This window comes from Membranihabitans marinus (genome assembly GCF_021729155.1).
Classification (GTDB): domain Bacteria; phylum Bacteroidota; class Bacteroidia; order Chitinophagales; family Saprospiraceae; genus Membranihabitans; species Membranihabitans marinus.
This window is the reverse complement of sequence record NZ_JAJQYA010000004.1, coordinates 173,014-230,684: the sequence shown is the minus strand read 5'-3', so window position 1 is coordinate 230,684 and position 57,671 is coordinate 173,014. Positions and strand designations below refer to the sequence as shown.

The following is a 57,671-nucleotide window of genomic DNA, read 5'->3' as shown; positions in this document are numbered from 1 at the left end:
CGCTTTGCGTCCAATGGTATCTTGAGAATCATCATGGCATGGGTATGACCGTAAAGAAATCGCACTTGAATATTGTCCATCCAATGTACATCCTCGGTTTGAACATCTATCATTTTTAGTTGTCCAGATTCCGCTAGAGGCACAAAATTTTCCTTTAAAAAAGAAGCTTGCTCCCTGGCATTGTTTTTATAGGCCCATTGATAGTGAGCATCATTGGACCAGTATGTGGCATTGGGATAACGGAGAACGAGGTTGCCATTTTCAGCTAAGTCAACCGCTCCGCCGACGTGATCAAAGTGAAGGTGGGTGAGAAAAACATCGGTAATTTCTTCTGGATTAATGGCAATATTGGCTAATGATTCCAAGGTGTTGGGTCCATGAGGGAAAAACATCTTGTTCATTCTGTCTATCTGCTTATTTCCAATCCCAGTATCCACTAAGATTTTTTTATTCCCAGTTTCTATCAACAGACTATTCATGGCCCAAGTACAAAGGTTTAATTCGTCAGGCTTATGAAGTTTCTGCCACAATGTTCTAGGAACAACGCCAAACATTGCACCACCATCTAATTTAAAATAACCAGAGACGACCGTTGTAATTTTCATTATTTTCTTTGTGTGTTAAATCCAATCTCACCTTTGCGTTCACTGCGAATCTGTTGTTGAAGTGCAATCATTTCCAAAGCCGTTTCCGCTGATTCTTTGCCTTTATTTCCAACGTCGCCATTGATTCTCTCTGTAGCTTGTTTTTCCGTTTTTACCGTTAAAACTCCAAAAATAAATGGCTTGGCATATCTCAAATTGAGATTCATAATACCTTCCGCTATACCTTGGTTGATAAACACATCGTGATCGGTGCTGCCTTTGATTACACAGCCCAAACATATTATAGCATCAGGGCTATGACCGTTTTCTATCATTAGCGCTCCCAATGGTAGTTCATAACTACCCGGTACGGATTTAATAATGAGTTGGTCTTCTTTTAGTCCAGCAGCTAATAAGGCTTCTTTGCATTGGTCCAACATGGTTTCTGTAATCAATTGATTCCATGAAGCTTTAACGATTCCTATTTTAATTTTATCAATGGAATGGGGTAGGATAGATTCCTTATTTTTGCCTTTAATTTTCATAGCTTGCTTTTGTAAATAAAAAAAGGTGAGTATCAAAAATACTCACCTTTTTCAGTTCTTCCAATTTTGTTGGAATATATCTATAATTCTTTTGACGATATGTTGTCGATATATTTTTCAATATTAAAACCATCAGGACTAGAAGCAAAATCCGATTTGATTCTATTATATGCCGCTAACGCTTCTTTATTCTGTCCTTCTTTTTCGTAAAGTAAACCTAATTTTTTAAGGTAGTAAGGAGTTAAATAACTGTTTTCACCAGTCGAACAAGCTTTTTTGTAATAGTTAATTGCTTGACCGAAATCTTTCAACTCGCCATAAGCATCACCTATTAAACCATTTTTGGTTATAGGAGTGATGTCTCCATCGGCATTGTATTCTTCCAAATAACTAATGGCTGCTTCAAATTTTCCCAATTTCATGTAGCAAACACCTGCATAATATTTGGCTAAATTCGAAGTTTCAGTCCCACTGTATTCATCTATGATGTCTAGAAAACCCATGTTACCAGCACCTGGATTCAATAATGCATTTTCGAATGAATCTCTTTCAAATTGAAACTCAGCAATATACATTGCATTGGTAGCCTCAACTTCTCGGGGTGCTTTATATAAGTTTTGGTAGGCCAAAAAACCAACCACCAATACCAATAATAATCCTATAGCGCCGACGATAAGTTTCTGATTTTCTTCTAAAAAAGAACCTTTAACGGCTTCTGTTTGATTTTCTGCTTGATTTCTAATCGACATTTTTGTAAAAAATTATTGCCTGAAACGAGTCAGGCAAATGTAAATAAATAGCTAAAATTCCGTAAATCTTATTTTAATCTCTTGATTTTAAACATATTGTATTGTTATATAATCAAGAAAACTAATATTTATTTCTAAATTGATTGCGAAGATATAAAAAATTATGTAAGAAATGGATAATCATCTTCTACATAATTGTCATCATATAGCTCGTGTGGTTCTGGATATGGAGATTCTTGAGCAAAAGTAACCGCTTCTTCAATTGTAGCTTTAATTTTATCTTTAATAGCTTTTACTTGTTCTTCGGTTGCAATTTCTTGCTCTATGATTTTTTTCTCAAGCAATTTAACCGGATCCTTCGCCATATATTCTTTCAATTCTTCCTTAGTTCGATATCTTGCAGGATCTGATACAGAGTGTCCTTTGTAGCGGTAGGTATTGATCTCTAAGAAATAAGGTCCATTGCCTGCACGGATGTATTCTGCTGCTCTTGCCATAGCATTGTGTACAGCACCAGGATCCATACCATCAACTGCCTCACTAGGAATGTCAAAGGTTTCACCTACTCTATAAATGTCAGTTAAGCTAGAAGTACGTTCAACTGAAGTACCCATAGCGTAATGATTGTTTTCACAAATATATAGAACGGGAAGTTTCCATGTCTGTGCCATATTTAATGACTCGTACAATGCGCCTTGTCTTGCAGCACCATCACCAAACATACAAACGGCTAAGTTGTCGGTTCCTTTATATTTTTCCGCGAATCCAATTCCCGTACCGATAGGAATCTGGGCTCCCACGATTCCATTTCCTCCAAAGTATCTATGTTCATTTGAGAAAAAGTGCATCGATCCACCTTTACCTTTAACCGCTCCGGTCTTCTTACCCCATAGTTCGGCCATACATGCATTGGGATGTAGTCCTTTTGCAATAGCTATACCGTGTTGACGATAACCAGTAACAACAGGATCTTCTGGTCGCAATGCAGAAATCAAACCAGCTGCAATAGCTTCTTGACCGATGTAAACATGACAAAAACCTCTGATATTTTGTCGTCCGTATTCCATTAAAGTGCGCTCCTCAAATCTTCTTATCAACAACATCATCTCATACCATTCCATATAGGTCTTTGGACTAAACTCTGTAGTCGATGAATTTTTTTTACTTTCGGTGCTATTCTTTGTTGTAGTTGCCATATTTTAATTTATTTTGACGCTTGGTCCGTATAAATAAAGTTCAAAGATAGAAAACTTCAACGGATTAATTATTACCTCTAAAGTAAATTATATAGGAATTGATACTCAAAGAACTGAGAATTAGATATTTTAAGAATTACGAATCTGTAGATTTTTTTTTCCATCCCCAGTTGAATTTGATTTCTGGCAACAATGGGATGGGGAAAACAAATATCTTGGATGCTATATATTTTATGGCTTTTGGCAAGAGTTATTACAGTATTTCCGATAAAAAATTAATCCATTTTGACCACGTCAAAGACGATTCTGCTTTTTTTAGAATTGAATCAATAGATGAGGTTGATTGTCATTATGTGTTTTCATTCAATGCATTGCGCAAAAAGGTGGTAAGTAAAGATAAACAGGTCTATGACAAGATTAGTGAACATATCGGCAATATACCCCTGGTGTCGATCTTTCCCGAAGATATTGATATTATAAAGGGAGATTCCAGCATCCGCAGAAGGTTTATAGACAATACCATTTGTCAGTCGGATAGGGAATATCTACGTGCGTTATTGTATTATAATAAGGTGTTGAAGCGTAAACGGGAATTGCTCAAACAATTCTCAATGAGATATGAGGATAAGATTCTACTGCTTAAAAAATACGATTTTGAATTGTCTCAACCAGCTGCTATTATCATTCAGAAAAGATCGGAATTTTTAACTACCTTTAATTCATTACTAACCGATTTTTATCATCGAATTTGCAATGCCGATTTAGAAACTGTATTGGCAAAATATAAAGTGTCAATTGAGGAAGAGGGATATTTGGAGGCTGTTGAAAACCAGCGAAAGAATGAAATTCAAAGAGGACGAGCCCTGGTTGGTCCTCATAAAGATGATATCGATTTTCAATTAATGGGGCAATCTGCGAAGTACTATTCGAGTCAAGGTCAACAAAAAAGTATTTTATTTGCACTGAAATTGGCACAGTACGAGTATATAAGATCGGTCATCGATCGAAAACCACTCTTGTTACTCGATGATATATTTGATAAATTGGATCAAAATCGAATCGATAATTTAATGGATTTGTTGAGGGGCGAAAGCTTCGGTCAAATATTTATAACAGATACCGATGCTATGAGAATACAAGAGGCTGCGGAAAAAGCCGATTTTAAATTTTTAAATTTTAATATTAGGGAAGGGAAGCAAGTATGAACAATCAATCAAAGAATCTTAAAGACATATTATCAGGAATCGTAAAGGATCCCAAGTATGCAACTAAAATTGACGAAAAAAGAATTGAATCTATTTGGAGGGAAACCAATGCCCCTTACATTGTTGAGCGAACTACAAAAGTTTCTTACCGCGATGGTAAGGTGATATTATTCATCAGTTCTGCACCATTAAAGCAAGAACTGTTTCAACGAAGATCAGAAATACTAACAAAAATAAATACAGCTCTAGGAGAAAATGTGGTAGAGGAAATATTGATAAGATAATTTTCTGTTCAATGAATAATATTTAATTTTCTTCCTCGGTCTAGTTCTTTTACTATGCCTTGTACACGGAATGACTAGATGGAGTAGGAGGTTGCTCGGATTAGCTCTTGTGCAATGGACTGAGTGGTGTTGAATTTTGTAATCTAATCTCAAATGATTTGATTATACCCGCGATGAATGGATAGGGTTTTGGAATTATAGATAAATACGAATTGCATTTAATTATTAGTAAGCAATTTTTCGATTTGTTTTAGGGACAGGACTGAATGAAGGATCGTGGCTTCGATTCCTTCCCCGCTATTTTGTTATTACTGCAATCGCAGTTTAATACTTATTAATTTAAAAGTAGTCTTGTCACGACACGAAGGTTGTGACTGGATACAGTATAAACAATCGGACAGTGTATTCCATACCAAGCTTCTTTGATAAAATTCCATTAAAAAACCCCTTGACTCAGATATAGAATCAAGGGGTTTTTAATAATCTTTAGAAATCTATTTATTTGGCCATAGATTGTGCCATTCTATATGCTTTTTCAGCGTTGACAATGCCTCCACTTACACTTAATTTAGAAAAGTCTACCTTTTCTTCTGATCCGGGTTCGTTAACCGGTATCTCAATGGGATCGGCAGTTTCCATTAATATGTTTTTAACTTGCTCTGCAGATAGAGAAGGGAAGTTTGCTCTTATAATTGCAGCTACTCCAGCAACAACAGGAGCCGCCATACTCGTACCCGAAGAACTTTTATACTTGTTGTCAGGTGCTGTACTGTAGATGTTGTGACCAGGTGCAAATAAATCTACATTTTGTTGACCAAAGTTAGAGAAACTAGCTACTGATTTTTCTGTTTTATTCATCGCTAATGCACCTATTTCCATCCAATTTTTGGCATATTTCTTTTTGCCAAACAATCCTTTTTTATCATAGATATCGGTGGGGAAGTTGGAAGTGGTGTCGGTGTTGGAAGCTTCGTTACCTGCGGCGTGAATGAGTAAGACATCGTGTTTTGCAGCATATTTAACCGCTTTGTCTACCACTGATTTGGCTGGTGATATACCTTTACCGAAACTCATATTGATTACTTTGGCTCCATTGTCGACAGCGTATCGAATGCCGTTGGCCACATCTTTATCTCTTTCGTCTCCATCGGGAACTACTCGAACACCCATGATCTCTACTTGGTTTGATATCCCTTTTATCCCGATAGAGTTATTTCGATTGGCTGCGATAATACCAGCAACGTGAGTACCGTGAAAGGCATCAGGTCCAGCTACATCATTATTGCCGTAGTATTTTTCCTTTTTGTTGCTAAAATCATCACCTACGATATGTCTTGGATCAAAATCGACATTGTATCCGTATTTAGATTTGCTGGCATAGTATTTTTCACCTGCTTCAATATCGCTCAGTACAAATTTTTCAAAGGCCATAAAGTTTTCAAAACTTTCACCAGTCGATTCAATTATATTTTTTAAAATACCGATTACTTGTTGGTTGACGTCGGCCTTTTCTTTTTCCAATTTAGCTATGGTATTGGAATTTATAGCCATTTCATCTCCTACAGTGGCATTGGCCATCTTTAGGAAATTTTCTATAAATAACTTTTGCTGCATTAAATTGTCGTAATCCTCTTTGGATTTTTCGTATTCTTTTTCAACTTTGCTTTTGTATTTCAAGTAGTTGGCGTACTCTTCTTTATCTTTTTTAGAGACATCTTCAGCTTTTACATTATTGTATTTGGCATGTAACTTCTTGTATTGACGGGTGATTTCATAAGTGTCTTGATTAACATTTTCACCATTGGCGTTCCCTATAAAATTCCATCCATATATATCATCGATATAGCCGTTGTTGTCATCATCGATGTTGTTTCCAGGTATTTCATCACTATTTACCCACATTATATCTTTAAGATCTTCGTGTTCGGCGTCTACTCCACCGTCAATTACGGCCACGATAACTTTGTTTGAAGGATTAGTGATGAGATTTTGATTGTAAATGTTTTCTACATTTGCCCCATTAACATTTTGTCCAAACTCTAAAAACCATTCATTGTTCTGGCTACTGGCAGTCGATCCTGCTACAGCGACAAGGGTACTCAACAACCAAACCCTCTTCTTTTTAAATACCTTCATTTTTATTTTTTAAAATTTATGATAAAACCGCACGAATTTACGTTTTATAAATTGCATTTACTGTACATTTAATTGCAATTCTTGAATATTGATCATAAAGTCAAATTTAGTCGAAATATGATGTTACTCTGTCGATTTTTTATTTTTTCTTGTTTAATTTTTCTTAACTATTCTTCTTTTGCACAGTCTTTTGAAATCGGAGTAGGAGGGGGTATTTCGGCTTATAGTGGTGATCTCCTTCCCCAAAATTCTAAGTTTACTAAAACGATGGGAGGGGCTGGTCAAGTATATGGGCTGTTGAGTTTTTCCCAGAACTTTGGTGTTGAATTCGCCTATAGGCACGGTAGAGTTCACGCGGAAGATATTGATTTCGATAGAAGTGATCGAAATTTATCTTTTGCCACCAATATCGATGAAATCTCAGTAAAGGGTATCTATAATATTTTGCCTTTTGATCCCTATGGTGATCGTGGCAATTTGTTTACTGTTTTTGTAGGAGCAGGTGTTTCGGTCTTTAAATTCAACCCATTTACTACATCACATCAGGGACAAAAAGTATTTCTTCAAGAAGTAGGCACGGCTGGTCAAAGATTAGATATTGATGGCCAGAACAATAAGCCCTATAGCTTGGTTCAATTGGGAATCCCATTGACCCTAGGTGTTAAATATGCTATTTCCCCTTCATTTACCATAGGTTTGGAATTGGATTATCGATATATTTTTACCGATTACCTCGATGATGTCGGTGCTGATACTTACGTCGATTTTGATCTGTTGGCATTGAGCAATGATCAAGCCGCTTTACTTGCCAATAGAGGTTGGGAACTCACCTATGATGTCAATAGCAATATCAATCCGATAGATGCAGCAAAAATCTATTTTGAAAACAATAATTTGCAAACCACTCAACGATCATTGGGTAGTAAATCAGATGGTTATGGTTTTATTATGTTGAAATTGGGTTATATTATTGAAGATTTTTCTTTTGGAGGTGGAAAGGGTAAATTTGGATGTTATGAGTTTTAGTTCTGTAATGTGAAAAATTATTTGTTTCTTCAATATTGAACTGCCATCCTAGATCCAAATCGTTTAAGTAAGTTGAAAGATCCAATTCAGATTTTAAAAAAATATTGGGGATACTCGTCCTTTCGGAATTTTCAGAAAGAAGCCATAAACGCTGTTATTGATCAAAAGGATACCCTGTTAGTATTGCCTACCGGTGGGGGAAAATCACTTTGCTATCAAATACCTGCTATAGTCTTAGGTGGTGTAACCATCGTTATTTCACCACTCATCGCATTGATGGAAGATCAAGTGCAACAATTGCAGTCAAGGGGGATAAATGCTGCCTTTTGGCATAGCGGCATGTCTCAAAGGGAGCAAAATTTAGTGCTAAATAATTTAGTCTATACTCGGGAATATCTCTTGTTTTATGTATCTCCTGAAAGGTTTAATTCGAGCCGATTCTTACAACTAGTACAACAGGTCAAGGTCTCATTGATTGCTATCGATGAAGCGCATTGTATTTCCCAATGGGGGTATAATTTTCGTCCGGCATATTTGCAAATTGGCAATTTTAGGGAACATTATCCCCAACTACCCTTTATAGCTTTAACGGCAACCGCCACTGAAAGTGTTACTGCAGATATTAAAGAGAAACTTCTTCTAAATAATCCTTTAGTCTTTCGCAGTTCTATACTAAAAGATCATTTGGCTCTATATGTATATGAAGAAGGAGACAAGCATAAGTTACTGGCCAATTTTGTCTTAGAATTGGAGGGAAGTGGCATTATTTATATAAGAAATCGTGCTGGTACGGAATCTATTTCGTCCATGTTGTCTAGTTTGGGCTGTAATTGTACTTATTTTCATGCCGGCATGGAAAGAAACGATCGCTTAATAGTAATGGAAAAATGGTTGTCCGGTGAATATCAGTTTATAGTCGCAACCAATGCTTTCGGAATGGGGATCGATAAAGACAATGTGCGATGGATAGTTCATATGTCTCCACCACCTACTATTGAAGAATATTATCAGGAAATTGGGCGGGCTGGTCGAGATGGACTTCCCTGTAAAAGTTATCTTCTGTGGAATGCCGAAGATATTGAACAAGGCCACGAAAGAATTGAAACTAAATATCCGAGTCCAGATGGATTGCGTTCCGTTTTGCGCATGTTGGTAGATTATTTTCAAATACCGGTGTCAAATAGTTATTATCGCAAGTATTTTAATTTTTTAAATTTTGTCGATCATTTTCCTCTTTCATACACCCGATTTCACTACGCCTTTCGTCTATTGGATCAATTGGGAGTGTTGGTCTACGTTGAACCTCGTCCACAAATGGCCTCAGTTATTGTACACAAAGCACAAGTAGATCTCCCTATCTTACAACACAGTCAACCAAAACTTCATGAAGTCTTAAGCTTTTTGATGAGGTCATATTCTAATATTTTCTGGTCGGAGGTAGAGTTTTCAATTTCTGAGTTGGCTTTTGAATTAAATATGGCCGTTCTCGATCTTGAACATCGATTGAAAGTAATGCATAAAATGAAAATACTGGACTACTATCCCGAAGGAGAGTATGCTTTAATAGAATTTCCCGAGGGACGACCTGTGCTAAAAAATCTTAACTTTGATCATAAATTTATTACTGATCTTAAAGAAAGAGAACAATTGGGGTGGAATCAAATGATTGAATTTGTTGAAAATGAAGGATGTAAGTTTAATCATTTACAGAAATATTTTGGCGAAGAACCAACCTTGGAATGTGGGCATTGTTGTAGCGAATATATTCGTTGGACCGATCAAGAAAAAGGATTGGATGAAATGTACCATGTATTTAAACAAAAATTAGAACAACAACCATATAGAGTCTACGATTTAATTTTATCAGAAGAAAATGAGTATATGGCCAAAGAAGCTATTCGCGCATTGTATCGACACAAAGTCGTCAGCTATAAAAATGATTTATTGTATCTAAATGAGAAGACTTAGTGTATAAGGTATCGATAATTACAACTTCAAATATGGCCTATGATCAAAGATTGTCTAAAGTAATGGCGACCATGGCTGATCTACCCCTAGAGATATCTTATATGGATAGAGGGGGAATAAGAAGCCAAAAAACATATTTCTCAAATGGTATTTTTTTTTACTTGGAATGGAATATTAGATTGTTTTTATATCTTCTCAAACAAAAGCCCCAGGCCATATACGGAGCTGATATTGATACTGCATTGTCGGCTATTTTTTACAAGTTCCTTAACCCCAAGCTTGTATTTATTTTAGACCTTCATGAATTATATACCGATACCCCTGAATTACTTCATTCTCCATTAAAGAGAAAAATTTGGTCATGGGTTGAATTTTGGGGCTTTAGAAAAGCGGATGGTCTAATCACGGTTAATACTTCATTACAAGACATATTTTATCGTAGATATCATCGCAAGGCTGAGGTGATATCCAATATGCCTATGTTTAAAGTATTGGATGGATCTGAGTGTTTTAATATGCGCAAAATGAAGGTGTTATATTATCAAGGTGCTTTAAATGTTGGACGTGGTTTAGAATGCGCTATTGAAACCATGTCTCTATTGCCCGATTGGAAGCTATGGTTAGTTGGAAGTGGGGATTTGGATTGCGAGTTGCGGACATTAGTCAAAGATAAAGGTTTGGTTGATCGCGTTGTTTTTTGGGGAAGAAAATTGCCTCAAGAATTACCGAAGTTGGCTAAGCAAGCAACCATTGGACTAAATCTATTGGAAAGTGAATCTCTCAATTATTATTATAGTTTGGCCAATAAATTCTTCGATTATATGCAGGTTGGTTTGCCCTCAGTGAATATGGATTTTCCTGAGTATCGAAATATCCTTCAAAATCATAAAACCGGTGTAGTTATTAAAGATTTACATGCCGAAGTTCTTCGAGAAGCTATTCACAGTATGACTCAAGATGTAAATGTGTATCGGACCTATGTAAATCAAAGCCTTGAAGCGGCTAAAGTATATACTTGGGAAAACGAGGCGGACAAATTGAAGCAATTGCTAAGTCGTCAGTTTTTTGGTTAACGCCGTAGTTATTATTGATTGGTAAATATTTTAATAGGTATTGTAGTAAACACTTACTACTTTTGTGCGCTAAATTTAATAAAGGAATCAGGATTTGAGTATAGATTTATCATATAAGAGGATTTTAATATTGGCTATTCCTATCATGATTGGCAGCATTGTGCAAAATGCGATTGCCCTCATGGATAGTTTGTTTCTATTTTATTTAAGTGAGGATGATTTTGCAGCCATTGGTTTTGTAAGTGCCTTTTATCTTATTGTGATTTCAGTAGGGTATGGATTTTCTAGAGGAGGGCAAATAGTAATGGCAAAATTGGATGGTGGCAATCAGTACAAACGTATTGGGATAGCGTTCAATACCAATCTTTTTATGTTGTTGATATTGGCGACTATCTTTTTTGTTTTTGTTCGATATGGTTCACCTTGGTTGTTGAAATACATAGTGAGCAATGATGTGATCTATGCCAAGAGTATAGATTACTTAAAGTTTCGGTCTTTTGGTGTCTATTCTGGGTTTTTAACCTTGGGTATGGTAGCCCTTTACACCGGTGTAGCCAATACCGGTTTCTTAGTCATTGCTACTGGAATTCTCTTAGGAACGAATTTAATCTTCAATTACGGACTAATTTTTGGAAATTTTGGTTTGCCCAAAATGGGTATTGCTGGTGCTGCTATTGCCAGTGATATCGCTGAAGTAGCTGGACTGATTAGTTTTGGTCTTCACATAATATTCTCTAAGGACTTCAAAGTCTTTCACCTACCTTCTAGAATAATTGCCAATTTTAAAATAGCTAAGGATATCCTAAAAATATCTATGCCCTTGGTATTGCAGACTAGTGCTGGTGTGATCAGTTGGTTTGTTCTATTTTCACTCGTGGAAAATATGGGGCAAAGAGAATTGGCTATATCCAATCTTGCCCGAGTCTTTTATCTGGTCTTAAGTATTCCTCTTTGGGGTTTTTCTGTTTCAGTAAATACATTGGTCAGTAATTCAATGGGGGGGAAGATGTTTAATAATATTCTCGTCATTATTAAGAGGACGTCAATTCTTGCCTTGGGGATTACCTTTGTAGTAGCTGTTCCATTGCTTCTCTATCCAGAGTATTTTGTCCGTCCACTTCTCAATGATGAACAAATGGTAGTACTCTATGAAGCCAAAGATGTACTGAGGTTATTACTGGTCATATTTGTGTTTTATATATTGGGTACAGTTTTCTTTCAAGGAATGATTGGGACAGGAAATGTATTGTTGACCCTAACCATCCAATTGGTATGTGTGGCCATATATGTCAGCCTATTATTAATGGGAGTAAAATTATTGGGATTGTCCATGCTACAAGCATGGTCAATTGAAATATTTTATTGGATTGCAATACTGATTGTTAATATAGTTTACTTCAAGTATTACTTTAATAAAGAAGACGATTACTAACATTCTGTGGATATAAATTTGTAACAATATCTTAAAATACCTTATATTTTTGGATTATGCGGTTGAAGAGAATTGAAATAAAAGGGTTTAAGAGTTTTGCGAATGAAACCCATATCCTATTTGATGAAAATATTATTGGAGTTGTTGGTCCCAACGGTTCAGGCAAATCGAATATCGTAGATGCAATAAGATGGGTCCTGGGTGAGCAGAGCAGTAGAGAATTGCGTTTGGAGAGCATGGGCGATGTTTTGTTTAATGGTTCCAAGACCAAGAAACCTTCCAATGCCGCAACGGTAACCATTACTTTTCAAAATACTAAAAATCTACTTCCAACAGAGTTCAATGAAGTAGCCCTCACCCGTAAACTGTTTAGGAATGGCGACAGTGAATATCGGATTAATGAGGTTAAATGTAGACTGAAAGATATCCAAAACCTGTTCCTAGATTCAGGAATTGGATCCAATTCTTATGCCATAATCGCTCTAGGTATGGTAGACGATATATTGGCCGATAAGGAAAATGCTCGGCGTCATATGTTTGAACAAGCCGCTGGAATTTCAAAGTATAAAAGTCGTAAAAAGGAAACGCTAAAGAAATTAAAAAATACTGAGGATGACTTGGAGCGAATTGAGGATTTGGTATTTGAAATTGAAAAAAATCTTAAAGCCCTAGAACGACAAGCCAAACGTACCAAAAGATATTACGAAATCAAGGAAGATTTTAAGCAGTTGGCCGTGGATTTGGCATTGATACGCAGTCGAAGAATTAAGGAAAAGTTATCAGGACTGGAGTCTAGTATTAAAAAAGAAAAAGAAGCTTATGCTTCAATCGATGCAAAAATCACCCAACAAGAAGCCCAGATTGAAAGTCTAAAAAAGCAAAGTTTAGATCAAGAGTTGGCGTTGAGTGATGCCCAAAAAGATATCAATAAAACCATTGCCAAGATCAGGGGGAAGGAAGAAGATATTAGAATATTAAAGCAGCAATTGAAATTTAGGGATAAAGAGGTTACTGAAGCTAGCGAAAATTTACAGAGCTATAAAAAACAACAAGAGACCTTAGTTACCAAGCAACATTCGTTGACTCAAAGATGTGGAGATGCTGAAGAAGTCTACATAAAATACGCTGCCAATAAAAGTAAACTTGAGGAGCAACTTACTACAGTTAAGTCCCAATATGAATCGATAAAAATGGAAGTAGACGCCATGTTTATCGAAACTAGAAAATTAGAAAAAGAGGTTTTAAATCTCGAGCGAGATATTCAAGTAGTGCAATCCAAGGAACAGAGTTATAATGAATCTGTGGCTCGAATAAAAAATCAAGTAGAACAACGAAGTCATAAATTAAAACAAGAACAGGATTGGTTGCTATCGGTATCATCCACACTTTCGGATTTAGAAAATAAAATTTTTAATAAAGAAAAAGAGATCGAAGAAGTCGGTCAAAAAATCCAAGACAAGGAAAAAGATCTGGAAAGTAGCAAACAACAGTTCCATCGCCTCAATAGAGCATTGGACGCTAAGACGAATGAAAGAAAATTATTACAGGAGTTTGTGAGAAATATGGAAGGATTTCCAGAAAGTATAAAATTTTTAAGTAAACATAAGCAGTGGGAATCCTCTAGAATCCTTCTTTCGGATATCTTATCGGTAGATCCTTCTTATCGGGGGATATTGGAACACTTTTTAGCGGATTATCTCAATTACTTTGTGGTTGAGGACTTTGATGAAGCCAATGTAGCTATTGAAGTTTTGGCAAGAGAAAATAAAGGGCGATCAGGGTTTTTTATTTTAAATGAATGGAAGACAAATGGAGTTCAAGAAATGGATAGTATTCCTGGTTGTATCCCAGTATTGGATGTTATCAAGTGCGAGGAAAAATACAAATCTCTTTTTTATGCCCTATTTAATCAATCATATTTTGTAGTAGATTCAAGTTTTAGTAAAAAGGATTTATATCACGAGGGGACATTTTTGTTTACTGATGGATCTATGCATCGAAGTGTAGGTATGATGATGGGGGGAAGTATTGGTTTGTTTGAAGGCAATAAATTAGGGCGTAAGCAGCAAATAGAAGAATTGAGTCAGTCAATTGATGAAATAGAACTTGAACTAAAGTCGTGTAAGGCTGATCAACATAAGATTATTGGCGATTTAAATCAATTGAAGTCCAATCAGCTAAAACAGGAACTTCAAAAATTGATTCAAGAGAAAAACACCCTAGTGGGACAAAAGCTTAAGGTAGAAACCACTATTGAAATGTCAGAAGGGGAGATCCTAGAATTGAATAAAGAATGGGAGCGTCTAAAGGAAAGGCAGCAACGTAACGTCAAAAATCTCGATGACTTAAAGTCTAATTTATTAGAGAAATCCAATACATTGAAATCCAATCAACAGTCCTTGGGAGAACGGGATAATGATTACAGGATTTTGTCGGAGCGGTACAACGAAGTAAGACAACAGTTCAATGAAGCCAATATTCAAGAGATTCAACAGCAAAATTTGGTAAAACAGCTGCAGCAAGAATATAAATATTCCGAAGATAAAATCAAGGATTTAACAGAATCTATAGTCTTGGCTCAGAAAAAACAACAGCAGGGGAAGGAAACCATATCTGAACTAAGAGAAAAGATAGTGAATAGTGAAGATCAATTATTAAAATGGTTTGATGAGCGCAAGGAAAATGAGAAGTCACTCAACGATGTAGAAAAGGTTTTTTACGGTTTTCGGATGCAGGTAAGTGATATGGAATCGGAAGTCAAAAAAATGGCCCAAAATCAAAGAAATGTCCAGGTCTTGATCAACGAGCTCAACGAAAAAATGAATACCGAGCAATTTGAGTATGCCAAGATCATTGAACGATTAAAAATCGAATTCGATATTACCGAAGAGTCCATGCCAGAGAAAAGATATTTCGAAGAATTTTCAGAGGAAGAGGTAGAAGAAAGGGTAAAAAAAATGCGTCATAGACTAGCTAATTATGGGGATATTAACCCATTGGCTGTAGAAGCTTTTGAAGAAATAAGCGAGAGACATTCAAGTATAATAAGTCAAAGGGATGATGTTCTAAAAGCGCGAGATCAATTGGTGGAAACCATGGATGAGATTGAAAATACTGCGACTAAAAAGTTTCAAGAAGCTTTTGATGAGGTTCGATTAAATTTTATTAAGGTATTTAGAAGGTTGTTTACCGAGGATGATGACTGTGATTTAATTTTGTTGGATGCCGATAATCCCTTAGAATCTAAAATTGATATCATTGCTAAACCCAAAGGGAAGCGTCCCAAATCGATAAGTCAACTTTCTGGAGGTGAAAAAACCTTAACTGCAACCGCATTACTTTTTGCCTTGTATCTATTGAAGCCTGCTCCGTTTTGTATTTTTGACGAAGTAGATGCTCCTTTGGATGATGCCAATATTTATAAGTTTAACAAAATAATTCAGGAGTTTTCAGGGGATTCTCAATTTATTATTGTGACTCACAATAAATTAACTATGGAATCCGTAGATATTATTTACGGTGTATTTATGGAGAATACAGGAGTGTCCAATGTAGCTGCCGTTGATTTTCGTCATTTGGACAAGGTGGCGGAATTTGCCGTTAATTAATCCTTTTATTGACAGAGGATAATAATGGGGTTCGTACGTATTTTGTTGCTTTCATTTCCCGCCCTATCTACCATGTAGATCTCGTACTGCAAAGTATCGGTAGGATAGACTAAAGAAGCTTGACAAGGTGGAGTGCCGTCGGGGAAAATACAACACGTCGTATAAATAGTCAGAGATATTTCCCCTTCTATTCCTCTAGAAGCACCTTCTTCAGGTAAATCGTCAATAAAAAAAGAAGCTGCCTTGAATTCGTCCCTAGTGTCAACGACAAATATGTTGGAAGAATCACTACCAATGTCGCCATCGCCATCGGTAAATGAAAAGGTTACAACGATAGAATCTGTGTTGAAACTATTTTGCACCATAACATTATCATTCATTCCTACAAAAGTCAATTGTGGTTCAATTGGAAAATCTGGTTTCCTTACACATGAGGACAACCATGTGATACCCAATAAAGCAACAATAAGATGATATAGAATTGATCTTGTCATATGCATATAAATGTAAGAAAGTTATTTAATTTTTTCATATTTACCGTTAAAAGCTAAAATAATATTAATCTTATTTTAGAGTTTTAACTGTTTGCTATTTTGAGATCTTTTTGATTACAGTAAAATCTAACCCCATTCTATGCAGTCATTAATCGAAAAATTATCTGGACCAGAGTCTGAAATTAAATTTGTTGCTAATCGAGTTGACGAGGATCAAAAAATTCCTAAGGTTTGGCTAGATCATATTTACAATCACGGCTTATTCCATATGTTTGTACCCCAAAATATTTTGAATTTTAAAATGCCAATGACTTTAGGCGATTTTTATTTTCCTGCAGCTGTTTCCCTGATTGAACAATATGCTAAAATTGACGGTAATTTGGCTTGGTTGATTCAGATTGGAGCTGGAGCTGGAGTATTTGCAGCTTATTTGGAACCCAATGTGGCTCAATATTTTTTCGGACGTCCTGAATCAGTTGTCGCAGGATCTGGATATGCTACCGGACGTGCAATAAAAGAAAAAGATGGATATAGAGTAACAGGAGATTGGAAATATGCCAGTGGTATAAGCTATGCTTCTATGGTAACTGCGAATTGTATTTTGGATGATGGTCATTCAACTTCTCCGCAGATAATATCTGTCATCATGGATCCCAGCGATGTCTCAGTTTTACCCAATTGGAATGGAATGGGGCTGAGGGCTACTGAAAGCCATAGTTTTTCTGCCAAAGATGTATTTGTGCCCAAAGAACATACCTTTGTGATGTCTTCTGATAATTTGCGCCATAAAACTCCATTGTATAAATTGCCATTTCACTATTTTGCCAGAGCCGTCTTTATGCCAGTAATGATGGGAATGATGAGTGATTATCTGGATAATTTTAAAATCTGGATGGAGCACAAATTCAGCGGTCAACCACTGGCTGAGCTTGCGGATTTGGCAAAGAAAACCCAAGTGATGATGGACAATTTTAAAGATGTCTTTTATGATAAATTAGAATTGTTGTGGGCCAAGAGTATCAGTGGTAATTCAAATTCTGAAGAGGAAAAATCTTTCTATAATCTATGTATAGATGGAACGTCTAATTATCTGGATCACCTGTATGAGTGTCATCGTTACACAGGAATGGAAGGAGCAAGGATGAATACTCGTTTAAATCAACTTTTTAGAAATATTGTCACAGGTTCCAGTCATTATTTACTTTCACCATTGTCGACTAAAATATCTAAATAGATAATATATATTTTTATAGATGTCGTAATAAACTTAAAGACAGTTTGTTGCGATGTGTTTATGGATTGAAAAAAATAGTGAATTCAAATTTCACTAAATTTTTATACCTTTGCGATGTCTGAAAGGGGTGCCTAGTTTTTTTTAACGTAATTACAGGCTGAGAATATACCCATCTAATGATTTATTGGATTTCTATCCCCATAAATGTATTAGAGTACCTGATCCGGGTAATGCCGGCGTAGGAATTTTGGATTACAATTAAATAATGTACATAAATTTTGATCACATTTATGTGAATGTAGAATTTGCTATGGCTTGGCCTGATCACTTGCGTGCACACTAGTGGTCTAAGATGGTAAGAAATAGTGATTAATCTGTATTTGAAAGTATTATTCGATTGTATAAATATTTCAGAAAACTTAAAAATTAGATTAAATGTTGAATCGAATGATAGGGTGGTTAATCCCTTTGGTATTGATGCCGGTTATGGTGTTTTCACAGGCTCAAATTAGTGGCCAAGTCATAGATGACAAAGGTCAGAGTATTATAGGAGTCCATTTTAAAGTTCTTCCCAGTGGTCGTTTGGCAGTGTCAGATGAGAATGGATATTTTTCAATAGACAATATTTCCAGCCAAGATAAGGAGTTGCATATTTCCCATATAGGGTATGAGTCTCAAAGCAAAGAAATAACAGAAGATTTGCTTCGGTTTAATAAGTATATTTTGAATTCGGCTCAAGTGATTTCTGATGAAATCGTCGTCCAAGGAATACGCGCGGCAGAAAATACAGGGACGACTTTTCAAAATATAGATAAAGAAGAGATTGCAGCTAAAAATATAGGTCAAGATTTACCTTATTTATTGCAGATGACTCCGAGTATTGTCGTTACCTCTGATGCTGGCCACGGAATCGGTTATACAGGAATGAGAATTAGAGGATCCGATGGAACTCGTATTAATGCTACAATTAATGGAATCCCATTAAATAATGCGGAAAGTCAAGGCTCTTTTTGGATTAATTTGCCCGATTTTGCTTCTTCGGTAGAAAGTCTTCAAATTCAACGAGGAGTGGGTACATCTACCAATGGGGCTGGTGCTTTTGGAGCGAGTCTGAATATATCAACCAATACCTTGAATCGAGAGGGATATATTGTTCTAAATAATAGTTTGGGGTCATTCAATTCCATTAAAAACACTATAGGATTGGGGACAGGATTGATTAATGAAAAATTTTCCCTCGATGCGAGATTGTCTAGAATCACTTCAGATGGCTTTATAGATCGCGCTACATCTGATTTGTCTTCCCTGTATTTGTCGGGAGCATGGTATGGTAATAATCACATCTTGCGTTTCAATATAATTTCTGGAAAAGAGAAAACCTACCAAGCGTGGAATGGTGTGCCAGAAAGTAAATTGGATGATGATAGAACTTTTAATGAATTCACTTATGAAGATCAGACAGATAATTACACTCAGTCTCATTTTCAATTACATTATTCTCAACAGTTGGCCACCAATTGGAATTGGAATATTTCATTGAACTACACTCCGGGAAAAGGGTATTATGAAGAGGATAAAAAAGGACAAAGTTTTTCAGATTATTCTTTGACCCCCATTGTGATTGGAGATACTACCATCTCTAGTACGGATTTAATTAGACGCAGATGGTTGGACAACCATTTTTATGGCTTTACCTCACATACGACATGGTCTGTTGATCCTTCCTTAGAGATGACAGCAGGTTTGGGATTTTTTCAATATAAGGGATTGCATTTTGGTGAAATCTTATGGGCTGAATATGCTTCCACCTCTAATATTTACGATCGATATTATGAAAATGATGCTCTTAAAAACGATGGCAATGTATATTTAAAGACGACTAAAACAATGGATAAAACTTCCTTGTATTTAGATTTACAGTTGCGTAATATCTATTATTCATTTTTGGGATTAAATCGCAATGGGGAAGAAGTAGAACAAGAAGCAGATTTATTGTTCTTTAATCCAAAATTTGGATTGTCCCATGTTGTCAGCCCAAGTTTAAGTGTATATGCTTCCCTGTCCAAAGGGAGTAGGGAACCCAATCGCAACGATTATACAGAATCCAGTATTGACAGTCGTCCAAAACCAGAACAATTGTATGATTTTGAGGCCGGTGTGAAATTGGCCAATGAAAAGCTTAATCTAGAAACCAATCTCTATTATATGTATTATGTAGATCAATTGGTATTGACAGGAGAAATAAACGATGTGGGAAGCTATGTGCGCAGTAACGTCGATCAGAGTTATAGAGCAGGTTTGGAAATCAATGCCCAATATGGAATATTGCCAGAGCTTTACATAACTGGTAATTTAGGTTTAAGCAGCAACAAAATAAAGGATTACACCCAGTATGTAGATGAATACGATGTCGATTTTAATCTTATTGGACAATCCTCTGAAAATTTTGAAAGCACAGTAATTGGTTTTTCTCCCTCTTGTGTAGCTGGTTTGGGATGGGTATATAGTCCATTTAAGAATGCGAGTATAGGCTGGGAGACTAAATATGTATCTCGTCAATATCTAGACAATACAGAGAATGAGTCGAGAAGTATTGATCCTTTTTCATTTTCCAATATTCGTCTGAATTATTTACTTACTCCACCTCGAATGAAGGAAGTGAGGTTTGGTCTTGATTTGAAAAATATTTTTGGAGCAGCTTATGAGACCAATGGTTATACCTATGGCTATTATTATAATGGAGTGAAAGAAGATTACAATTTTTACTATCCTCAAGCAGGATTTCACTTTATGTTCTCCCTCAATATTAAGATTTAAGAATAATCTATATTCTTCAAAAAGGAAAACCCCGGTTAAGATAATTCTTAACCGGGGTTTTCCTTTTTATTTTAAATTACGATGTCTATACTACGAGACCGTTGTTTTGAAAGCCTGAATTGAACCCTATTTTATGAGGTAAATTATCATCGAAATCCTCCCATTCAATGATCTCATTGAGAAAGGTGTCGACATAGCGAAACATAAATTCACTGGTTAACTCATCGGGACGGATAATTTCTATATTCTTCGGCGGTTTCGGTTCAGCGATTTCTTCAATATGGGGATAAGCAATAAGAATAACAATCTTGCCATTGAAGAGTTGTTGAAAGATCAACATTCCATTGCTTTTATATAGATTTTTTTTGAACTCTTGACCCACTCGTTCAAAGATGCCGCTGGGTTCTACACCCAATGAGAATACGATGGACTCCAAATTGGCCATTCCAGCCCTGAGTTCAATAGTTGCTGGAAGTTTTGTTTCTTCAATTACTTGATTCAGAAATTTTTTAATTTCTTCTTTTGTACCATCTTCCCATTGTTTTCTGTATTCAATGGTGTTTTGAATGGTGGATTTGTACTTGTTTACCTTGTGTACTAGATCTTGTATTGGTGACATATATTTTATTTAAATCTTACGGATATTCCAGCTACTGCATTTATACCAATTCCTTGGTAATCCTGCCAGCGAATGTATTTACTATCAGCCAAGTTATTAAATTGGAGAAAGGCTCCAAAATTATCGGTGAATAAATATTCACCATTAATATTGACATCGAATACAGAGTTGGTTTCCATAAGCATATTTTCTGGATGGTCAACTGCGGATAGAAAACTAAAATCCAAACCTAAATTTAATTTACCATTCAATAAACCATATTTACCACCTAATTGGACTTTAGTAGTAGGTATATAATAAGCAGATTCAAGAACATCCATTTTATAGTTGTCGTATCTCACCAATGCATAAGCATTTAACTTTTCGATGATAGGCATACTGACGGAAAGTTCTACATAAGTATTTTTGGCATCATCAAAAATAGGCGCATATAAAATATAAGGATCTTGACTACTTATATTGTAAACGGCCAAATCTTTGATGCTTCTAAATCCTCCTTTTAGGTTGTAATTAATCCCAGTCATACTTCCTTTTACCCCGACATAATAGTCGTTGATATCAGATAAGAATAGACTATCGAATACGTGATCCATAAATGGATTTTCGTTGAGGAAGGATCTAAAACTATTGACTTTGTATTTACCTGTGGCTCCTACGAATATATTCAGTCTATTGTTTAACATAGAATATTCCAATTCAACATCTGGCTTTATACCAGTGTCACTTCCTGAAGACAACAACATTGCACCGGCCTTAACTTTAATATTGCCCGATGAATATTGTACAAAAGGATTGAATTCAAAATAATTTTGTTTTATTTCAGCCTCCTCTTTATAATGGTCGTTGAAACTGTTGAGATTGAGAGAAGCCAACCAATGGTCACCAAATTTTTTGTGGATATTACCCAGTAAATTAAAGGTATTATTTTTCTGGGCGAAATTGGTTTTTAGAAATAATCCCTCAACCGCCAATGAGTAATCTATACCCAGATCATTTTCTTCATAGTTGTTGATTTTTACTCCCATTAAAAAATCAGTGTATTTGATTTTATCCACGGTTAAACTACTATCGATAATTTCTTCAGCCGGGTTATAATATTGGTATTGATTGTTTTTGTAACCGATATAGCCATTGATTTTCACCCCTAAATCAGAGTAAAAGTCGAGATCCCCTCTAAAGTCGATGTTTAATGCATTTCTACTTTCAATTTCATGGTCTTGAATCCCTCTTACATCAGTAAATAAATTGGTTCGTATACTTTCATTTACAAAAATATTGTAGCCGCCCTGTACCAAGTAGTTAAGTGGATAACCAGCTCCCAATTTTAAATACCCAGCATAGGGGTCGGGGCCATCACCCATTCTAAAAGCCATAGGCTTAATAACTGGTGGATTGTAAGTGATAGATTCTTGATGATCCTCAACCTTATATTGAAATGTTTGTTCAGATTCTACCTTATGGGTAGTCGTGGGCTCAATAGATATTCTTTTGGCGTCAACCAATCGAGCTTCAAAATCTTTTACAACCTCTACTTCACTGGTAGGTAACTCTTTATTTTGGTTTTGACCATATAAGGCTGAACTCGTTAATAGAGTCAATAGGATGATTTTGCGTATCATAGGTTATACTTCAGTTATATTTTATTAATTGTTTCCGTAATCCAATTCCAACTCACCATTCTGAGCTCCTTTTTCGATACGGCTTGATTTTTTCTCTAAATCGGTTATTTCTTGTAATATGGCTTTTGCTTCTCGTTGGATCTCTTGATCGGAGGCAAAATTGTCTATTACTGCTTCTACTGCTGCTTTGGCATTAAAAAGATCATTCTTCTTAATCAAGACCTGAGCATTTAACAACAAACTCTTAGCTACCCAATACGGATAACTACCATTTTTGGTATAAGCTTCTTTTGATTGGCTTTCTGCTTCAGCCAATTTTCCTTGTTGATAGAGAATTTTGGCGACTAAATACCTAGACTCTGCAGTGGCTTCGTTATCCGAGTTTTGAATGACAAACATTAAGTTCTTTAAGGCTTCTATTTCATTATTGGTTTCCAGTGCAGCTTTCCCCAATGTGAAATGAGCTAAACTTTTTTGTTGGGCATTGGCTAAAGAATTGCTTTTTACTAAGTCTGCAAATTTTAAGATCGCTTTTTGGTCTGATACTTTAAAAGCTGCATTTAACGCATTGATCTGTGCATCAAATTTTTCTTCTTTATCCGTAGTTAAAGCTTCGTATAAACCGTAGTACTTCAAAGCTTTATTGAATTCTTCACGGTCATTGAATGCAATGATAGCCGCTTTTTTGACTGCATCATTATAAAATGAACTGCTTCCTTTGGCGACTACAGCTTCATAGTCTTGTAATGCAGCTCCAAAGTCTTTGATCAATACATTGGATTCAGCTCGATTGTACAAAGCCTCCAACGCATAGAACCCTCGTCCATATCGCTTTAAATATTCGGTATAGGCCGCTACTGCTTGAGGGTATTGACCATTGATGTAGTAAGTATTGGCAACGCTATATTGTAAACTATCCTTTTGTTTTTCACCCACTTTCATTCCCGGTATCGATTCCAATACTTTAAAATAAGCGTCGGTATTGCCTTGGTCGATAACGTAGATTTCTTCTATTGCTGCAAGGGCATTTTGTGATTCTTCACTGGTAGGATTGTTTTTTAGAATAAGTTGATAATTGGCCAAAGCGGCACTACTGTTTCCGAGGTTGTATTCCAATAATCCGAGTTTAAAATAGGCCTTGTTGATCAAATTACTTTTGCCCTTGTATTGATTGACCAAGGTCTGTAAAGGCAGTATGGCATTTTGGCTTTTTCCCATTTCTATATAGGTGTCAGCTTGTTCCAATAATGCTTCATCAGCATATGTAGAGCTAGGTATTTCACGAATTAATTGATCTAGGTATTCTAGCTTTTTTTCTGGTTGTTTGGTCAATCCGTGAATTTGACTATTCTGATATATAGCGTAGTCATAACCAGCTACTTTTTTGGAAATGGCAGTATTATATCTCGCTATGGCCTTGCTGTAATTTCTCTGCTTAAAGTAACAATCTCCAATTCTTATATAAGCATCACCTTCAATTCTCTCATAAAGGGAATTTTGATCTTTGGATGCAGCATTCAATTGGTTTTGACTACTAATACTCTTTTCAAAATGTTGAATGGCATAGGTGAACTCATTGTTCTTTAAATAGTTGTATCCCTGGATATAGTGGGCATATGCATCGGATACTTCAAATTCTTCATATTGATTATTAGAGGCTTTAGCTAAGGCAAAATATTTGTTTAATGCCGATTCACTCTTTGCATATTCTCCTTCGCGATTTAAAAGTTCCCCCTGCCAAAAGAATGTGTTGGACTGAAGACTAGAGATAGGAGTGTATTTCAAACTTTTATCCAAGTTGACTAAGGCTTGAGCAGTCTTTTTGGCTTGGATGTCTAACTTGGCTTGATTTAAGGTAATGGTTTGATATGCTTTCTGAAGCGCCGGTGTCAATTGATCTAATTTTTCCATTATCTCAATAGACATTTGATAGTTTTTGGTATTAATCAACACCTCTGCCATTAAATCTTGTGCCTCGGCGTAATATTGGGAGGTGGGCAAGAATTTGGAAAAAGCATTGATGGCATCGACGTCGTATTCCAATTCCGCTGATAATTTAGCGTAGTTCAATAAGGCATTTTCCCTTAAGTTTAGGTTTTCAGGAAATTGAACGACATTGTAAAATGCATTTCTCGCAGAAGCTCTATCACCTTCCCTTAAATAAGATTCCGCTAGGTAGTACATTGCTGTTTGACCGAGAGTATTGTTTTCATTGCTCAATTCTTTAAAATTGGGAATGGCTTTGGCAAAATCTTCATTTTTGTACTGGACATAGGCCAATTGATAAAAGTCTTCAGCTCTCATGGTCCCAGAACTGGCTTCATATTCTTCTAAATATGGTTGGGCTTCTTTATATTGACCCAGTTCAAAATAACTTTGACCAATGAGGTGATTGATTTCTTTTTGATTTTTAATACCCTTTTGACTTGAGAAGGGTAGAGCATAGGAGATTAATTCATCGTATTGACCGTTGGCAAAGTAAATTTGAGTCAAGTAATATGGAATTAATTTTTTGTAATTATTATCCTGTTCGGCAATTTTCCATGAAGCTATGGCCGTGCGATAATCTTCTTGGAAATAAGCACATAACCCGTAATAATAATTGATGTCGGTATAATGAGGTCCTTGAATGCCCTGACCTTTTGCAAATACTTCAATGGCAGCATCGAAGTCCTTTTTTACAAAATGGCTGTATCCCAATTTAAAAATGGTTTCACTGTATTGCTCGACATTTAGAGTTCCCGTGCTTATCTGACCGTAGTATTTAATGGCTTGATCAAATTTGCGATTTCTAAAATAATGATCCGCTAGATTGAAAAGTGCTTCATTGGCCTGTGGGTCGGGCTGATAGGTTTCGATAAAATCAACCAATAACTCTTCTCCATCGGGCTGATCACTATACAGCGCCGATTGTGCTCTGATTAATTCCGCATGAATCCTTATATTTTCAAATTCAGATTCGTAAATTTTCTTGTTTTCTTTCAAAAATGCATTGACCAATGGGATGACTTGAGCGAAGGCATTTTTATTGTACATTTCCAATGCCTGTCGATATTGTTTAAAATCATCTAGGTCCTTGTAGGAATATTGCCCATAGGTAGACATGAAGATAAATAAGCAACCTACGATAATTAAGGCTCTGAATGGTTTACGATTCATATAGTGTTTGACTTTTACCTTTTAAAAAAGCTTTATTGAGGGTATTTATTGTATTTATTCTTATGTATATGTAAAGTTATTTTACAATGAACATGGTACAAATCTAAGAATTTTATGATATGTTAAATAACTATTTTATATATTCTTTGTAAACAACGGTTTCTGTGTGATTTTAAGTATGAATTATCTGCATTTTCTCAAAAGAAGAATTGCCCTCGAATTTTGTATTATAACTCTGATAATGAGTATGATGACGATGGAAGTCTAATCTTTAGTATGTCGATGTATAATAGATTTTACACAGGAAAATTCGATGGCTTAACAACCTTCAGTAAAATGTTAATACAAAGATGTTAATAGGTCGATATGACTTGTTCTATTATTTCAGTGCATGTATCGATGTCGTGTTCGCGGATGGTTAGTGGGGGAGAGAAGCGAATGATATTGCCATGAGTGGGCTTGGCAAGTAAGCCCTTTTTACTTAGAGCAACACAAATATCCCATGCCGTAGTAGAATCCTCACTGACATCTAATTCTATAGCATTCATTAGCCCCTTACCTCTGATCGATCGAATTATTGAACGATTACCGAGTGAAGAGGATAAATTATTCCTAAATCTGAGTCCCATATTATATGAATTTTCTCCGAGTTTTTCATCGATTAAGATTTGTAAAGCCCTTTGCCCCAAAGCACAAGCAATGGGATTTCCACCATAGGTTGACCCGTGTTCTCCAGGTTGAATACAGAGCATAATTTCGTCATCGGCCAATACGGCCGATACAGGATATAGACCACCCGATAAGGCTTTGCCCAGGATTAGAATGTCGGGCTGTATGTCTTCGTATTGGCAAGCTAGCATTTTTCCAGTCCTGCATAGACCTGTTTGGATTTCATCTGCGATAAAGAGTACGTTGTTTTTTCGACACAGTTGGGCGGCTTTTTTTAGATAGCCATCAGAAGGGATGTGAACACCGGCCTCACCTTGGATGGGTTCTACTATAAATCCAGCTACATTGTTGTCATTTAGTGCTGCTTCCAATGCGGTTAAGTCATCATAAGGTATGATAGTGAATCCTGGAAGAAATGGACCAAAATTTGTAGTACTTGAAGGATCGATGGAGGCTGAGATTACGGCTAAAGTACGGCCGTGAAAATTATTTCGAACGAAAATAATCTTGGCTTCATTGGTCGGGATGTTTTTCTTTTCATAAGCCCATTTTCTGCAAAGTTTAATTGCGGTTTCTACGGCTTCAGCTCCAGTATTCATAGGCAAGACCTTGTCGTAATTCATGAGCTGGCAAATATATTGAGCAAAAACTGCGAGTTGGTCAGAGTGGAATGCTCTTGAAACCAAACTCAATTGTGAGACTTGATCTATTAATTGCTGAACTAAGGCAGGATGGTTATGGCCTTGATTAACGGCAGAATAGGCGGCTAAAAAGTCGTAGTATTTTTTGCCTTCTACATCGTATACGAAAATATCTTCACCTCTTGATAAAACTACGGGAAGGGGATGGTAGTTATGGGCGCTAAATTGATTTTCTAGATCTATATAATATTTACTATTTTTCATAGTGTTATTGTATTTATGTGTTCTTGGAAGATTGTGATATCTGATTGTAAATTTCTATTATTTGAGGGAGTAGACCAATGGTTCCACTATTGTCGATGGAATAATCAGCGACTTCCGCTAATTCAGGAATATGATTTTGGCTATTCATTTTGCGTTTAATAGTGATGACATCATTTTGATCTCTTGTCATTAGTCGTTGTATTTTAATAGGGACTGGAGTATTGACCATAATGATACCGTGAAGTTGATGAATATTAGGATCGGGATTTATTAAGGCAGATTCTTTTAGAGTAAATGGTCCCGTTTGTTGTTTTTGCCAGTCCAAGTAGTCTAGTTTTACTATGGGATGTACCAAAGCATTTATGGCATTTCTAATTTCAATATCTTGAAACAAAGCCTTGGATATTCGCACTTTGTCAATATTGCCGTCGGGGAGATATATTTTATTGTCGAATAATTCGATCAGTCCTTGTTTGATTTCAGGATTAGATCGCATAAGGAGCTTGGCTCTATTATCAGCAGAATAGATAGAAATGCCCAATAGGTTAAAAAAATGAGCACAATAACTCTTGCCACTTCCTATGCCGCCTGAAATTCCAAAGTGCTTTATTTTTGTCATTTGTTGGATAAAGTTAAATTTGTGATATAAACAAAAATACTAAAATGAAGTTTAAAGAAGTCAATGCCTTAAATGCAGTAGCAGAATTTCATCATACCTTTGGTCTTCCCGTTTTAAATCAACCCATAATTCCCGATGAACAAAGAACGGAATTAAGGGTGAACTTACTACAAGAAGAAGTCAATGAATTGAAAGAGGCCATAGAAAATGGTGATTTGGTTGAAGTCGCCGATGCGTTGGCCGATATTCAATATGTATTGTCAGGAGCCATATTGGAGTTTGGATTAGCCGAAAAATTTCAAACACTTTTCGATGAAGTTCATCGTTCGAATATGAGTAAAACTTGTGCCAATGAAAAGGTCGCTGAGCAAACGATAGAACATTATAGACAAACGAAAAAAGAAGAAGGCTATATGGAAGCAAAAGAAGGTAGATTTATCGTGCACAGAAAAGGAGATGGAAAGGTTTTAAAGTCTGTAGAGTACAGTCCGGCTGATATTAAAGGAATATTAACAACTTAAGCGAATATTGATTCGTATATATATAGATGATTCTTTTTGAAAATAAAATAGAGATATGAAATTTTTAGCTACTGTCTTTTTGGTGTTGGGAATGTGGTCCTCCATGTTGGGTCAAGATCAAGGTCATGAGATCAAGGTGTTTTTGGAAAATAATGAAAACGATACCTTGTATATGGCCTATTTTTATGGGGATAATCAATACGTTACCGATACGGCGGTACGCAATAGCCAGGACGCCTACGTGTTTTCAAAAAAGGAAACATTAAAACACGGTATATATATATTGGTTCTGCCACCAAAAAATGAATTTTTTCAGTTTATGGTAGAAGATAGTCAAAATATAACGATAAAAGCTGATGCGAAAAATATAGTAAATACCATTGAGATAACTGGGTCACCTCTAAATGTAGCCTTTTACGATTATTTGAAATTAATTGAAGTATCAAGGGTTAAGAAACAAAGTGTAATGGACTCTTTAAATAATGCTACCGATGCAGAAAAATCTATATTGGAAAATAAAATAGTGGATATTGATCGTCAGGTTCTCCACAAACAAGACGAATTAATGAAGTCCTACGATGGAACTTTACTCGATATAATTTTGGCTTCAAGTAGAGAACCAGATATCCCCAGTTTTGATGGATTAGATAAAGAGGAAAAGCAGCGTAAAGCATTTCAATATTACCACGATCATTATTTCGACAATGTTCCATTGGATAATGATATCATATTGAGAACGCCATTTATCCACAATAAGGTAATGACCTATATCGATCAATATACTTATCAGATACCAGATTCTATTAATAGAGCTATAGATGTGTTTTTAAGTAAAATCGATGAGGATCAAGATCTCTACCGATTTTTCTTGATTAAGTTTTTAAATAAATATGCAAATTCTAAAGTCATTGGTTTTGATGCTATCTATGTTCATCTGGCTCAAAATTACTACGGTAAAGGTAAAGCCCCCTGGATTGATGAAGAAACCTTGGTTAAAATATTGGACAATGCCGAGAGGTTTAGTTATACCTTAATCGGGAAGGATGCGCCAGAAATTAGATTGTACGATGTATACAATGAAAGAGAAATTACCTTGAATACCTTTAAAGGAAATTACACAGTGATGATATTTTGGTCGCCTACTTGTAATCATTGTCAAAAAGTAATGCCGACGATGCCAGATATCATTAAAAAATTTTCCAATAAGAATGTGAAATTTGTGTCCATCTGTACCAAGGCCGATGAAAGTTGTAAGACTTTTGTCGATGAAAATATAGGGGAAAGTCCGATGTTTCACAGTCTTCCACTAAGCAACTACGGTAAAGTCTATGATGTGCGTTCTACCCCTAAGATATTTGTGGTTAGTCCTGAAGGTAAAATTGCATCCAAAGGATTGGCTGTCGAACAAATTGAGGAAGTGGTCAATTTGTTAATTGAATCAGATGAATCGAAGGCTTCTAAAAATTCTAATTAAGTAAAAAAATATTTCTATTTTTTTAGAACCTCATTTTGTTATTACAGTATTTATTTCCTTTTAAAGGTCATAAGTCAGATCTATGTGAAGGATAAGATCTAAGTACTTAGTCATCGTTGATTAATCTGACAACAAGGGTATTTATTATTATTTTTTAACCGACAGTCTGAATATCATTTGTTAATGACCGTTCGAATTAGATCGGTATGATTGAAAAATCAAGTAGCCTATTTTCATTTTAACTAGACTGTGGTGAATGACATCTTCCTATAGAACTAGATTATAAGTTAAAAAGACCATATTGTTTCATTCTATTTATTATTAAATGAATTAGATCAGTTTCCATCTCATTGCCTTTTATACACTCTCTTCGAGGTTTGGACAGAGGTTATTCTTCAATTTTAAGCCAGCTGTTATATTTGAACCTAATACGGGAAAAATCCCGTGATGAAATAATTATAATATAAGAAAAATTTATTGGAGAAGAGGAGACGGAAATATCTGACAATAATGCATTAAACTAATTATTCATTTTCATTTATTAGTGTTTTTATAAAAAATATTCCTATATTATGTTTAATATTTGAAATTGATTGAGTCTTTCGTTAGTAATTTACATTTTAATATAATGTAAATATTTGTTTGTATTTATTTATTGAACTTGAATTTCTTCATTTGGGAAGTTACAAGGAATAGATTTTTTAACTTTTAAAATATTAATAATGGGAGTATTTGAAAATTTATTAAAAAGACATAAAAAGAATCAGATTCAAGATTCAGTTCCTGAAGGGTATTGTCCCAATTGTTGGGGTAGACAAGAATATGGCGGTGAATTTTTTGAAGCGGTGTACAAAGAGAATATCGAGAGTAATAGTCAAGGAAATAGAAAAAGTTGGTTGGCTAAGTACGCCGCTGAAAAATTGCAAGGTATTAAATTAGAAGAAAAAGATGGAGTTTTAGTGTGCAAGGGGTGTAATTTAACTTACCGTAGAACATAAGATCAGTAAAATGGCAACGAAAATAAATATCAAGAATTTACCTGTGGGTTATCAGTCTATAATTTCTAATGGTCATCACAGTATTGTCGGGGATGAGCCATTGCATAGCAAAGGCACTGATTTGGGATTGTCTCCAACTGAACTGGTGTTGTCGGGATTGGCAATGTGTAAGGTAGCAACAGTTAGATTTATTGCTCGTAAGAAAAATTATAAAATAGGAAATGTCGATGCTCATTTGGAACAAAAAGTAAAACGAGGGAATAATGGACAATTGTCTACTGAAGTCGAGGTAGCTATCTCCATAGAGGGAGACATCACAGAATCACAAAGAAGGGAGTTGATCGAGGAGGCAGATCATTGCTATATTCATCGAATGTTGAATGGGGATTGGGATATAGCATCGGCCAAGGAATGGAACTTGGAAGAATAAGTCAAAGTATTTATATCTAACTTAATGGTAGTGGGTTGTATCTATTTGCTGTGATAAATCTATTAAATTTATGAAGCTATGAATGTATTTTGCTATAATAATTGGATATTTGGGCATTAATAAATATATCGATAAAAGATTGCCGGATATCTTTTTAAGTGTAAATACCATGAAGAAAATTCATATCATTTCTATAGGTGGTGCAGTAATGCACAATATAGCCATACAATTAGCAGCAAAAGGAAATTTAGTTACAGGTTCAGACGATATTGTTTTTGATCCCTCTAAATCAAGATTAGAAGAACATGGACTTTTGCCTGAAACTATGGGCTGGGATGCCAGTCGCATTCATTCTGATTTGGATTACGTGGTTTTAGGTATGCATGCCAAAGGAGATAATCCAGAATTGTTAAAAGCGATTGAGTTAGGTATACCCATTTATTCTTTTCCTTCCTTTATTCGACATAGAGCGCAGAATAAGCGTATTGTAGTAGCGGGATCTCACGGTAAGACTACGACTACTTCTATGATAGTTCATTTATTAAAGGAGTTGGGACAGGAGGCCGATTATTTAATTGGAGCCAAGATTGATGGATTGAGTGATGTGGTGAGATTTGATGATCGTCCCTATTTTATAATAGAAGGGGATGAATATCCATCGTCCGCTATCGATTTGCAATCAAAATTTATGCATTATGATCCCCATTTTATAATACTTACTGGAATTGCTTGGGATCATATGAATATCTTTCCAACCTATGAAAGTTATTTTTCTACATTCGAAAATTTATTCGCGAGTCTAGATCCATCAACGACCATTATCTACAACGGACTGGATAAAGAAGTTTGTAGACTAATAGAAAAATTCCCTAAGCTTCGAGCCAAACCATATCATATTATTCCATATCAAATACAAAATGAAGAGTTTGTTTTGGAGGGGGGCTATCCTTTACAAATTGTGGGACAACACAATGTCTCCAATTTAACAGCAGCTATTATGCTTTGTCAGGAATTGGGTTTTGAATCCGAAAAATTGTTTGAAGCGGCTACTCATTTTGGAGGGGCTTCTAGGCGATTGCAGTTGATCAGTGAAAATAAACAATCAAAGGTGTATTTGGACTTTGCCCATGCTCCTTCCAAGGTGAAAGCGAGTGTAGGTGCAATTAAAGAAATATCGGAGGGCAAGATCTTGGTAGCGGTATTGGAATTACATACTTTTTCAAGTTTAAATTCCGAATTTTTACCTCAATATAAAGATGCTTTGGCAAAAGCTGATATTGCTTTGGTGATGTTTGATCCTCAAATTGTAGCCAATAAAAAAATGAAAGCTCTCGAATTTGATGAAATCAAGAAGGCATTTAACAGAAATGACTTAATAATAATCAATAGTCGCACAGTTCTAGAAGGTGAATTACAAAAAATATTTACATCTTTGCAGTCTAAAAAATTCAATTTAGTTTTTATGAGTTCAGGAAGTTTTGGCGGCTTGGATATTAAAAAGTTTATTGAAGCAAAAGTCGATTAGTCGACTTACCATATAAAATTAAATATTAGGTACTAAAATTTTTATAAAAAATGAGCAGAGTTTTAGCTTTAAGAGATGCCCTAAAGGAGGCGATGATAGAAGAAATGAGACTGGATGAAAGAGTCTTTTTGATGGGGGAAGAAGTAGCACAGTACAACGGAGCATATAAGGTGAGTAAAGGAATGTTGGATGAGTTCGGTGAAAAAAGGGTTATCGATACCCCGATTACCGAATTGGGATTTGCCGGAATAGGTGTTGGTGCTGCGATGAATGGATTAAGACCAATCGTTGAATTTATGACATGGAATTTTGCTATTTTGGCATTTGATCAAATCGTAAACAACGCTGCTAAAACTTTATCTCAATCTGCTGGAGAATTTAAATGTCCGATTGTATTTAGAGGTCCTTCAGGGGCAGCTGGACAGTTGGCCCAGCAACATTCACAGACTTTTGAAAGTTGGATGGCCAATACCCCAGGTTTAAAGGTGATTAGTTGTATCGATCCAGGTGATGCTAAAGGATTACTTAAGTCTGCGATTCGCGATGAAAATCCTGTTTGCGTAATGGAATCTGAGATCATGTATGGATTTCAAGGTGAAGTGCCCGATGGTGAATATTTAGTGCCTATTGGCAAAGCTGCAATACGAAGAGAAGGAAGTGATGTAACCATCGTTTCTTATAACAAAATGGTAGAAGAAGCGAAAAAAGCTGCAGAGGAATTGGAAAAAGAAGGTATTTCTGCCGAAGTTATCGATTTGAGAACCATTCGTCCTATGGATCATGCTACCATTATAGCCTCTGTCCAAAAAACCAATAGATTGGTTGTCGTAGATGAAGCATGGCCATTTGCCGGTGTATCTGCTGAAGTAGCTTATATCGTTCAAAAACACGCTTTTGATTACTTAGATGCACCTGTAATTAGAGTGAACTCAGCCGATGTGTCTTTGGGTTATGCGCCTACTTTCGTAGACGAATACTTGCCCAATCCAACTAAAATAATTAAGGCAGTTAAAGAGGTAATGTACGTCAATAAATAGGATGAAGTTAGATGGAATATTTTCCATCTCTACTCCATTTGATAAATAAAAAAACGGGTTAGGTATTTCATTACTTAACCCGTTTTTTATTGTATTCCTGTGTGGGAAATTTACATGATATTCTCTTGCAATGAATGAAGGAGGGTAATACCTTTTTTGTGTACATTTCGTTATGTATTGTGAACTGATATAATTGCCGTATAGTTATACGATTTACGTTTTATGATGACGGAAAAAATTTTTGAATGACTGAATGTAGTTGCCCTTTAGGGCAACCAAAGGTCGTAAATCGACCTTTGACGAAGATGACCGAACAAAATGCGCAGCATCATTGATCCTAAATGGATCAATGGTGAGGGAACCGAAACCTCCGTGTTTCGGGTGGGTAGGCCACTGTGTCGAGGCATGATTGCCCTGGAATTCCTTGTTAAGATACTACCAGTATAGCATTACGTCTTAATCCACAATATTTAAGCCGCAATGCATTGCGGCTCTACAATAACTCGAAAGATTTCCGTCAATTATAAACGTAATTCGTATTAAAGAGAATCTGTATACCGTTTGCATTCTATTTATAATAAGGTTGAATCGATTTTTTTTATGATATTATAGTTGTGGTTGTAGAGGATATTATAAAGCAGAATAATTATAGATGAATTTTCAATGAAATTTGAAGGAGAAAAGTTATATTTTCTTTATTTTAGTAATTACTCGTACGATAAATTAGTTCTTTGGTATAAAAAATATATTATTTTTTAAAATTCATGGTTATTTTTTATGACTTCAGTGAAAAGAGTAATAATTTGTATGATTACATAAAATACAATTAAATTATGAAGAGAAGAAAATTTGTAAAAAATAGTGTATTGGCCGCGTCAGCATTTTCCATTGTTCCCGCTTCAGTTATAGGAAAACCAGGTAGGAGGGCACCTAGTGATAAATTAAATATTGCCATGGTGGGATCAGGCGGTAGAGGTGAAGCACTTTGGGGCGCTGTAAATAAAAGTGGCTTGGGTAACATTGTAGCCCTTGTAGATGTAGATAGCCAACGGGCAGCCAATGCTTATAAGTCCAATCCCAAAGCTAAAAGATTTAAAGATTATAGGAAATTAGAGGAAATTCAGGATGAGTTCGATGCCTTTATGGTGGCTACTCCTGATAATACCCACGCAGTAATAGGTATGGCACTCATGGATTTGGGCAAACATGCCTATATCGAAAAGCCATTGGCTCACGATATCTATGAAGTGAGAATGCTTACTGAAAAAGCAGCAGAAAAGAATTTGGTTACCCAGATGGGGAATCACGGTAGTTCAGGTGAAGGCATCCGTCAAATATGTGAATGGATATGGGGCGATGTCATCGGTGATGTTACTGAAGTATTCTGTTGGACCAATAGACCGGTTTGGCCTCAAGGCAAACCGGCTCCTAAAGGAGCTAAGGCCATTCCAGATAGTCTGGATTGGAATCTTTGGTTAGGACCAGCTCAATACACTCATTACAGTCCGGAGTATTCTCATTTTAAATGGCGAGGATGGTGGGATTTTGGTACTGGAGCTTTAGGAGATATGGGATGTCATATAGTGGATCCTGCATTTAAAGCTCTGAAGTTGGGATATCCAACAGAAGTAGTGTCAAGTAATACCACTACTTGGGTTGGAGATTTTGTAGAAGCCGATTATAGTAAAAGTTGTCCCCCTAGTTCTATTACCCAATTAAAATTTCCTGCCAGAGAGGGTATGCCAGCTGTTAAAATGCATTGGCATGACGGCGGTTTAATGCCTTCTTTTCCTGAGGGAATTGATGCCGATACCAAGATCGGTAATTGGGATGGTGGAGTTTTGTTTGTCGGTAGTAAAGGAATGTTATCTGCCGGTTGTTATGGGGTAGACCCAGTCCTTCATTTTCCCAATAATAATAAACCTAGTTCACTGCCCAAACCCTATTTAAAACGGGTAGAAAATGGAACAGAAGGTCATCAGGCGCAATGGGTGAAAGCTTGTATGGAAGGAGGTGAGACATCATCGCCATTTTCGTATGCCGGTCCGTTGTCAGAAACTGTATTAATGGGCAATCTGGGCATTAGAAGTTATCAGTTAAAACAGTTGCAAGAAGGTAAAACACCTACTTCATGGGCTCCTTATGACTATCCGGGAAGAAAAAAATTGTTGTGGGATGGTAAAAATATGAAGGTTACCAATTTCGATCCTGCCAACGCATTTGTTAAAAGAAATTATAGGGACGGATGGTCTTTATAAAAGGTAAATAAAACATAAAGATGAACACGAATTCTAGTCGAGCAGATCAAGCTATAAGCAATCATATGTTATTGGCTATGGGGGCGGGTTTGATACCACTTCCATTGGCTGATTTTTTTACTGTGGGAGCTATTCAATTGGATTTAATTAGACAATTGTGTAAAGTCTATGAAGTCGATTTCAAGGAAGAGGAAGGTAAAGCTATCGTATCGGCTCTGACCGCATCTCTTCTGGCAAAAGTAGGTGCTCGAACCGCCATTAAATTAATTCCTGGAATAGGATCAGTGATCGGAGGATTGACGATGTCAGTCCTCTCTGGTGCCTCGACCTATGCTACTGGCCACGCTTTCAAGACTCATTTTGAAAAAGGAGGTACAATCTTAGATATAGATCTAAATAGATTAAAGAAGTACTATCAAAGTAAATTTGAGAAGGGAAAAGAGGAAGCCATTAAATATAAGAAGGCACAAGGTGAACAGGAGGACGGGACTAAAGAATATTCTTCGAAGGAAGGAGAAGGTGATTCTGATTTTTTCAAAGTAAAATCGGAGGAGGATGAAAAATATATTGAACTTATTCGAAAGATGAAAGATTTGGGAGAATTGAAAAAAGAAGGGCTTATCACAGAAGAAGAATTTGTGAGATTAAAAGCGAAATTTTTAAATGAATTTTAAATATCCTTATGTAATTACAAGGCCGAATATTGCTGATTATCCCAGTCATCTTAAAGATTATATATTGAAATCGAAGGGGAAGGATGGATTTGAGGCATTGTTGCTGTCTGCTGAAGCAGTAACTCAACAATTATCAGAATTGTCTGTAGAGGAATTATCCAATAGATATGGAAAGGATAAGTGGTCGTTGCAGGAAGTGTTTATGCATCTTATCGACAATGAGCGAATGTTTCAGAATCGTGGATTTCGGATTGCTAGAAATGAGTCAAAGTCACTGAGTGGTTATGATCAAGACCGTTATGTGAAATCATATCCAAAAATTGTACGGACTAGAGAAAGTCTCATTGAAGAATACGAAACAGTTCGAAAGAGTACATTTTTGTTGTTTGTGAGTTTGACTGGTGATATGATGACTAAAAAAGGTCGAATAGGGAGGAATGTTATTGACTTATCAGCGATTCCCTTTATAATCGCTGGCCATGATTGGCATCATTTAGAGGTGATTAAAAGAAAATATCTAAAATAAAAGAAAACATTATGACTTTTTTTTGATAATATTTTATTTTTAAATTATATTTGTTATATGAGAAAAAAGTCCTTGAATACGACAGCAATTTGTTTAATTGCTTTAATAATATTGAGTTTGACCTCTATTGTTTTTATAGAGTTTAATCGCGATTTATTATATGCTGGCAACTCAAATGTGTTGATTAGTTTATTTGAAGAGGATCAAATAAAGGAAACAACTATGTTAAAGGGTTTGCTTCAGTTTGTACAAGCATTTGTACAAACTTTTTAATAATAGATTATCCAATCTTCTATTTAGGTTTTTTAAGTCCATTTAAAAAATCCTTAATATTCATTTTTCTCTTTCCAGCCCATTGCACAATTTCTAATTGCAAATATCCGTCTGCGGTATATAGTTTAAATATAGATTTATAATCCAATTCTATAGAGCCTATTTGCTTAGAATGAGCTTCTATAATGGGTTTAGCTTTAAATATCTTTAGTGTTTTACCTTCATAGTTAATCCAAGCTGCTGGGTAGGGACTCATTCCACGAATGAAATTATTGAGAGATTGGGTAGATTTTGAACAATCCAATTCATTTTGATCAAAGAATACTTTAGGTGCATGAGAGCTGAGGCTTTCGTCTTGTTTTTGGGGTTTTAAACTTCCATTTTCAATACCTTCCAATGTTTCTAGAATAATAGGACCAGACAATTCCATTAATTTGTCGTGAAGGTCACCAGCGGTATCTTCTTTATCGATGGGGCAGCTAGACTGTAGCAAAATTTCTCCCTGGTCGATTTTGTCGTTAATATAGAATGTGGTTAGACCTGATATTGTATCACCATTGATAATAGCCCAATTGATGGGTGCTGCTCCTCTGTATTTAGGCAGTAGGGATCCATGAATATTGATGGTACCTTTCGAAGGTAAATTCCAAACCAATTTAGGTAATTTTCTAAAGGCGACGACTACAAATACATCGGCCTTGATCCGACGTAGGGCATTTAGAAATTTAGAACCGTTGAGTTTATGAGGTTGAAGGATGGGGATGTCGGTATTTCTGGCATATTTTTTAATATCGGATTCTAACAATTGGGTTTGGGATCGTCCTCCTAATTTGTCTGGAACGGTGACGATAGCTTCCACACTGTGTTTGGAATTTATCAAAGCTTCCAGTGTGGGGATTGCAAAGGATGGGGTGCCCATAAATACCACTTTCATAGTTAGATTTTTATTATAAAGTCAACAAGACTGTAAATATACACAATCGACAAATCAAGCATAGATGACGGTGATTTTTTTTGGTCTATATAGGAAGAGGTGAGAAGAAAGATCGTTTATATTTTAATGTATTTATTTTAACATCAGGACATTAGGAGTGGTAATGCTAAATGATTTTTCTTTAATGGATGATAAAGAGTATTATAGAAAAACAGGATAAAAATTGAATTTCTGTTTTCCGATGTTGGGAATTAGGATGATGCATATAGAATCTTCTGATATACAGATGATTGAGTCTATTTTTTTGGAAAGACAGAAGATGGTATTGCGGAACTGAAGTTGGTGTTTTATAATTAGTTATTTAAAGGATAATTGATAATCCAGTAATAACAATAAAATTTTATATCGCCATGGAAGAAAAATTTAAAAGTGTGTCTATTTATGACCTATATGAACGTTTCCCAAACAGAGAAAGTTGTTTGGCGTTTTTGGCTAAAAAGAAGTGGGAATTAGGATTTAAGTGTAAACATTGTGGACATAATCATTATTGTAGCGGAGGGAAGCCATATATTAGGCAGTGTACAAAATGCAGATACAAAGAATCCGCAACGGCAAATACCTTGTTTCACAAAGTGAAGTTCGATTTGGTCAAAGCTTTTGCCATTGTCTATTTCATAGCTACCAATAAGAAGGGAATGTCTTCTTGTGAATTGAGTCGAAGTCTTCAGTTGCGACAAAAGACTTGTTGGCTATTTCGCCTTAAGGTTTTAACGGCTATGGAAAGCCACCAAAATGTCGGATTAAGTGGAAAAGTAGAAATATCGGATTTTGAAATTGGTATGAAAAAGGTCATGGAAAACGGCCAAGAAGTCCGCTATAAGAAGAGAGTGGTCATGGCCTTGGAGAAAAAAGGGAAAGGTGTTTCTCATCTCTACGCCAATGAAGTTGAGAGCCGAGGAGCAGATCAAATCGATGATTTTGTGGATCGTGTAGTGAACGAAGGTGCTTTAATAAGCTGTTATAAATGGCATGGATATAATCATGTTTGTAAAAATTATCAAGTTATTAAGCGAATAAAAAAATCAAAGACATCGTTTATGCCATTATCTAATAGGTTAGAGAACAGTATAATATCCTGGTTGAGGGGAATTCACCATCATGCAGAATTACTGCAGTATTATTTGGATGAATTTTGTTATCGCTTCAATCGAAATCAGATGAAGGAGGAGATCTACGATCATCTTTTGATACGAATGGTTTTTCATCGTCCGAGGACATATCAAGACATTATCGGCTAAATGCCTAATTAGATAACAATCCCCAATCTTACACCAAATACTCTATAAGTTCTTTTAAAAAACGTTGTCTAAGTATGGTCGAGCTATAATTCTCTTAACCCTAGGGGGTAGATTAAAAATGAGTAACTATTAAATAATATATCAATGGATCTTAACTCATGAAACAATGAATTAATCCTCTGATAATTCAATGGCCAGATATAATCTATTTAAAATCCATACCATCGTCCTTCATAATAACCATACCATAAAATTGTCAAAGGTGTGGAAAATGTCAATATATGCTATCCCCAATTGATTCTGTAATAAATTTCCTTACAACGATATTTCTATAAATTTTACTGCTCAATATCAATAATGGTTTAGTGGCTTCGTCAATGTTGTAATGAATTAAAATTCGAATTGCTATCGATATAAAGTATAAAATCAAAATTTACTTATCTTTCCCCTATATTCTTTACTGACGAAATAAAATTTATTTAAAATGAGAAAATCGAAATTCTTTCTTCATAGTGTCATCAGTGGATTGATCTTATTGTTTGCCTTTAATTCTTCCTATAGCACTGACCTCATTCCTCAACCACCTATTGAGAATAGTAAAATTTTCGAATCGTTAAAACTGAAAAGTAATATCTTAGGTAGAGATGTATCCTATTCCGTATATATGCCTGCGGATTATTTTATTTCTGATAGAAGTTATCCAGTCCTTTATTTACTTCATGGCTATACCGATGACGAGACAGGTTGGACCCAATTTGGAAACGTACAACACATCGCCGATGAAGCTATTCAAAACGGAAATGCGTCATCAATGATTATCGTTATGCCAGATGCAGGGGTGTCTTGGTATATCAATAGCGCAGATGGTGAAGAATTGTATGAAGATTTCTTTATTAAGGAGCTGATCCCTCATATAGAATCAGAATTTCGCGTGAGAAGTAAAAGAGAATTTAGAGCGGTGGCTGGCCTTTCCATGGGTGGATTTGGATCTATGGTTTACGGATTAAAATACCCCGATATTTTCGCTTCATGTGCTCCATTAAGTGCAGCATTCTTTACCGATGAGGAAGCCCAAAATATGGATGAATCAAAATGGGATAAAATGTTGGGCCAACCCTTTGGAGCTGGTCTTAAAGGAAGTGATCGATTAAATGGCAATTATAAAAACTATCATTACAAAAAGTTGATCGCTGACTACAGCAAATCAAAATACAATAATGTGAAATTTTACATCGATTGTGGTGACGATGATTTTCTAATTCAAGGAAATATGAAATTAAAGGCTGCCTTAACCAATACCGGTGTAAAACATGAGTTTAGAGTTCGCGACGGTAGTCATTCATGGTCTTATTGGAGATCCGCTTTGCCTCAAGTGCTTTCCTTTGTATCTAATTCATTCCATCGCTAAAATTTTCGACTGTTTTTTTTATTCAAAACTATGGATGCCCCAAACATAGTTGGTATACACCGACTATGGTGGGCAATACACAAGACATTTGTTTCCCTATTAAGCCTTGTACTGAGACCATAATAATATGTATTCTTCTAACTATAAGAAAAGAATACATGGAGCTATTAAGTAAAGTGAAATGAAGTCTATCCGAAAATCATTAGATAACCGACATTCTAAAAGGAATCGTCTTCGTAGTTTTTTCAATTTACCCTTCTAGCTGTTACATCAACATAAAATCAAAGGACAGCTTAGTTGATTTCTATTGAAAATCATTGTTTAATAGAGTCAGTCTGAGATGACGGTATTTTAAATATATTTGACTCCCGCTGTATTGTGATTGTCTGATATAAATAGGGCCAAAATTTTTGATGATTTTTAATTGAGAAATCTAACCCCTTTGTATTATTCCATCACTATTGCGGCTCTATAGTGACAGTACGACTACTATAACCTGTTTTGTCAAATGCTTTTAATTTAATATTGACAAAATCATTGGATAAAATAATTGGTGTGGTATAGGTCTTAGAATTTCTGTCTGGCTCACTTCCGTCCGTCGTATATTTTATTTCGAGGTCTGGCCAGTATGAGTTGGCGATTAGTTCTCCGTCCTTTATGATTCCTCCCGGAGGTGATAAACGGTAGTTTAGGGTTTCTGTTGTTGCTGCTTGTAACATGGGAATTTGATATTTTCCCACATTGTATTTAAAAGCTTCCCAGTCTTTGTAAAATGCTTTTGATTTAGGTTTGCCTTGCCATGTTGGCTCAGGATTCCACGCTCGCTCAAAAAGTCCAAATGCCTTAGGAATTAAATAGTATTGCAAAGCAGCAAAATTATGAACGGTTTCTGTCCATAATTGTCCTTGTATACCTAAAATATTTTCTTTTTTCTCTAATTTCTCCTTTTGTGAATGATCTGTATCTAGTAAATGTCCCATAGGATCTGTAGAATAACTGGTATACATATCATAGGGTTGCATAGAAAAAGATTTTTCCATGTCGATAAAACCAGACCAGTAAAAACCAGATTCATCTGGATGCTTGTCATAGGCAAAATCAAAATACAAATTAGGAGCACTGCTAATAACAATATTAAAATCTTGATTCGCCAACTTATAAGCCAACTCTTGACTATCGTCAGGACTATCGGGGTCCCCAGGCATGGTATTCCATACATAGGGTATCATCGATGCGCTTTTGGTTACATCGATATTATGTTCAGAATTTAATGCGATTTCTTGCCATCCCGCCATGAGGATGTCGTGTTTCACTAGTATTTGATTGATCCTTATAAGAAAATCACTCATTAAATCATTGCGGTCTAAACCGTTTTCTTGTATCCATTGATCACAGGCTGGGGAAGAGGTCCAGACTCCATGAGGAACTTCATCTCCTCCAATATGTACCATTTCCAATTTTAACCCTGCTTCATCGTAATACTCTTTGATTTGAGTGATTACCTTTTCAAAAAAAACATAGGTTGAAGGCTTGCATACATTGATAACATTGTCGTTGAATTGTTGTATTGAACTGTATTCTGATTCATCTTCTAAGTCTGAAAGTAAGTACTGAGTGGCCTTATCTATATCCTCATCCTTATAATTCATGTATCGATGCTCCATACTTTTAACTGCTGCTCTTGCATGACCAGGCATGTCCACCTCAGGTATTACTTTAATGTGTCTTGCTTTGGCGTATTCTAATATTTTTATGAAATCTTCTCCCGTGTAATATCCTGTGACTTGCGAAGGTTGGGCTTCTGGTCCTGAACCATATGAAGGTTGTAGATATTGTGATTCATTTGGGGAATATCCTCTAAATCCACCAAAATTTGTTAGTTCTGGCAAATCCTTAATTTCCAATCTCCAACCTTCGTCGTCGGTGATGTGAAAGTGAAAGGTATTCATTTTATACCGGCTCAATAGATCAATAACCCAAAGTACTTGATCCACGGATTTAAAATTTCTACCGACGTCTAACATAAATCCCCGATATTCTAAACTGGGATAATCCGATATTTGAACCGCGGGAAGTGAAGCAGTGGGCTGATGATAATCGTTAGGGTCAATTAATTGCAATAAACTCATTATCGCATAAAAACCTGCTCTTTGGTTGGAGGCTATTATGGTTACTTTTTGCTTGTTTACAGATAATTGATAGTCGTCATTAATGGAACTTAATTTTAACTCAGGTCGATGAATCATTTCAATTTCTAAATAATTGTCTCCACTTAACTCTGGCAAAAATCGTCCGATTTCCTCTTTGAGATAGGCCATTTCGTTGTTGAATACTTCGTCGCCAGAAACTTTTATATTGTTAAATATTACCTTGCGGTTAGAAGAAATCATTTTTTTAGGTCTCGGTATTATGGAGTGTTTAAATTCCTCAATATTAGATTGTTGAATATTGATATCGTAATAGGTGGCTGCACTGGGGATTGGAATTAGGTCTTCATTGGATCGCAACCAATTTTTACCTAGTGGAGGAACTGAAATAGAAAGGTCTTCAATTTTGTTAACTATTCCGTTCTGGCTGTTTACAAAATAAAAACCAGAGGGGAAATCTGAATATTTTATTGCAGGACTGCCCACAGTCAACGGTATTCGCAAAGTATCTGATGCTGATAAATTAAATCCAGGCTTTGGTGTTATTTTATATAAATCTCCATTAATATGTTGAATATTCACATTAACAGATGGTTCAATGGAGATACTCCCTGTAATTTGATTAAAGTATAATTCCCAGTCAGCAACTACTGGGGTAGTCGATTTGTTGATTAATTCAAATGTTGCCTTGTGCTGTCCAGTTTCATCGTTTCCTTCAAATAAATATCTCAACTGCATATTACTTAAATCCGAGATTGGACTATCGGCACAACTGAGAAAAGACCAATAACTAAGAAATAAAAATAAATAGGCAACCGGCTTGTTCATAAATTTTATTTGAAGATTTATAAAATGCAAATATAAGATGTAAATCGATTGAAATGAAATATCTCTTTTGTTAATAGTAGGGACGAACATTTATCAAAGTACTCAACTATTATCCTTTATTCGAACTCTGGGTATAGTTGATATAACATTGAAAAATATTATATTTATGTATTTACGCCATCTAATTGAAGGTCATATTATATTTCTACCCTATTATTTTAGACGATTCAACTTTTATTCAGCAATAAATGTTAACTTATTGTTGTTTTTGCGGATTTAATCCATAATAATAGATCGATTAGTCTGAATTTCATATCTTTAAAATAAAATATGTCTTGGAAAACATGGAAAGGTAAACCTCTTGACCAGGGGCTGAATGATGTACTTGAAAGAGATATTACCAAAGAACTTTCTAATGGTAATGCCATAAAATTATGTGTCGGCACTGATTCTCAAGTTAAGAATGGAACCATTACCTATGCAACCGTAGTAGTGATCCTGAGGTTCAAGAAAGGTGGTTTTATGTATATACGCAAAACAACTGGCCATTCCAATATAACCCTAAAACACAGAATGATCGAAGAGGTAGGCAAATCTGTGGCTGTAGCCTATGAAGTAAGTCCAATCGTTAAAAAATATAAGGTTCCTATGGAAGTCCATGCAGATATCAATGCCAATCCCCAATTTTTGTCCCATGTAGCCTTAAAAGAAGCTATGGGCTATATCGTTGGTATGGGCTTTGTATTCAAAGCCAAACCAGATGCTTTTGCCAGCTCTAGTTGTGCAGATAAATTCGTATAATTGCCTAAAACCTATGATACAAATATTTATTACCGGTGGTACTTTTGACAAAGAATACAACTATATTTCTGGAGAATTGAGTTTTAGTAAAACCCATTTGCCCGAAATGCTAAAAAGAGGTAGATGTAGTCTAGATACCGTGGTGGAAACTATTATGATGAAAGATAGTCTGGACATGACAATAGGTGATCGGAGATTAATTGCTGAAAAAATGATTGATTCTCCCCACGATCAAATAGTATTAACTCATGGAACTGATACTATGGTGGATACCGCAGCGTATTTGGCCAAAGAAAATGCCCTTCAAAATAAAACTATTGTTATTACCGGTGCTATGATTCCTTATACATTCGGTGTGTCATCGGATGGTTTTTTTAATTTGGGAAGCGCATTGTCATTCGTGCAAGTCCTCCCGCCTGGATTGTATATCTCAATGAATGGTCGGTATTTTAATTGGGATAATGTTCAGAAAAATTACAATACAGGTATATTCGAAATACCCACCCCACAATTTTAAAATTTGATTACCTCGATATCAATCGATAGGGGAGATACTATACATTATAGATCACAAATATTTATATTTTATTGAAAATCTTATCCTTAAATGGATAAAAAAAGATCTGCTTGAAAATATAGGCACGATTATTGTTAATAATTTTCATATTAGATGATCATGTAATATGATTTATTAAATTTGTTCGTACTTTTGACCAACTTTGACTATTAAAATGTACTTCATGAAACGATGTTTTCTTTTATTCATTATGATGATGGCAATATTTGTAGGGAATCGTGCTAATGCACAAAATCCATTGCAAAAGAATGCTGTAAATTTTAAAGTTTTATTTTTAGATTATACTGGGCCTATATCCGGAGACTATGGTGATTTTAAAAGCTATACCAGCGGAGTAGAAATGGGATATACTCGGAATTTATATTCCTTTTTAAATGTTAACGTGCCTCTTAGATTTGCTATAGCTAACTTCAATGATCCGTTGAAAAACGATGTTACCGGTGATTTAGGAGTCTTGTTTCAAGCTCAATTATGGGAGAGGGGTAAATTGTTCGTCCCCTATGTAACTGCCGGAGCCAATGGTGTCTATGAATTCAAAGGTGAGCAATTTGGCCTACAAATTCCAGCTGGATTAGGGGTAGATGTACAGGTCGGTACCAGTGCTTTTCTCAATGCCCAAGTGGAATATAGACTTGGATTGGCCGATAATAGAAACAATGTCCATATTGGATTGGGTTTGAAGTACCTTATCGGTAAAAAGACAGATGAGAAAAAGGTTTTATTGAAACCTGTGGATTTTGATAAGGATGGTGTTCCTGATGATATTGATGATTGTCCTCAAGTACCTGGTTTGCCAGAATTTAATGGCTGTCCTGATACCGACGGTGATATGATTCCAGATAATATAGATCTTTGCCCAGATATTGCTGGCTCTGCAACAGGAAATGGTTGTCCCGATAGTGACAACGATGGGGTAATCGATCCAGAAGACGAATGTCCTAATTTGCCAGGAACAGCAGAAAATAATGGATGTCCTAATTTTGATAAGGATAATGATGGTACCCCTGACAATAGAGACTTGTGTCCCAATGAACCTGGACCAAAATCAACCAATGGTTGTCCTGATAAAGACGGTGATGGTGTGTCCGATAAAGAAGATCGATGTCCTGAATTGGCCGGTAGCAAAGAAAACGAAGGATGTCCAGATACCGATAACGACGGTGTCCACGATGGAATAGATAGATGTCCCGGTACACCAGGAGATCCTGCCAATGATGGTTGTCCATATGTGAAGGCTGAAGTAAAAGAGATCTTGGACTTTGCGAGAAAAGCAGTACAATTTGAAGTGGGTAGTGCGACCTTGCAATCTCAATCTTATGTGGTCTTAGATCAAATCGTTCAAATTTTGAAAGACAATCCAACCTATGGAATTCAAATCTCTGGTCATACCGATGCCACTGGAGATGCCAATGCCAATGTAGACTTGTCAGCGAAGAGAGCCAAAACTTGCTACGACTATTTAATTAGAAAAGGTACGAATCCCAATAGACTTGATTTTGTAGGCTATGGTGAGGCTCGTCCTATCGCTAATAATAATACCGCAGCAGGTCGATCTTTAAATAGAAGAGTAGAGTTTGAAGTGAAATTCAAATAAAATAAACCGATATAAGCGTTATGAAAAAGCGGGTACTTTTGTATCCGCTTTTTCTTATTTAAGAAAATGGTGTAATTTCGTGTGCTAAATGTATAAGGTATGATAGATAAGTTGAGACAAATAGAAATAAAGTTTCATCAAATAGAGGAGCAGTTATCAGATCCAGAAATTATTTCTGATATGAAGAGATATGCAGCACTCAACCGGGAATACAAAGACTTAAAAGATCTCGTAACCATATATCACGAATATTCTAATATATTGGATGCCAAAGAGGTAGCCAAGCAAATGATGGAAGATGATGATGCCGAATTGCGTGAGATGGGCTCAGATGAAATGAATACCATTAATGCCCAATTGGTTAAAATGGAAGAGGAGATTAAGTTTATGCTATTGCCTAAGGATCCCGACGACCAAAAAGATGTGGTAATGGAAATAAGATCCGGTACTGGTGGCGATGAAGCATCTATTTTTGCTGGTGATTTGTATAGAATGTATTCAAAATTCTTCGAAAATCAGGGATGGAAACAAGAAATTGTTTTTGTCAATGAAGGTAGCTCTGGGGGGTATAATAAAATTGAATTTGAAATTCAGGGCCAAGATGTATACGGTATGATGAAGTTTGAGTCAGGAGCTCATAGGGTACAACGCGTTCCCAAAACAGAGTCTCAAGGTAGGGTTCACACTTCTGCAGCCACTGTGGTAGTCATGCCAAAATTGGAAATGGAAGATGTCGATATTAAAAAATCAGATTTAAAAGTCGATACTTTTCGATCTAGTGGAGCAGGAGGGCAGCACGTAAATAAAACAGAGTCTGGAGTTAGATTTACTCACTTACCTACTGGGGTAGTTGCGGAAAGTACAGACGGTCGATCACAAATTAAAAATAGAGAGATAGCCATCCAACGACTATATCAGAAAATATATGCTCAGCAAAAAGCGAGTTATGAATCTGATTTAGCGGCTAAGCGTAAATCTCTTGTTGGTTCTGGAGACCGATCCGATAAAATTCGCACCTATAATTATCCCCAAAATAGATTGACCGATCACAGGATTAATCTTACTCTATATTCCTTAGACAAGGTAATGGAAGGTGATATAATGGAGATAATAGAGAGCCTTAGACTCTATGAGAACACTGAGAGATTAAAGGAAATGGAATAGTTTCAGTATCTCATTTCAGTAATGATAACTTATCATCTTGACGGTTTACGGTTTTTTATCCCATATTGTAAAAAGGATGTTATTCAAGTTCTTTCCAATTTGGAAATAGACGTTCTATAAGATATTTCTGAAGCTATCGGAAAGACTCTTTTTGTAAATTTGGTCGGGTGATTATATAAAATTAAACACTTTGACAATCGCAGCTATTACACAGATAATCAAAAGAATATAAGCTATTTGACTGGCTTTAGGAGAACGACTGGCAAATTGTGCAGTGTAATAACCTCCAATCATTTGACCAAATGCCAATGCTAGTCCAAATGGCCAATGAATCAAATCTTTATAGGCAAAGATGGCTACGGCTATCAGTGTATAGACTGCTATAATGAATGATTTAAGTATATTGGCTTTAATAATGTTCATTTTACCTATAAGAACGAAAATAGCTAAAGCAAATATGCCCATACCCATTTGAATAAATCCACCATATACTCCGAGTAATATATAGAATATTGTGCTTAACCACAGGGGTAATTTTTTTGCCTCTGAATCTTCGCTTGGGTTGATCCATCGCTTAGGTTTGATAAAAAGTATGAATAACATAAGGACTAATAAATATTTATACACAGTTTTAAAACCCTCAGCCGATATAATAACAGCGAGATAGATCCCTAAGAAGGAACCCAAAATAGTGCATATAAGTAATCGTTGATTCCCTTGGATGGATAGTTTTTTGCTGCGATAAAACCCATAGGTCGATGCCGTTGTCTGAGCTAATACACCAATTCTATTGGTCGCGTTGGCTATATTCGATGGAAGGCCAAAAAACTCCATGAGTACCGCCAAGGTTAAGGCCGAACCATTACCAGCCAATGTATTAATCCCTCCTGCAATCAATCCCGCAATACCTCCTACAAAAATATCTAATAATGTCATTGGCCCATATCTTCTACTAACTCTATCAATACCTTGCCTGAGGATCTCGGGTGAAGAAAGACCACTCTTTTATTGTCTGCTCCTTCCTTTATGGTTTCCGATACAAATTCAAATCCTTGCGCTTGAAGGCGTTTGATTTCTGATTCAAGATGGTCCACTTGAAAAGCTAAATGATGGATGCCTGGACCTTTGCGATCAATAAATTTTGCAATGGGCCCCTCGGTCGCCGATAATAATTCAATTTTTGTATTCTCAATTTGGATAAAAGCGGTTTCTACCTTTTCTGTATCTACATATTCTCTCTTGTAGACAGGAGAATTAAATAAACTGGCAAATAGTTTCTCGCTTTCTTCGAGATCTTTGACGGCGATGCCAATGTGTTCTAATTTCATAGTTTCATGGTTTTAGGAATTTAAAGAAGCCTGTGGCAAACGATATTCAATGGTTCGCTTTCTCAGATCTTCTATACCGCAAAATGATAAACCCAAATGCTCGGCTTGATCTGCTATTAAAATCCCCCATTTTTTTTCAATTTCTTCCAAACATCGCAAAGGTAATAAGCCGATTAACTCCGATGACAAAACTTCAACATTCCATTCTTGTCCGCATTTTTTGGTTTGTTCAAATACTTCATAGATATCGGTTTGATCAATATCTACAATATTGGTACTGATTTGGCAGCATTGGTATTCTTCCATATACCAACCGATGGCTTTTAATCCCTTTAATGCATACGGTCGATTACTTGGCCCTGCTGAACGCATTTTTTTGGCTATTGATTTGGCTACGGAAAGATCACTGGTTTCAATGTTGACATTGTAGGCAATTAGAAAATTTCTCACCCCTAAAACTGTAGCACCTAGAATGGGATTAAATTGATTGCCATAATCGGGCAGCCATTCTTCTTCTTTCATTTTCTGGGCAAGAGATTCATATTCGCCTTTTCTTATTTGAGCTAAATTATTTCTTTGAGTGATCAGGCTGGATTTTTCATATAGATATATGGGCAATTTGAATATTTTAGAAACTTCTGCGGCCAAGGTTCTACTCCAATCGACTACTTCTGACTCATCCCTGACATCCATGGCTACATAGGGACATACATCCAAAGCCCCTATCCTAGGATGCTGGCCTTCATGATGCTCCATGGACTGATCTCTTTCCAATAGTGATAGCAATGCCATCAATCCATTTCTCAAACTATCGCGATTACCTACCACGGTGTACACCGTTCGATTGGCATCAACACCTACATCTTTGTGCAATACGTAGAGATCGGCGATTGTGTGAAAGGCTTGATCTACTTTGTTTAGTAGATCATTGTCTTGCCCTACAGAAATATTGGGAATCCATTCTATCCATTCATTCATCATACAACAAATATCTAATTGATTTTTAAAAAATGGTTCTTTTTAAAAAATACTTTTTATTTTGTAACATGAAATATTTGGCACTGCTTGCGTTTTCCTGTTTTCTGTCCTTTGGATTTGGCCAAAATATTTTGGTTTCAGAATCCATGGATATTAGAACTGACTTAACATATGAATTGTTGGGGCAGTATGGGGATAATTATTTAGTAGCTAGTTATTCTGATTTCAAATTTTCAATTCACAACTTTAATAATGAATTGTTCTTAACCTCTAATCAAGAATTTGAATTAGAAGACAAAAAGTCGAGAATTATCCACATATATCCAGATAAGGAGCATTTCAATATATTGTATTCAACCGTCGATAAGGATTTTTCCTATGTGATCAATATGCCCTATAACAAATCGCTTGAAAGAGGTGTTCCCGATACCATCATTCGAATGGAAAAACAATTTCAAAATTATAAATATCGATATACATTTTCCGAGGACAAAACTAAAATGGGGGTTCTTATTATTCAAAGTGGCGATTTAATCGGTTATTTCGTATACGATATCATCTATAAGGAATTGGTATATTCCGATGAAATTCAACTTGAAGGATATAAATTCTATGAAGAATATCGAAAATCAGTACTCAGTAATTCAGGTATATTGTATTTGGTTTTTGAATTTGATAATTACTATTTTAAAAGAGAAAAACATCAATTTAAAATAATAAAAATTCGCGATGTGGGGGATAGGACTGAAGCTACTATTCCCATGGCTAATTTATTGACCTATGACGCTTATTTTTCATACGACAATGTCAATAATATGTTTATCATTTCTGGCTTAGGTTCAGAAAAAAATCTTGATAGAGCAGAATTGTTATTTCAAATCAAACAGGATCCAAAAAACCTTAACGAGTATGAATTCCTAACCTTTACTTTTCAAGATAAATTACTTAGTGATTTTTACAACAACGTTCAAAAAAATAAGCGGAATTATCTCGAAAATGTCCAAGTACAAGATTTAATCTTTATGGATGATGGAGCCGCTATTTTGGTATTAGAAGAGGTTAAGAAAATGGAACGCATTTCTTCTGGAAGTAGAATCGATTATTATGGCAATAGATATACAGTAGACTACCATTATGAGAATATAATGCTGTTCTATCTCTCAGCTGATGGGGATAAAGTCTGGCAAAAATTATTGGCTAAAAGACAGTTCTCCAATGACGATGAAGGAGCTTATTCTTCTTATTTTGTCTTTAAAAATCCCAATCACCTGCGCTTTATATACAACGACGAAATTCGAAATGAGAATACGGTTAGTGAATATATCATTCGACCGGATGGCGCATCTTTGAGAACCAATTTATTGAGTACTGATTTTCAAAAACTGCGCCTTCAAGTTCGAAACGGGATGCAAATATCTTCGCATCAAGTATTGATCCCTAGTCTGAGAGGGAAAATATTGAAATTACTGTTGATCGATTATCTCAATTGATTACAATACCATAATAGGTAGTACGGTCTGTTTGTTTTCCTTTTCAGTTACCCATTGATATTCACCCTTAGGTAGTCTTTTTTCATTTAAAACTATAGATTTCCCTTCGAAGGATAATGGTATCTGAACCTTGCTGCCATTGCTTTCTAGCGCATAAGTTCTGGTTTTATTTTTTCTATTTAATCTAAACATTTTACTGATATTTAATTACAAATATATTACAAATAAATTTAATGTGTAGATGTTTTTCATATTTTTTAGATGTTAAAACGCCAATAGCTACTGTGGTGGTGTATGGGCTGATATTTTATATTAAAATTAACATAAGACCATAGATTTGAGATGGTATTTCTCCTATAAAAGATGGAAAAACAGCTCGAATATTTGAATATTCATTGAGGTATGTAAGGAGAATTGGCTCTGTTGAAACTTAGCGGTTTGACTTGAATATCCATTATTATACTTAGGTTATTACCGTCTTTTTTTGTCGTCTAGGTCTAAAAAAAACTGATAACCTATAGAGATAGATTATCAGTTAGTTTACTTTATAATACTCACAATATTGCAAGTATATATTGAATTACAAAGCCTTGTTACTGGCTTTCTTTCGTTCGTGTTCTTTTAAAAAGATTTTTCGAATACGCAGGCTTTCAGGAGTGATTTCCAAGTATTCATCATCTTCGATATATTCCATAAATTGTTCTAACGACAGATCGATAGGAGGAGCAAGTTTTACCTTGTCATCAGCTCCTGAAGAACGCATATTAGATAATTTTTTAGTTTTGGTTACATTGACTACCAAATCGTTGTCTCTATTGTGTTCCCCAACGATTTGACCTTGATAAACATCAATACCAGGCCCTACAAAGAATCGACCTCTATCCTGAAGTTTATCCATGGCATAAGGTATGGTTGTTCCCGCTTCCAAAACTATTAAAGTTCCTTTGTTTCGAGATGGAATTTCGCCTTTGAATTTTTCATAACGCACAAATCTGTGAGCCATTATCGCTTCTCCGGCAGAAACATTCATTACAAGAGTTCTCAATCCGATGATACCTCTTGAAGGTATTTCAAATTCTAAGTGCATCAAATCTCCTTTGGGCTCCATTTTGAGCATATCGCCCTTCCGTTGACTGATTAACTCTATAATTTTACCACTAACATCTTGTGGAGAGTCTATGGACAAAGATTCAATAGGTTCGTGCTTGGCACCGTCTATTTCTTTGATCAATACAATGGGTTTCCCTACTTGAAGTTCGTATCCTTCACGTCTCATGGTTTCGATTAATACACTCAGGTGCATTACCCCTCTACCATATACTTTAAATGAATCCGGTGAACTAGTCTCTTCAATTTTTAACGCAAGGTTTTTTTCAGTTTCACTGTATAATCGATCTCTAAGGTGACGAGAAGTTACAAATTTGCCTTCTTTACCGAAGAAAGGAGAGTCGTTAACAGTGAACAACATACTCATGGTAGGTTCGTCAATAGAAATGGGAGGAAGACCTTCGGGATTTTCAAAGTCCGCAATAGTATCTCCAATATCAAAGTTTTCTATACCACTAATAGCACAGATATCGCCACTAGATACAGAGCTAGCTTTTTCTTTGGCCATTCCGGTAAAGGTAAATACATCTTTGACTCTTGATTTTACCATTGAACCGTCTCTTTTTACCAAAGTTACTGGTGAGTTGGGTTGAATGGTTCCTCTGGTTACTCTACCTATGGCTATTCGACCAATGTAGTTAGAGTAATCAATAGAAGTGATTTGCAATTGTACCGTCCCTTGATTTTCTTGTGGTTCTGGAATGGTATTGATTACTGTGTCCAATAGATAACTCACATCATCTGCAGGTTTTTGCCAATCAGCACCCATCCAACCATTTTTAGCAGATCCGTATACGGTCTCAAAATCCAGTTGATCTTCGTTGGCATCTAAGTGGAACATAAGATCGAAAACATCTTCCATTACTTCCTCTGGACGACAGTTTTCTTTGTCGACTTTGTTGATAACTAAGATAGGTTTTTTACCCAATGCTATGGCTTTGCCCAATACGTATCTTGTTTGAGGCATGGGCCCTTCAAAGGCATCAACCAGCAATAATACGCCATCCGCCATGTTCAACACCCTTTCTACTTCACCTCCAAAGTCGGCGTGACCAGGGGTGTCGATGATGTTGATTTTAATTCCCTTGTACTGAACGGAAACATTCTTGGATACGATGGTTATACCTCGTTCCCGTTCAAGGTCGTTGTTATCAAGGATCAAATCACCTTCCAATTTCTTTTGATCATTCATTTGTTCTGTATGATACAAAATCTTATCTACCAAGGTGGTTTTTCCATGATCAACGTGCGCTATGATAGCGATATTTCTTACTTTTGTCATGTCTGTTAAATTATAAAAACGCACAAAAGTAATCTTTTAAATTGATAAACAAATCATTACTTCGTTTATTCGGTATTAAATTTGCATAAAAAAGATGATTTTTTATTTTAATTACGATCAATATAGTAAATATGGAGGATAAAACCCTGAGAAATCATCTTAGAAGCAGTTTACTGAGCTTTCAATTTGATTGGGATTCTCAAGTCTGGGATACCTTTCTCTATCAATATAGGACCAATGAAGTTTATCGTCGCTTTTGTGATTTGTTAAATAGAACACCAAGTACTATTTCGTCGATTAAAAATATTCCCTATCTTCCCATTTCTACTTTTAAAAACCATAAAGTAGTAAGCGGAAATCTGGAAATCCAACAAACCTTTCGTTCTTCTGGTACTACCTTGTCCAATAGGAGTCAACATTATGTGGCCGACATTGATTTATACAATACGGTTTCTCAACATTTGTTTGAGACTGTTTACGGTCCGATTAATCAATATTGTGTGCTCGCCTTACTCCCTTCTTACTTGGAACAAGGTCATTCTTCCCTCATTCATATGGTCAATCATTTTATAAGTCTTTCTAATTGTTCGGGAAGTGGTTTTTTTAAATACAATTTTCAAGATCTCGCTCTAACCGTGGATCGTATGCATTCTTCTGGATACAAAATACTGGTAATAGGGGTGAGTTATGCATTATTGGATTTTGCGTCTACTTTGGATTTGGATTGGTCCGATGACGTGGTAGTGATGGAGACCGGTGGAATGAAGGGGAGAAAAAAGGAAATGCTCCGGAATGAATTGCACAGAGAACTCAAAGATAATTTATGCTTAGATCAAGTTCATTCTGAATACGGTATGACAGAACTTTTATCTCAACTCTATGCACCTAAAGATGGATTGTTCAAAAATGGGACCACCATTCGAATGACGCCATATGAAATTAACGATCCCTTGAGTCCAGAACTTCAAGATCAAGCCGGACGAAACTGTGTTACGGATTTGGCGAATATCGATAGCTGTTCCTTCATTGCCACCGACGATTTAATTAAAACTACTAAAAATGGAGGGTTTGATATCATTGGTCGCCTAGATCATAGTGATATTAGGGGATGTAACCTTTTATATGTATGATATTTTTATTTATATGAGGTTTTATTTGTATAATAGCGTGATATTTATTCACTTATAAAACACATAAAAAAGTATGGAAAATTCTCTAGAATGGGTAACTAATGTCATCCAAGAGTACGCACCCAAATTAGCTCTATCTGTAGCTACCCTCGTCATCGGTTGGATGATTGTAGTCTGGGTTAGTCGAGTATTTAAAAAAGTGCTTCAGAAAGCCAATGTCGACATTTCACTTCAAAATTTTCTCACATCACTTGTCTCTATTCTTTTAAAAATATTATTGCTTTTTAGTGTAGCAAATACCTTTGGTATCGTCACTACGAGTTTTGTTGCCATTTTAGGTGCTGGAGCTTTTGCGATAGGGATGGCCCTGCAAGGTAGTTTAGGTCATTTTGCATCTGGAGTAATGATCATGGTATTTAAACCGTATCGAATTGGTGATTTTGTAGAGGTAGGTGGAAAAGAAGGAACGGTTGCCAGTATTCAGATTTTCAATACCATTCTCACTACTCTAAACAACAATATGATCATTGTACCCAATGCTACAGTTACATCGGGGACCATTACCAACTTTACGAGTTTAGGTAAGCGTAAGTTTAACCTAATTTTTGGGATAAGTTATGATGCTGATATTGACGAGGCTCGAGAAATAATTATCAAGCTGTTTAAGTCTCACGATGCTATCATGAAGGATGAACCCATAGAAGTATATGTGGATAGCCACGGGGATTCATCGGTGAATTTGACTGCCAGAGCATGGGCCAAGAGTCAAGATTACTGGCCGGTATATTTTTATATGATGGAGTATGTGAAAAAAGAATTTGATAAAAACAATATCGGTATTCCTTACCCTCAAATGGATGTTCATTTTCCAGGTAAGGATAATGATTAAAAAATAGTCCTAAATCATTGGTATGGTTTTGGAAGAGGATTTGAAAATACTGTCTTTGATTTGAAGACAGTATTTTTCTTTTTAAATGTAGTGTAGTAATTTTAAAAGGTGAAGGAAAAAATCTTTTGATATGAACAAAAGGGCAAAGATTAAAAGGCAGATTATTAAACAGTTATATTTTAATAAATCCTGTTCAAGTACTGAACTAAGTATTGAGCTCAATAAAAGTATTCCATTTGTCAATGGAGTCATAAGTGAATTGGTAGAGGAGAATATTCTTGAAGTTAAGGGATTGGCTTCCTCAAAAGGGGGAAGACGTCCAGTACTTTATTGTATAAAGCCAGAACTTTTGTATATAGCTTCTATCGCCGTAGATCAGTTTGAAACAAAAATGGCGATTTATGATTTACACAATAATGTTGTCGATGAGATCAAAACCTTTAATTTGCGTTTGGTTCCTGGCAGTAAACAAGACTTAGTACTTCTAACCGAAGCCATTGTCGACTTTATTGATCATCACTCAATAAAAAAAGATAAGATCCTAGGTGTCGGTGTGAGTATGCCCGGTTTTGTCGATGTCACCAATCAGGTAAATCACACGTTTTTTTATCATCCTAACAAGAGCATAGTTCAATATATGGAGTCAGAAATTGATTTGCCTGTATTGATTGATAATGATTCTAGTTTAGTTGCATTAGCTGAACTTAAATTCGGACAAGCACAGAATGTAAGAAACGCCATGACTCTAAATTTGGGTTGGGGGATCGGATTAGGTATGATATTGGACAACAATATATTTAGAGGATCTAAGGGATATGCTGGTGAATTAAGTCACATTCCCTTATTTGACAATAAGAAGATCTGTCAATGTGGGAAGAGAGGGTGCTTGGAAACCGAGTCTTCACTGCTGATACTAGTTGATCAAGTCAAGGAATTAATAGATACTCAAGGATTAGAGATAAAGGGTTGGCATGATTCTATTTCAGAACCAGACGCCCTTAATTTAATTATGAATGAAATAAAATCTGGCCACAGTTCTTTGATACATCTTCTAACTTC

The 57,671-nt window shown here is 35.8% G+C and carries 47 protein-coding genes (2 of these 47 only partly in view); 29 read left to right on the top strand and 18 right to left on the bottom strand.

Features of this window, described 5'->3' with window-relative positions; translation table 11 throughout:
• The 4 genes from LVD51_RS04560 to pdhA all read right to left on the bottom strand — a co-directional run.
• Window positions 1-605: the 5' portion of an MBL fold metallo-hydrolase gene (locus LVD51_RS04560; protein WP_236970010.1), read on the bottom strand. Its footprint begins 250 nt before the window's first position; 605 of the gene's 855 nt are visible here — the first part of the coding sequence; it begins with the start codon at window positions 603-605; its stop codon lies beyond the left edge, outside the window.
• Entirely contained in the window at window positions 605-1,129 is a 525-nt protein-coding gene (gene ribH / locus LVD51_RS04555; protein ID WP_236970009.1) for a 6,7-dimethyl-8-ribityllumazine synthase, read from the bottom strand. Before ribH ends, LVD51_RS04560 begins: the two co-directional genes overlap by 1 nt.
• 80 nt (window positions 1,130-1,209) lie before the next feature.
• Window positions 1,210-1,878 (bottom strand): tetratricopeptide repeat protein, encoded by a 669-nt coding sequence (locus tag LVD51_RS04550; protein WP_236970008.1) that lies wholly within the window; start codon window positions 1,876-1,878, stop codon window positions 1,210-1,212.
• A 161-nt stretch (window positions 1,879-2,039) separates the two neighbouring features.
• Window positions 2,040-3,074, bottom strand: a complete 1,035-nt coding sequence (gene pdhA / locus LVD51_RS04545; RefSeq protein ID WP_236970007.1) for a pyruvate dehydrogenase (acetyl-transferring) E1 component subunit alpha — start codon at window positions 3,072-3,074, stop codon at window positions 2,040-2,042.
• 98 nt (window positions 3,075-3,172) lie between these two features.
• Between pdhA and recF the strand changes: the two genes are divergently transcribed.
• Window positions 3,173-4,279: a DNA replication/repair protein RecF gene (gene recF / locus LVD51_RS04540; RefSeq protein ID WP_236970006.1), complete on the top strand. Its 1,107-nt coding sequence runs from the start codon at window positions 3,173-3,175 to the stop codon at window positions 4,277-4,279.
• Complete coding sequence (locus LVD51_RS04535) at window positions 4,276-4,563, top strand: DUF721 domain-containing protein (protein WP_236970005.1); 288 nt, start codon at window positions 4,276-4,278, stop codon at window positions 4,561-4,563. Before recF ends, LVD51_RS04535 begins: the two co-directional genes overlap by 4 nt.
• A 498-nt stretch (window positions 4,564-5,061) precedes the next feature.
• Here the strand turns inward: LVD51_RS04535 and LVD51_RS04530 are convergent, their stop codons facing one another.
• The gene (locus tag LVD51_RS04530) at window positions 5,062-6,699 is read right to left on the bottom strand and encodes a S8 family serine peptidase (RefSeq protein ID WP_236970004.1); all 1,638 of its coding nucleotides are present in this window, start codon (window positions 6,697-6,699) and stop codon (window positions 5,062-5,064) included.
• Window positions 6,700-6,816: 117 nt separating this feature from the next.
• Between LVD51_RS04530 and LVD51_RS04525 the strand changes: the two genes are divergently transcribed.
• From LVD51_RS04525 to smc, 5 genes are all read left to right on the top strand, one after another.
• On the top strand, window positions 6,817-7,725 hold the full coding sequence (locus tag LVD51_RS04525) for a DUF6089 family protein (protein ID WP_236970003.1): 909 nt from the start codon (window positions 6,817-6,819) through the stop codon (window positions 7,723-7,725).
• Window positions 7,726-7,797: 72 nt separating this feature from the next.
• A complete protein-coding gene (locus LVD51_RS04520) occupies window positions 7,798-9,693 on the top strand; it encodes a RecQ family ATP-dependent DNA helicase (RefSeq protein ID WP_236970002.1) in 1,896 nt (631 codons plus the stop codon).
• A 32-nt stretch (window positions 9,694-9,725) separates the two neighbouring features.
• Window positions 9,726-10,766 carry a glycosyltransferase gene (locus tag LVD51_RS04515; RefSeq protein WP_236970001.1) on the top strand — a complete coding sequence of 347 codons (1,041 nt, stop codon included), beginning with the start codon at window positions 9,726-9,728 and terminating at the stop codon, window positions 10,764-10,766.
• Between the two features lie 94 nt (window positions 10,767-10,860).
• Window positions 10,861-12,198, top strand: coding sequence for an MATE family efflux transporter (locus LVD51_RS04510; protein WP_236970000.1), 1,338 nt, complete (start codon window positions 10,861-10,863; stop codon window positions 12,196-12,198).
• A gap of 56 nt (window positions 12,199-12,254) precedes the next feature.
• Entirely contained in the window at window positions 12,255-15,806 is a 3,552-nt protein-coding gene (gene smc / locus LVD51_RS04505) for a chromosome segregation protein SMC (protein ID WP_236969999.1), read from the top strand.
• 5 nt (window positions 15,807-15,811) lie between these two features.
• Here the strand turns inward: smc and LVD51_RS04500 are convergent, their stop codons facing one another.
• On the bottom strand, window positions 15,812-16,300 hold the full coding sequence (locus LVD51_RS04500; RefSeq protein WP_236969998.1) for a hypothetical protein: 489 nt from the start codon (window positions 16,298-16,300) through the stop codon (window positions 15,812-15,814).
• A gap of 139 nt (window positions 16,301-16,439) precedes the next feature.
• Here LVD51_RS04500 and LVD51_RS04495 point away from each other — a divergent pair, with 139 nt between their 5' ends.
• The gene (locus LVD51_RS04495; protein ID WP_236969997.1) at window positions 16,440-17,534 is read left to right on the top strand and encodes an acyl-CoA dehydrogenase family protein; all 1,095 of its coding nucleotides are present in this window, start codon (window positions 16,440-16,442) and stop codon (window positions 17,532-17,534) included.
• A 435-nt stretch (window positions 17,535-17,969) separates the two neighbouring features.
• Window positions 17,970-20,351, top strand: coding sequence for a TonB-dependent receptor (locus LVD51_RS04490; RefSeq protein ID WP_236969996.1), 2,382 nt, complete (start codon window positions 17,970-17,972; stop codon window positions 20,349-20,351).
• Between the two features lie 85 nt (window positions 20,352-20,436).
• Here LVD51_RS04490 and LVD51_RS04485 read toward each other — a convergent pair whose 3' ends face one another.
• The 5 genes from LVD51_RS04485 to coaE form a co-directional block, all read right to left on the bottom strand.
• Window positions 20,437-20,970 (bottom strand): hypothetical protein, encoded by a 534-nt coding sequence (locus tag LVD51_RS04485; protein WP_236969995.1) that lies wholly within the window; start codon window positions 20,968-20,970, stop codon window positions 20,437-20,439.
• Between the two features lie 5 nt (window positions 20,971-20,975).
• Entirely contained in the window at window positions 20,976-22,589 is a 1,614-nt protein-coding gene (locus LVD51_RS04480; RefSeq protein ID WP_236969994.1) for a porin family protein, read from the bottom strand.
• 24 nt (window positions 22,590-22,613) lie between these two features.
• Complete coding sequence (locus LVD51_RS04475; protein ID WP_236969993.1) at window positions 22,614-25,748, bottom strand: tetratricopeptide repeat protein; 3,135 nt, start codon at window positions 25,746-25,748, stop codon at window positions 22,614-22,616.
• Between the two features lie 353 nt (window positions 25,749-26,101).
• Window positions 26,102-27,322 (bottom strand): ornithine--oxo-acid transaminase, encoded by a 1,221-nt coding sequence (gene rocD, locus LVD51_RS04470; RefSeq protein WP_236969992.1) that lies wholly within the window; start codon window positions 27,320-27,322, stop codon window positions 26,102-26,104.
• 13 nt (window positions 27,323-27,335) lie between these two features.
• Complete coding sequence (gene coaE / locus LVD51_RS04465) at window positions 27,336-27,941, bottom strand: dephospho-CoA kinase (protein ID WP_236969991.1); 606 nt, start codon at window positions 27,939-27,941, stop codon at window positions 27,336-27,338.
• A gap of 44 nt (window positions 27,942-27,985) precedes the next feature.
• Between coaE and LVD51_RS04460 the strand changes: the two genes are divergently transcribed.
• From LVD51_RS04460 to LVD51_RS04415, 10 genes are all read left to right on the top strand, one after another.
• Window positions 27,986-28,462, top strand: coding sequence for a nucleoside triphosphate pyrophosphohydrolase family protein (locus tag LVD51_RS04460; RefSeq protein WP_236969990.1), 477 nt, complete (start codon window positions 27,986-27,988; stop codon window positions 28,460-28,462).
• 55 nt (window positions 28,463-28,517) lie between these two features.
• Window positions 28,518-29,936, top strand: a complete 1,419-nt coding sequence (locus LVD51_RS04455) for a TlpA family protein disulfide reductase (RefSeq protein ID WP_236969989.1) — start codon at window positions 28,518-28,520, stop codon at window positions 29,934-29,936.
• 722 nt (window positions 29,937-30,658) lie between these two features.
• Window positions 30,659-30,934 (top strand): hypothetical protein, encoded by a 276-nt coding sequence (locus LVD51_RS04450; protein WP_236969988.1) that lies wholly within the window; start codon window positions 30,659-30,661, stop codon window positions 30,932-30,934.
• Window positions 30,935-30,944: 10 nt separating this feature from the next.
• A complete protein-coding gene (locus tag LVD51_RS04445) occupies window positions 30,945-31,364 on the top strand; it encodes an OsmC family protein (RefSeq protein ID WP_236969987.1) in 420 nt (139 codons plus the stop codon).
• Between the two features lie 82 nt (window positions 31,365-31,446).
• The gene (locus LVD51_RS04440; protein WP_236969986.1) at window positions 31,447-32,889 is read left to right on the top strand and encodes a UDP-N-acetylmuramate--L-alanine ligase; all 1,443 of its coding nucleotides are present in this window, start codon (window positions 31,447-31,449) and stop codon (window positions 32,887-32,889) included.
• A 50-nt stretch (window positions 32,890-32,939) separates the two neighbouring features.
• The gene (locus LVD51_RS04435; RefSeq protein WP_236969985.1) at window positions 32,940-33,926 is read left to right on the top strand and encodes a pyruvate dehydrogenase complex E1 component subunit beta; all 987 of its coding nucleotides are present in this window, start codon (window positions 32,940-32,942) and stop codon (window positions 33,924-33,926) included.
• A gap of 833 nt (window positions 33,927-34,759) precedes the next feature.
• Window positions 34,760-36,184 carry a Gfo/Idh/MocA family protein gene (locus tag LVD51_RS04430; RefSeq protein ID WP_236969984.1) on the top strand — a complete coding sequence of 475 codons (1,425 nt, stop codon included), beginning with the start codon at window positions 34,760-34,762 and terminating at the stop codon, window positions 36,182-36,184.
• A gap of 20 nt (window positions 36,185-36,204) precedes the next feature.
• Window positions 36,205-36,858, top strand: a complete 654-nt coding sequence (locus LVD51_RS04425; protein WP_236969983.1) for a YcjF family protein — start codon at window positions 36,205-36,207, stop codon at window positions 36,856-36,858.
• Window positions 36,848-37,384 carry a DinB family protein gene (locus LVD51_RS04420; protein ID WP_236969982.1) on the top strand — a complete coding sequence of 179 codons (537 nt, stop codon included), beginning with the start codon at window positions 36,848-36,850 and terminating at the stop codon, window positions 37,382-37,384. The genes LVD51_RS04425 and LVD51_RS04420 overlap by 11 nt, the downstream gene beginning before the upstream one ends.
• Window positions 37,385-37,441: 57 nt before the next feature.
• Complete coding sequence (locus tag LVD51_RS04415) at window positions 37,442-37,657, top strand: hypothetical protein (RefSeq protein ID WP_236969981.1); 216 nt, start codon at window positions 37,442-37,444, stop codon at window positions 37,655-37,657.
• Between the two features lie 19 nt (window positions 37,658-37,676).
• On the opposite strand, the gene fmt is transcribed toward LVD51_RS04415, so the two are convergent.
• A complete protein-coding gene (gene fmt, locus LVD51_RS04410; RefSeq protein ID WP_236969980.1) occupies window positions 37,677-38,591 on the bottom strand; it encodes a methionyl-tRNA formyltransferase in 915 nt (304 codons plus the stop codon).
• Window positions 38,592-39,001: 410 nt separating this feature from the next.
• Between fmt and LVD51_RS04405 the strand changes: the two genes are divergently transcribed.
• Together LVD51_RS04405 and LVD51_RS04400 are read left to right on the top strand one after the other, a co-directional pair.
• A complete protein-coding gene (locus LVD51_RS04405) occupies window positions 39,002-39,889 on the top strand; it encodes an IS1595 family transposase (protein ID WP_236969979.1) in 888 nt (295 codons plus the stop codon).
• Between the two features lie 484 nt (window positions 39,890-40,373).
• A complete protein-coding gene (locus tag LVD51_RS04400) occupies window positions 40,374-41,297 on the top strand; it encodes an alpha/beta hydrolase (protein ID WP_236969978.1) in 924 nt (307 codons plus the stop codon).
• Window positions 41,298-41,755: 458 nt separating this feature from the next.
• On the opposite strand, the gene LVD51_RS04395 is transcribed toward LVD51_RS04400, so the two are convergent.
• Window positions 41,756-44,272, bottom strand: coding sequence for a family 20 glycosylhydrolase (locus tag LVD51_RS04395; RefSeq protein ID WP_236969977.1), 2,517 nt, complete (start codon window positions 44,270-44,272; stop codon window positions 41,756-41,758).
• Window positions 44,273-44,602: 330 nt separating this feature from the next.
• Here LVD51_RS04395 and LVD51_RS04390 point away from each other — a divergent pair, with 330 nt between their 5' ends.
• The 4 genes from LVD51_RS04390 to prfA all read left to right on the top strand — a co-directional run bounded on the left by LVD51_RS04390 (window position 44,603) and on the right by prfA (window position 48,408).
• Window positions 44,603-45,073, top strand: coding sequence for a ribonuclease H-like YkuK family protein (locus LVD51_RS04390; RefSeq protein WP_236969976.1), 471 nt, complete (start codon window positions 44,603-44,605; stop codon window positions 45,071-45,073).
• Between the two features lie 13 nt (window positions 45,074-45,086).
• A complete protein-coding gene (locus tag LVD51_RS04385) occupies window positions 45,087-45,590 on the top strand; it encodes an asparaginase domain-containing protein (protein ID WP_236969975.1) in 504 nt (167 codons plus the stop codon).
• Window positions 45,591-45,813: 223 nt separating this feature from the next.
• Window positions 45,814-47,244 carry an OmpA family protein gene (locus LVD51_RS04380; protein ID WP_236969974.1) on the top strand — a complete coding sequence of 477 codons (1,431 nt, stop codon included), beginning with the start codon at window positions 45,814-45,816 and terminating at the stop codon, window positions 47,242-47,244.
• A gap of 99 nt (window positions 47,245-47,343) precedes the next feature.
• Window positions 47,344-48,408 (top strand): peptide chain release factor 1, encoded by a 1,065-nt coding sequence (prfA, locus tag LVD51_RS04375; protein WP_236969973.1) that lies wholly within the window; start codon window positions 47,344-47,346, stop codon window positions 48,406-48,408.
• Window positions 48,409-48,579: 171 nt separating this feature from the next.
• Here prfA and LVD51_RS04370 read toward each other — a convergent pair whose 3' ends face one another.
• The 3 genes from LVD51_RS04370 to ftcD are packed head-to-tail and all read right to left on the bottom strand — an operon-like array spanning window position 48,580 to window position 50,717.
• A complete protein-coding gene (locus LVD51_RS04370) occupies window positions 48,580-49,344 on the bottom strand; it encodes a sulfite exporter TauE/SafE family protein (protein ID WP_236969972.1) in 765 nt (254 codons plus the stop codon).
• The gene (mce, locus tag LVD51_RS04365) at window positions 49,341-49,736 is read right to left on the bottom strand and encodes a methylmalonyl-CoA epimerase (RefSeq protein WP_236969971.1); all 396 of its coding nucleotides are present in this window, start codon (window positions 49,734-49,736) and stop codon (window positions 49,341-49,343) included. Before mce ends, LVD51_RS04370 begins: the two co-directional genes overlap by 4 nt.
• Window positions 49,737-49,748: 12 nt before the next feature.
• Window positions 49,749-50,717 carry a glutamate formimidoyltransferase gene (ftcD, locus tag LVD51_RS04360; RefSeq protein WP_236969970.1) on the bottom strand — a complete coding sequence of 323 codons (969 nt, stop codon included), beginning with the start codon at window positions 50,715-50,717 and terminating at the stop codon, window positions 49,749-49,751.
• Between the two features lie 65 nt (window positions 50,718-50,782).
• Between ftcD and LVD51_RS04355 the strand changes: the two genes are divergently transcribed.
• Window positions 50,783-52,204: a hypothetical protein gene (locus LVD51_RS04355; protein WP_236969969.1), complete on the top strand. Its 1,422-nt coding sequence runs from the start codon at window positions 50,783-50,785 to the stop codon at window positions 52,202-52,204.
• Here the strand turns inward: LVD51_RS04355 and LVD51_RS04350 are convergent, their stop codons facing one another.
• Together LVD51_RS04350 and typA are read right to left on the bottom strand one after the other, a co-directional pair.
• Complete coding sequence (locus LVD51_RS04350) at window positions 52,205-52,396, bottom strand: hypothetical protein (protein WP_236969968.1); 192 nt, start codon at window positions 52,394-52,396, stop codon at window positions 52,205-52,207.
• A 388-nt stretch (window positions 52,397-52,784) separates the two neighbouring features.
• Window positions 52,785-54,593, bottom strand: coding sequence for a translational GTPase TypA (gene typA, locus LVD51_RS04345; protein WP_236969967.1), 1,809 nt, complete (start codon window positions 54,591-54,593; stop codon window positions 52,785-52,787).
• A gap of 131 nt (window positions 54,594-54,724) precedes the next feature.
• Here typA and LVD51_RS04340 point away from each other — a divergent pair, with 131 nt between their 5' ends.
• The 3 genes from LVD51_RS04340 to LVD51_RS04330 form a co-directional block, all read left to right on the top strand.
• The gene (locus LVD51_RS04340) at window positions 54,725-55,723 is read left to right on the top strand and encodes a LuxE/PaaK family acyltransferase (protein ID WP_236969966.1); all 999 of its coding nucleotides are present in this window, start codon (window positions 54,725-54,727) and stop codon (window positions 55,721-55,723) included.
• A gap of 73 nt (window positions 55,724-55,796) precedes the next feature.
• Window positions 55,797-56,612: a mechanosensitive ion channel family protein gene (locus LVD51_RS04335; RefSeq protein WP_236969965.1), complete on the top strand. Its 816-nt coding sequence runs from the start codon at window positions 55,797-55,799 to the stop codon at window positions 56,610-56,612.
• Window positions 56,613-56,742: 130 nt separating this feature from the next.
• Window positions 56,743-57,671 carry the 5' portion of an ROK family protein gene (locus LVD51_RS04330; protein ID WP_236969964.1) on the top strand. It continues 280 nt past the right edge of the window, so the window shows 929 of its 1,209 coding nt (coding positions 1-929); its start codon is at window positions 56,743-56,745; the stop codon falls past the right edge of the window.

What these genes read in the sequence shown, in the direction of transcription:
- coaE (WP_236969991.1), bottom strand. Translation starts at nt 27,941, where the DNA reads ATGACAAAAATAAAGCACTTTGGAATTTCAGGCGGCATAGGAAGTGGC.
- prfA (WP_236969973.1), top strand. Translation starts at nt 47,344, where the DNA reads ATGATAGATAAGTTGAGACAAATAGAAATAAAGTTTCATCAAATAGAG.
- LVD51_RS04340 (WP_236969966.1), top strand. Translation starts at nt 54,725, where the DNA reads ATGGAGGATAAAACCCTGAGAAATCATCTTAGAAGCAGTTTACTGAGC.
- LVD51_RS04390 (WP_236969976.1), top strand. Translation starts at nt 44,603, where the DNA reads ATGTCTTGGAAAACATGGAAAGGTAAACCTCTTGACCAGGGGCTGAAT.
- LVD51_RS04550 (WP_236970008.1), bottom strand. Translation starts at nt 1,878, where the DNA reads ATGTCGATTAGAAATCAAGCAGAAAATCAAACAGAAGCCGTTAAAGGT.
- LVD51_RS04495 (WP_236969997.1), top strand. Translation starts at nt 16,440, where the DNA reads ATGCAGTCATTAATCGAAAAATTATCTGGACCAGAGTCTGAAATTAAA.
- LVD51_RS04480 (WP_236969994.1), bottom strand. Translation starts at nt 22,589, where the DNA reads ATGATACGCAAAATCATCCTATTGACTCTATTAACGAGTTCAGCCTTA.
- ftcD (WP_236969970.1), bottom strand. Translation starts at nt 50,717, where the DNA reads ATGATGAATGAATGGATAGAATGGATTCCCAATATTTCTGTAGGGCAA.
- LVD51_RS04485 (WP_236969995.1), bottom strand. Translation starts at nt 20,970, where the DNA reads ATGTCACCAATACAAGATCTAGTACACAAGGTAAACAAGTACAAATCC.
- pdhA (WP_236970007.1), bottom strand. Translation starts at nt 3,074, where the DNA reads ATGGCAACTACAACAAAGAATAGCACCGAAAGTAAAAAAAATTCATCG.
- smc (WP_236969999.1), top strand. Translation starts at nt 12,255, where the DNA reads ATGCGGTTGAAGAGAATTGAAATAAAAGGGTTTAAGAGTTTTGCGAAT.
- LVD51_RS04395 (WP_236969977.1), bottom strand. Translation starts at nt 44,272, where the DNA reads ATGAACAAGCCGGTTGCCTATTTATTTTTATTTCTTAGTTATTGGTCT.
- LVD51_RS04460 (WP_236969990.1), top strand. Translation starts at nt 27,986, where the DNA reads ATGAAGTTTAAAGAAGTCAATGCCTTAAATGCAGTAGCAGAATTTCAT.
- LVD51_RS04370 (WP_236969972.1), bottom strand. Translation starts at nt 49,344, where the DNA reads ATGACATTATTAGATATTTTTGTAGGAGGTATTGCGGGATTGATTGCA.
- LVD51_RS04425 (WP_236969983.1), top strand. Translation starts at nt 36,205, where the DNA reads ATGAACACGAATTCTAGTCGAGCAGATCAAGCTATAAGCAATCATATG.
- LVD51_RS04530 (WP_236970004.1), bottom strand. Translation starts at nt 6,699, where the DNA reads ATGAAGGTATTTAAAAAGAAGAGGGTTTGGTTGTTGAGTACCCTTGTC.
- LVD51_RS04475 (WP_236969993.1), bottom strand. Translation starts at nt 25,748, where the DNA reads ATGAATCGTAAACCATTCAGAGCCTTAATTATCGTAGGTTGCTTATTT.
- LVD51_RS04435 (WP_236969985.1), top strand. Translation starts at nt 32,940, where the DNA reads ATGAGCAGAGTTTTAGCTTTAAGAGATGCCCTAAAGGAGGCGATGATA.
- mce (WP_236969971.1), bottom strand. Translation starts at nt 49,736, where the DNA reads ATGAAATTAGAACACATTGGCATCGCCGTCAAAGATCTCGAAGAAAGC.
- LVD51_RS04420 (WP_236969982.1), top strand. Translation starts at nt 36,848, where the DNA reads ATGAATTTTAAATATCCTTATGTAATTACAAGGCCGAATATTGCTGAT.
- LVD51_RS04400 (WP_236969978.1), top strand. Translation starts at nt 40,374, where the DNA reads ATGAGAAAATCGAAATTCTTTCTTCATAGTGTCATCAGTGGATTGATC.
- LVD51_RS04490 (WP_236969996.1), top strand. Translation starts at nt 17,970, where the DNA reads ATGTTGAATCGAATGATAGGGTGGTTAATCCCTTTGGTATTGATGCCG.
- LVD51_RS04440 (WP_236969986.1), top strand. Translation starts at nt 31,447, where the DNA reads ATGTATTTTGCTATAATAATTGGATATTTGGGCATTAATAAATATATC.
- LVD51_RS04385 (WP_236969975.1), top strand. Translation starts at nt 45,087, where the DNA reads ATGATACAAATATTTATTACCGGTGGTACTTTTGACAAAGAATACAAC.
- LVD51_RS04335 (WP_236969965.1), top strand. Translation starts at nt 55,797, where the DNA reads ATGGAAAATTCTCTAGAATGGGTAACTAATGTCATCCAAGAGTACGCA.
- ribH (WP_236970009.1), bottom strand. Translation starts at nt 1,129, where the DNA reads ATGAAAATTAAAGGCAAAAATAAGGAATCTATCCTACCCCATTCCATT.
- LVD51_RS04450 (WP_236969988.1), top strand. Translation starts at nt 30,659, where the DNA reads ATGGGAGTATTTGAAAATTTATTAAAAAGACATAAAAAGAATCAGATT.
- fmt (WP_236969980.1), bottom strand. Translation starts at nt 38,591, where the DNA reads ATGAAAGTGGTATTTATGGGCACCCCATCCTTTGCAATCCCCACACTG.
- LVD51_RS04350 (WP_236969968.1), bottom strand. Translation starts at nt 52,396, where the DNA reads ATGTTTAGATTAAATAGAAAAAATAAAACCAGAACTTATGCGCTAGAA.
- LVD51_RS04535 (WP_236970005.1), top strand. Translation starts at nt 4,276, where the DNA reads ATGAACAATCAATCAAAGAATCTTAAAGACATATTATCAGGAATCGTA.
- LVD51_RS04525 (WP_236970003.1), top strand. Translation starts at nt 6,817, where the DNA reads ATGATGTTACTCTGTCGATTTTTTATTTTTTCTTGTTTAATTTTTCTT.
- typA (WP_236969967.1), bottom strand. Translation starts at nt 54,593, where the DNA reads ATGACAAAAGTAAGAAATATCGCTATCATAGCGCACGTTGATCATGGA.
- LVD51_RS04515 (WP_236970001.1), top strand. Translation starts at nt 9,726, where the DNA reads ATGGCCTATGATCAAAGATTGTCTAAAGTAATGGCGACCATGGCTGAT.
- LVD51_RS04380 (WP_236969974.1), top strand. Translation starts at nt 45,814, where the DNA reads ATGAAACGATGTTTTCTTTTATTCATTATGATGATGGCAATATTTGTA.
- LVD51_RS04405 (WP_236969979.1), top strand. Translation starts at nt 39,002, where the DNA reads ATGGAAGAAAAATTTAAAAGTGTGTCTATTTATGACCTATATGAACGT.
- LVD51_RS04355 (WP_236969969.1), top strand. Translation starts at nt 50,783, where the DNA reads ATGAAATATTTGGCACTGCTTGCGTTTTCCTGTTTTCTGTCCTTTGGA.
- LVD51_RS04415 (WP_236969981.1), top strand. Translation starts at nt 37,442, where the DNA reads ATGAGAAAAAAGTCCTTGAATACGACAGCAATTTGTTTAATTGCTTTA.
- LVD51_RS04455 (WP_236969989.1), top strand. Translation starts at nt 28,518, where the DNA reads ATGAAATTTTTAGCTACTGTCTTTTTGGTGTTGGGAATGTGGTCCTCC.
- rocD (WP_236969992.1), bottom strand. Translation starts at nt 27,322, where the DNA reads ATGAAAAATAGTAAATATTATATAGATCTAGAAAATCAATTTAGCGCC.
- LVD51_RS04445 (WP_236969987.1), top strand. Translation starts at nt 30,945, where the DNA reads ATGGCAACGAAAATAAATATCAAGAATTTACCTGTGGGTTATCAGTCT.
- LVD51_RS04500 (WP_236969998.1), bottom strand. Translation starts at nt 16,300, where the DNA reads ATGACAAGATCAATTCTATATCATCTTATTGTTGCTTTATTGGGTATC.
- LVD51_RS04430 (WP_236969984.1), top strand. Translation starts at nt 34,760, where the DNA reads ATGAAGAGAAGAAAATTTGTAAAAAATAGTGTATTGGCCGCGTCAGCA.